This window comes from Deltaproteobacteria bacterium GWC2_55_46, from assembly GCA_001595385.3.
GTDB lineage: Bacteria > Desulfobacterota > GWC2-55-46 > GWC2-55-46 > GWC2-55-46 > UBA5799.
Genome location: LVEI03000001.1, coordinates 1,183,415 through 1,241,085 on the forward strand (window position 1 = coordinate 1,183,415; position 57,671 = coordinate 1,241,085).

Below are 57,671 nucleotides of genomic sequence, written 5' to 3' on the forward strand. Positions count from 1 at the left end.
GCCGATTATAACGAGAGCTATTATCCCTGCCAAATGAAGCCTCCTTACCTGTCTGACTTACGGAAAAAGAGGTCGTGGAGCGTATATAGCTCTCTTACCTCGTACTCTTTTCTCGCGGCCGGGAGGTTCACCACCACCTCATCCCCGACGGCCTTATTTAGAAGCGCCTTGCCTATGGGCGAGCTCACGGATATCTTCCCGTTCCTCGCGTCGACCTCTTCAGGGGTCACCAGCTCAAATATTACCTCTTCGCCGGTCGACTGGTCCTCAAGGTGGATCCTCGAGCCGAAACCGACAGCGCCCTTGGGTATATCATCGAGCTTAAGCGAGGTCAGGGTGTTAATCCTGGAGGTCAGGTGCGCGGCCCTCGCCTGCAGGAAAGACTGCCTGTGCTTGGCGGCCTCATATTCGGCGTTCTCGCGCAGGTCCCCGTGAGCCGCCGCCTTCTGCAGCTCCTTTGGGACGTCGACCCTGAGTTCCTTTTCGACCTTCTGAAGCTCTTCCCTGAGCTGTTTTACAATGGGAAGCTCGTGCATTACCCTTCTCCGCTACGGCAGATTATTTAAGGCTACCTTAAGCCAATTCCAAGCCTATTACGCTCTCTATATGATATGTCTGGGGGAACATGTCGATAAGGACTGCCCTTGAGACCCTGTACCCGCATCCGGCAAGCGCGGATATATCCCTTGCGAGGGTGGGCGGGCTGCATGATATATAGAGGATCTTCGCTGGCCTCGCCCCTGAAAGGGACTTGGCGATTTGAGGCTCTCCGCCCCTCGGCGGGTCTAATACTAACACACTTTCCATTTCTTTTTCAAGGCTCTTAAGGTTCTGTTTAAGCCAGCTCGCGGAATCAGACGCGTGAAAATAGACGTTCTTTATGGAATTTTTGGCGGCGTTTTCCCTCGCCTGCCTGACCGCCACATGGCTCTGCTCTATGCCCGCGACCTCCCTCGACCTCCTGGCAAATGGCAGGGTGAGGTTCCCCACCCCAGAGAAGAGGTCGACCACCAGCTCCGCCCCTGTCGGGGCTGCAAACTCGATGGCCTTTCCGACCATATTCCTGTTCTGAAGCCTGTTGACCTGTGAAAATACGCTCGCGCGGGCCCTTATCTCTATCCCTTCGATCGAATAGCTTATACCGGTATCCCCGGCGGATGACACGAACCTTCCGTGACGCCCCTTCTCCGGGGAGGCCCATACCTCTATGCCCTTAAGGTGCCTCACCCCTTCCAGCAGCCCCGCCCAGTTGAAATGATCGTCTCCGTCAACATGGAATACCGCCACGGTCTTCATATCCCCTTCGCTCAAGCCCACCTCGAAGGAGCCGACCCGCGGCCTCTTCGGCCCTTTAAGGAATTTCCTTATATCCGAGAAGGTCTCGTTCACAATGGGGTCAAGAAGAGGGCAACCCTCCATGTCAACTACACTGTGCGACCTTGCCCCGAAAAAGCCGGCCCTGCCCCCCTCTGCCTGGAAGCGGGCCCTTGCCCTGTAATTAAACTCCATAGGGGACGCTATAGGCTCTTCGAAGATTATCCCCTCTGCCTTTCCTATCCTTCTTATCGTCTCCTCGAGTATCCTCTGCTTCCAATGGAGCTGGTCTTTATAGCCCATGTGCTGGAGGTTACACCCCCCGCACTCTCCATATAGCGGGCATAAAGGCTCAACGCGCGCCGTGGAAGGCACCTCGATACGTTCGATGACGCCTTCAGAGTACCCCTTTTTCTGAGAGACGACCTCTACCTGGGCCACGTCCCCTGGCGCGGAGTAGGGCACAAATACGACCTTGCCGCCTATCCGGCCAACGCCCTTGCCGCCAAAGGCAAGGGATGTTATTTCCACTCTTTCGCTCATAAAAAATATATAAGGGTCCGGCAAAGCGGACCCTTATATTCAACAACCTTTTTCAGGCGTGCTGCCCGACCATCCTCTTGATCTTGTCTATCGCTCCAAGGGCGTCCCCGCCGTACTGGTCAGCCCCGATCTTATCAGAGAACTCCTGCGTAACGACGGCGCCGCCGACTATGGTAAGGGCCTTTATGCCCTTCTCCTTGAGCCTCTTGATGACGATATCCATCTCAAGGACGGTTGTGGTCATGAGCGCGGATAGGCCGACTATGTCGACCTTGTTCTTCTCTGCCTCTTCCACTATCCTGTCGGAAGGCACGTTCTTCCCGAGGTCTATGACTTCAAACCCATGGTTTTCAAGGAGAGTCGCCACGATGTTCTTGCCTATGTCGTGGATATCCCCTTCCACCGTCGCGAGCAGCACCCGGCCAAGCGATGCCCCCTTCTTCCCGTGTATTTCCTTCTTGAGCCTCGCGAAGGCCTTCTTCATCGTATCGGCAGAGAGCATGACCTGCGGCAGATAGTACCTGTTGGAGGCGAAAAGCCTGCCGACCTCCTCAAGGCCGGGCACAAGGGCCTCATTGCTTATCTTCATAGGCTCCCAGCCCTCTTTCAACGCCTCTTCCACAAGACCGACTATGTTCTCCTCGTCGCCGTGTACTACCGCCTTCTTGAGCCTCTCCACCAGCCCTGCCGGGGCAGGCGTCGAAGGAGCCGCTGCCGCCTCCTTGGGAACGGCGGCCTCGGTAAGGGCCTGATGCCTCTTTATATACCTCTCGGCCCTCAGGTCCTTGTTGAGGAGCACCAATGAGGCATGGAAAGCGTCCATCATCGCCTTGTTGTTGGGGTTTATGATAGCCGCGTCAAGCCCGGCCTCGATGGCCATGGTAAGGAAGCTGGCGTTTATTACCTCCCTCGCCGGAAGGCCGAAAGAGATGTTGCTGACGCCCAGGACCGTAGTGAGACCGAGGCGCTCCTTCACCAGCCTTATCGCCTTTAGCGTCTCCTTGGCGCTTTCAGGGGCCGCGCTCACGGTCATCGCGAGGCAGTCGACTATGAGGTCCTCTTTACGCAAGCCCGCCTTCAACGCCCTCTCGAGCATCTTCTCGGCGACCTTGAGCCTGCCCTCCGCGGTCTCGGGTATGCCGTCGTCATCGAGGGTGAGGCCAAGGACGGCCGCGCCATACTCGGCGGCAAGCGGCAGGATGGACGTGAGCTTTTTCTCCTCTCCGCTGATCGAGTTTATAAGCGGCTTGCCGTCAACCGCCTTGAGCCCCGCGAGCACCGCCTCGGGGCTCGACGAATCTATCACTATTGGGAGGCTCGAGTTCCCGTTCACCGCGAATACCGCCGAGCCCATCGCAAAGACCTCGTCTATGCCCGGCACGCCGACGTTGACATCAAGGGCGTTCGCGCCGGCGGTCTCCTGCTGCCTTGCCTCGTTCCTTATCCCGGCGGTCTTGCCCTCTTTTATCTCCTGCGCGAGGACCTTCCTGCCGGTTGGATTTATCCTCTCCCCTATTATTATGGGAGAGAGGCCCGCGCCGAACAACGTAACCGAGCTTCTGGAAGAAAGCGCGGTAAACCCGGCCTTCCTCCCTGCAGCCGGCGTGATACCCCTGAACGCCTCTCCCATCATCTTTATATGCTCGGGGGTCGTGCCGCAGCAGCCGCCGAGTATCCTTACCCCGGCCTCGACGAGCCTGGGGACATAAGCCGCCATCTCCTCAGGAGAGGCCGGGAATACCGTCTCGGTGCCCTTCAAAACCGGGATACCGGCGTTTGGCTGCGCGATAAGGGGCAGAGAGCATACCTTCGAGATAGCGGCAACGGCCTTGCATATCCCCTCTATGCCCAAAGAGCAGTTTGCGCCTATGACATCTGCGCCTAAAGACTCGGCCATTACGGCAAATGCCTCCGGGGAGGTGCCGAGCACCGTCCTCATCGTCTCATCGAACGTCATGGTGGCCACAACCGGCAGCCCTGTCGACTTCGCGCCCATTATAGCGGCCTTCATCTCCCTTATGTCCATCATCGTCTCGATGATGACAAGGTCGGCGCCACCCTCTTTAAGCGCCTGGGCCTGCTCCTTGAATACGGAAAAGGCCTCGTCGAAAGGCATCTCGCCCACAGGCTCGACGAACCGGCCCGTTGGCCCAAGGCCGCCGGCCACGAACCTGCTGCTACCCGCCTCGTCCCTCGCGCACCTCGCCGCGGCGATGTTTATCTCGGCGAGCCTTCCCTCGAGGCCGTACTCCATAAGCTTCGGCCTGTTGCCCCCGAAGGTATTCGTGGTGACGATATCAGAGCCCGCCCCTATGTAAGCGGAGTGCACCTTCCTTACAAGGGCCGGGTCCTTGAGGCATAGCTCGTCAGGGCATCCGCCGGGCTTTAGCCCCAGCCTCTGGAGCATGGTCCCTGTGGCGCCGTCAAAGACGAGCTGCTTTGAAGCAAGGGCTTTCCGAAAATCGCGCATTCTCTTCTCCCGAATGAAAATCAATAAATAATTGTAACCGTTTATCCCGCTGCCCGCAAGTAAGTTTATGGCTTTCTTGCGGTTTTGGAAAAGCAGAGTATGATTGAAAATGCTCCATCCGGCGAAGAAAATACTGCTGCTCGCCGCGCTCGCCTTTCTTTTCGCCTCTTGCGCCAGGGAGCGCTTCCTTGAGGCCCCAGAGGAGGATAAAAAAGAAGAGCGCCCGCTCTGGTGGGTGCTCCAGCATAAGGAGACGGCGTCAAAGGAGCTTAGCTACGAGGACAGGTGGTACAGGTACGAGGCTGAATTCGACTACATACAGCCCGGCATGGACATATACATGAACCCGCTTATGAGCCTGTGCCCGATCGAGAAGGCCACATACAAGGTAACGGACAAGGAGACCGGAGAGGTCGTCAGGGCCCAGACTTTATTCCAGATACCCTGCGATACCTGCCACAAAAGATAATATTGTTGACAGGCAGCGGAAATGGTACAATCCTTTCCAGAGCACATGGACGGGGCGGAAGACCTAACCCCCTGCCGCGGAAAGGAAAAACTTAATATTCAAAGCAAGGACAGCAAGGAAAAAAGTCATCCGGCTCCTGATCTTGTTCCGAAGAAATACTCTCAGCTCATCCATCGAAAAAACCGCATCCCCCACCTCATAAAGCCTAAAGCCGTCCAAACAGTTGCTAAAAAACTCAATTTCAAAAATATTAATTGCAGGAAAATGGATCAAAGGCGGGTGGACCGTATGCGCATCCTTCAGCATTATTTCAACAGCCTGCACCTGTTCTGCAGGCTCCGCTCCCTGGGCCTGAGCAAGTCCCGGGCCCTGCGCCTTTGCCGCGTATGGGAGAAGGTAATACACCCCTATATCTACCGCAGGGCTATCCGCAGAAGGGCCTTCTGAGCCTTACCCTATCCTTATCTCCCTGGCCTCCAGCTCGTTTATCCTGTCCCTCAGCTCCGCCGCCTTCTCAAAGTCCATCTTCCTGGCCGCCCTCTCCATCTCTTTTCTCAATGACCTTATAAGCTCCGGTATCTCGTGCGGCGGCACGTACTCTTTTGCCTTCTCAGCGGCCACAGGCACCGTGTAATAGTCGCCCTCGTAGATGGAGCCCAAGACGTCCTTTATCCTGCTCTTTATCGTCTCAGGGGTTATGTTGTTGGCCCTGTTGTACTCGGCCTGTATCGTCCTCCTTCTCGCGGTCTCATCGATGGCCGCCTTCATGGAACGGGTAACGGCGTCACCGTAAAGGATGACCCTCCCGTTGACGTTCCGCGCGGCCCTGCCGCATGTCTGTATGAGAGAGCGCTCCGAGCGGAGAAAGCCCTCCTTGTCCGCGTCCAGGATGGCCACGAGCGATACCTCCGGTATGTCGAGCCCCTCCCTCAGGAGGTTTATGCCGATGAGCACGTCGAACTTGCCCATCCTCAGGTCCCTGATAATCTCCACCCTCTCCAGCGTCTCTATGTCCGAGTGCAGGTACTTGACCTTGAGCCCCAGCTCGGCGTAGTACTGCGCCAGGTCCTCGGCCATCCTCTTCGTAAGCGTCGTCACAAGCACCCGCTCGCCCTGTTTGACCCTCTTCCTTATTTCTCCGAGGAGGTCGTCTACCTGGCTCGCCGCAGGCCTGACATCTATTTCAGGGTCCATGAGCCCGGTCGGCCTTATTACCTGCTCCACCACGTTGCCCAGGGCCATCCGGTGCTCGTACTCGCCGGGAGTAGCCGATACGTAGACGGCCTGTTTTATCCTCCTGGAGAACTCATCGAACTTTAGCGGCCTGTTGTCCAGAGCCGACGGCAATCTGAAGCCGTACTCGACGAGCGTCTTTTTCCTGGAGAAGTCCCCGTGGTACATGCCGTTGAGCTGTGGGACCGTGATATGGCTTTCGTCCACGAAGAGGAGATAGTCCTCCGGGAAGTAGTCTATCAGCGTATATGGCGGCTCGCCCGGGAGCCTGCCGGAGATGTGCCTTGAGTAGTTCTCTATCCCCGAGCAGTAGCCCATCTCCTGGAGCATCTCGATATCGAAAAGCGTCCTCTGTTCGAGCCTCTGCGCCTCAAGGAGCTTTCTCTGCGCGTTAAGCTCCCCGAGCCTTTCCCTCAGCTCGTCCCTTATAGACTCTATGGCCCGGCTGAGGTTCTCCCTTGTGGTGACGTAATGGCTCGCCGGGTGGATGAGCGCCTTTTCCACCTTCCTCAAGGGCTTGCCCCGCAACGGGTCTATCTCGGAGATGTTCTCGATGGTATCGCCGAAGAACTCGAACCTCAACGCGGTCTCAGCCTCGTAGACAGGGAAGACATCGACGACGTCGCCGCGGACCCTGAAGGCCCCCCTGTGGAAGTCCACGTCGTTTCTGTCGTACTGCATCTCCACCAGCTTTTTGATGAGCACCGCCCTGTCCGTCTCCATGCCCCTTTCAGCGTATACGTGCATAGACCCGTAATCGTCCGGCGAGCCTATGCCGTAGATGCAGGAGACAGAGGCCACTATGATGACGTCTTTTCTCGTAAGGAGGGAGTGTGTAGTCGAGTGCCTGAGCTTGTCTATCTCGTCGTTTATCGACGCGTCCTTCTCGATGAAGGTATCTGTCGTCGGGACGTAGGCCTCCGGCTGGTAATAGTCGTAATATGATACGAAGTACTCGACGGCGTTTTCCGGGAAGAGGTCCCTGAACTCCGCGAAGAGCTGGGCCGCCAGGGTCTTATTGGGCGCGATGACGAGGGCCGGCCTGCCAAGCTCCTCGATGACCTTTGCCGCCGTAAAGGTCTTGCCGGACCCTGTCACCCCCAGAAGTATCTGGTGCTTTTCTCCCCCCTCGGTTCCTTTGACAAGGGCCTCTATGGCCCGGGGCTGGTCCCCCTTTGGCGTGTAATCCGTCCTCATCCGGAAAGGCGTATCCTTCTTTCTCATTCAAGTCCCTGTTATTGCTTCGGTTTTAGAGTAGAGTTTTACTGTTAAAGATACCATGAAAAGGGGGTAGTGTAAACAGACCGGAACGTCCGGCGCGAGATCGCTTGCCCAAAAAATATTTTAAATTCCGGCCACCTTGTGCTATTTTTATTGTTTCGGTCGAAAAACGCGAACCGGAACAAGGAGCCATATTTAAATGGACTACAAAGAGACCCTCAACCTTCCGAAGACAGACTTCCAGATGCGGGCCGAGCTCCCCAGAAAGGAGCCCGAGACGCTAAAGGCATGGGAGGAGACCGGCCTCTACGGGAAAATAATGGAGGCTGGCAAGGGCAGGCCCAAATACACCCTTCACGACGGGCCGCCATACGCCAACGGCAACATCCACATCGGCCACGCCCTCAACAAGATACTCAAGGACATCGTGGTAAAAAGCCGTTTCATGAACGGCTTCTCTACCGACTATGTGCCGGGCTGGGACTGCCACGGCCTCCCTATAGAGCTGCAGGTGGAAAAGGAGCTCGGCAAGGAGAAGTCCCAGCTCTCGAAGGTTGAGATAAGAAAGCGGTGCAGGGCCTATGCCGCGAAGTTCGTCGATATTCAGCGCGAGGACTTCAAGCGCCTCGGCGTATTCGGAGAGTGGGGCAACCCGTACCTTACGATGGACTTCGCCTACCAGGCCTCGATACTCCGCGAGCTCGGCAGGTTCGTCTCAGAGGGGCTCGTCTACAAGGGCAAAAAACCCGTCCACTGGTGCTCGTCCTGCAGGACCGCGCTGGCAGAGGCAGAGGTAGAGTACTACGACAAGACCTCCCCTTCGATATACGTAAGGTTCTCACTCGACAAGGGGGAGCTTGAAAAGAGGCTCGGCCTCTCGATCCCGGACGAGAAGGCATATATCGTCATCTGGACCACCACCCCATGGACCCTGCCGGCGAACCTGGCGGTAGCGCTCCACCCTGAGCTCGATTACTCGCTCGTATCAGCCAGCGGGGCGGCATATATAGTCGCGAAGGGGCTCCTTGAGGAGGTATCAAAAAAACTCGGATGGGAGGCCCCGAAAGAACTGAAGGAATTCCGCGAGGAGGCCTTGAAGGGGCTCAAGGCCCGCCATCCCTTTATCGACAGGGACTCGCCCCTGCTGCCCGGCGAGCACGTAACCCTTGACGCGGGCACCGGGGTAGTACACATCGCGCCAGGCCACGGCCAAGAAGACTACGAGCTGGGGCTAAAGTTCGGCCTCGAGATATATAACCCGGTAGATAACGCCGGCAAGTTCATGCAGGTAGTGCCGGAGTTCGCAGGCCAGCAGGTCTTCAAGGCCAACGACGCCATAGTAGAGCTCCTCAGGCAAAACGGCTCGCTGCTTCTGAAAGAAGATATAAAACATTCATACCCCCACTGCTGGCGCTGTAAATCACCTATCATCTTCAGGGCCACAGAGCAGTGGTTCGCCTCGATGGAGGCCGGGGGCTTGAGGGCCAAGGCGCTCGACGCCATCTCGAACAAGGTGCGCTGGATCCCCTCCTGGGGCAGGGACCGCATCTATAACATGGTCTTGAACAGGCCGGACTGGTGCCTCTCCAGGCAGAGGGCATGGGGCGTGCCGATACCCGCGCTAAAATGCAAGGGATGCGGAGAATCGCTCCTGGATGCCGGCCTTATAGAGTGGCTCGCCAGGGAGGTCGAGAAAAAGGGCGCTGACGTCTGGTTTGAAAAGGACGCAACAGAGCTTGCGTTGGCAGGCACCGCCTGCCCGAAGTGCGGGTCAAAGGAGTTCGAGAAGGAAGAAGACATCCTCGACGTCTGGTTCGACTCCGGCGTAAGCTTCTCGGCGGTGCTCGAATCGCGCGGCAACCTTAAATTCCCGGCTGACCTATATCTCGAAGGCAGTGACCAGCACAGGGGCTGGTTCCACTCGTCGCTCCTCGCCTCAGAGGGCACACGCTCCACCCCGCCATACAACGCCGTCCTCACACACGGGTTCGTGGTCGACGGCTCAGGCAGGAAAATGAGCAAGTCCATCGGCAACGTCGTCGCCCCGCAGGAGGTCATCGGCAGGTACGGAGCCGAGGTCTTGAGGCTCTGGGTGGCTGGCGAGGACTATAGAGAAGACATACGCATTTCCGAAGAGATCTTGAAGAGGCTCTCCGAGGCTTACAGGAGGATAAGGAACACCTTCCGCTTCATACTCGGCAACCTCTACGACTTCGACCCGGCCAGAGACGGGGTAAGATACGAAGAGCTGGAAGAGCTCGACAGGCTTACCCTCCATAAGCTCGCGAAGCTTACCGCGCGCTTAAGAGAGGCTTACGAGGAATTCGAGTTCCACGCCGTCTATCACTCGGTCCACAACTTCTGCACGGTCGACCTCTCGGCCTTCTACCTCGACGTAGTAAAGGACAGGCTCTATACCTACAGGGCCGACTCAAGGGGGCGCCGCGCGGCCCAGACCACCATCTGGCTTGTGCTCGACCACCTTCTGCGCCTCACCGCCCCGGTGCTCGTCTTCACGACCGACGAGGCATGGGGGTTCATGCCTGGGGAAAAAGCGGAGAGCGTGCACCTCTCATCAATGCCTGAACCGGAAAAGGAATGGCTCGACCCGGCGCTCGAAGAGAAATGGGAAAGATTGATGGCGTACAAGGGCGAGATAGCGAAGGCCATCGAAGGTGCGAGGCAGGGCAAGATCGTCGGCCACCCCCTTGACGCTCAGGTAGTGCTCTATCCGCCCGCCAAGGACCTTGAGCTTATGATGAGCGAGGAGAAGGCCCTCGAGGAGGTGCTTATCATCTCAAGGCTCATCGTATCCCAGGAGCCGTTGGTCGAAACCTCTGCGGGAGAGGCTTCGTTCAATTTCAAGTCCCAGGAAATACCGGGCCTTGACATCGTCGTCGGCAAGGCCGAGGGCGGCAAATGCGAGAGGTGCTGGCACTACAGCACCTACGTCGGGAAGGACCATGAACACCCGGCTATCTGCGACAGATGCGTGGAGGCACTGGCATAAGCGTCCATTGGAAGATATTCGCGGCTACCGTCCTGACGGTAGCCGCCCTCGACCAGGCTACGAAGCTCATCATAACGCAGAGCCTCCCGGTCTACAGCGGCGTAGAGGTCGTCCCGGGCTTCTTCAGCATCGTCCATTACCTTAACAAGGGGGCCGCCTTCGGGATACTTAACGACGGCGGGGCCGCCAAAAAGCTCTTCCTCATAGGCGTCTCGCTCGTCTCGCTCGCCATTGTTACGTTCCTCATAAGGCAGTCCACTAGCAGGCTTCACTCCTTCGCCTTCTCGCTTATAGCCGGTGGCGCTGTCGGGAACCTCATCGACAGGGTCCGCTTCGGCTCTGTCGTGGACTTCCTCGACTTCTACCTCTACACGCGCCACTGGCCCGCATTCAATGTCGCGGACTCGGCCATAACCGCCGGGGTCGCCATCGCGCTCTTCTCTTATCTTTTCGGTAACGAAAAATCCGGGGAAGAAAACATTTAAAGGCAGAATACGGTTGGCACGCGAACGCATCGCGCTTCTGTGGCGGGGTAAAGGTTGTTCGCCGCAGATCCGGCCTTATTTCGAGCTGCTAAATCTTATCGAGGCCCAACCTCCTTGCCTCTGCCTCCACAAAGCCCTTTACCGCGGCGGTGTCTTCATCGGAGAGCGACATGAACATCAGCCCGTAGCCGCCAAATAACGTCTTGTTGGCAACCTCGGTGGTAGACCACTTAACCGTTGCCTTTGCCTCCAGCACCCGCGCCGTACCCGGCAAAGAGAACCTGAGCCTTACTACCGCCCCCGTCAGAAGCTCCGATTTTGTGTTGAGGAATGCCCCTGTATCGCTCAGGTTCAGCAGAAACCCGGTCCTGGTGATATCTCCGAGGATGAAGTCCGCCGCGATAGATACAGGCACCCTTATCCTGGGCTGCCCCTGGGCGACCTTCTCCGGGAAGAGGAGCCTGTTGACCCTGAAGACTATCTGCTCTGGCGTAAGCCCTTTTGTCATGAGGCCGCTCGCCCCCAGCGCCTTGAGCTTATCCATGACCTCACCCGGCTCATAGACGCCGGTGATGATGAGAACCGGGAACCTGCCCTGGAGACCGTTCTCGGATATCCAGTTGAGGACCCCGAAACCGTCGATATCGGGCATCTGGAGGTCGAGCATCAGGAGGTCTATGCCGCCGGAGTCTATCGATATCTCCCTTATAAGCTCCCTTCCGTCCTTCGCGAACTTGACCTTGTGCCCTGCCTCCACAAGGATGTCGCTCAGCTTGGTCCTGAAAAAAATGGAATCGTCCGCGACAAGGATGCGCTTGGAGTCCTTTGTTATCATTCCCTGCTTCCTTTCTTATTTGAACGCGTGGAAAGATTCGCCGGGGACGGTTTTTTTGAAGCTTAGACGGTCAGGAGAAACGAGGCTGGTGAACGGGTCGTATTGGTTCGCGATTTCCCCGGGCATGCCGGGCAGCAGCCCGGACACTTGGATTATACAGGAAACGGGCTGCCGCGGTCAATCGCCTTCGGCCTTGGGCATCTCCCATGTAGCGTAAGTGCATGAGGGGTATTTGGAACAGCTGAAAAAGGTCCTGCCCCTCTTTGTCCTTCTCTCGACGATCATGCCACCGTCCTGGTTCGGGCATGGGATGCCCGTGGAAAGCGGCTTCGTGGTCTTGCAGTTGGGGTAGTCCGGACAGGCGAGGAACCTGCCGAAACGGCCGCTCTTGACTATCATGTTCTTGCCGCAGGTCGGGCACGGGGTGTCGGTCGTCTCTGTGGTCCTCTCAAGCGGCACCACCTTGCCGTCCTCGCCTGTCGTGAAGTCCTTGGTGTTCTTGCAGCCCGGATAGGCGGAACAGGCAAGGAACTTGCCCTTTCTGCCCCATTTTATGACCATGGCGCTCCCGCACTTCTCGCAGGTGATGTCTGTGGGCACCTCTTCGGCCTTGACGTTCTTCATCTCCTTTTTCGCCTTCTCAAGGCTCTCCTTGAAGGGGCCGTAGAACTCCTTCATCGCCTCGCGCCACTCCATCTGCCCGTCCTCTATCATGTCGAGCTCCTCTTCCATGTGGGCGGTGAACTCTACGTCGAGTATGCCGGGGAAGCTCTGGACAAGGAGGTCCGTGACCATGAAGCCCAGCTCCGTGGGCTTCAATTGCTTGTTCTCCTTCACGACGTACTCCCTGTCCTGTATGGTCGAGAGTATGGCCGCGTAGGTCGAGGGGCGGCCTATGCCCTTCTCCTCCAGCTCCTTTACGAGCGAAGCCTCGGTATACCTGGGCGGGGGCTGGGTGAAGTGCTGAGCCGGGTCGAGGCCCAGGAGCTTCAACGCCTCCCCTGCCTTGAAGGCCGGAAGCCTCTCCTCCTTTTCCTCCTCAACGTCCTGCCCTTCGATGTATACCGCCATGAAACCCTGGAACTTGACGGTAGAGCCTGAGGCCGAGAAGGTATAGTCCTTCGCCTCTATAAGGGCCCTCGTCTGGTCCATGATGGCAGGCGTCATCTGGCAGGCTATGAACCTGTTCCAGATGAGCTGATAGAGCCTGAACTGGTCCCGGGAAAGGTCTTTTTTCACCGCCTCCGGCGGGTACTGGAAGTAGGTCGGCCTTATGGCCTCGTGCGCGTCCTGGGTCTTTTTCTTGGTCTTATAGATATTGGGACCCTTGGGCAGGTAGTCCGCCCCGAACTTCTGCTCGATATGGACCCTTGCCGCCGCTATGGCCTCGTTGGATATCCTTGTGGAATCGGTCCTCATGTAGGAGATGAGGCCTACAGGGCCTTCGTTCCCTATCTCGACCCCTTCGTAAAGCTGCTGCGCGAGCATCATCGTCTTCTTGGCTGTGTATCCGAGTTTCCGCGCCGCCTCCTGCTGGAGCTTACTTGTGGTGAACGGGGCTGCCGGGTTCCTCTTCGTCTCCTTTGATTCGACCTCGGCCAGCTTGAAGGGCGCTCCTTCAAGCCCCGAGAGAACGGTCCTGGAATCGAGTTCGTTATTGAGATCGATCTTCTTCCCGCCCTTTTTGGCAAGCTTCGCCGTGAAGGCGTCGCCTGCGAGCGTTTCAAGCCTCGCGGTTATCGACCAGTACTCCCTCGGGACAAAGGCCTGTATCTCCCTCTCCCTTTCGCAGATGATGCGGACCGCGACAGACTGCACCCTGCCGGCTGAAAGCCCCCTTCTCACCTTGTCCCAGAGTATGGGGCTCACCTGGTATCCGACGAGCCTGTCGAGGACGCGCCTTGCCTGCTGGGCCTCGTACTTGTGCTGGTCCAGGGTGGTAGGGCTTGAGATGGCCTCCTTGACGGCCTTTTCGGTTATCTCGTTAAAGAGGACGCGGAACGTCTTCTCCTTCTTCTTGTCTATCTCCTCGGCTATATGCCATGCGATAGCCTCGCCCTCCCTGTCAGGGTCGGGCGCCAGAAAGATCTTTTCAGCGATCTTGCCCGCCTTCTTCAGCTCGCGTATCGTATTGGCCTTGCCTTTTATAAGCTCGTAATGGGGCTCAAAGCCGCTGTCTATCTCTATCCCGAGCTTGCTCTTGGGAAGGTCCTTTATATGCCCTACCGAGGCAAGCACCATGAAGTCCTTGCCGAGGAACTTGTTTATTGTCTTTGCCTTCGCGGGTGACTCGACTATTACAAGCGATTTTGCCATCTTACCCTGTGTATATGCGGTTTTTTATTTTTGAACCACCGGACAATCGAAACTATTCCCCGGAGTTCGGCCCTTGTCAAGCAAGCGTGCTGTAATTGGATTTGCAGTGCCGGACATCATGACGGCATCGGGACGATAAGCGCCTGTAAAACGCCAGCAATTATAACATAATCCGCTCCCGATGGCCGTCTAAAATCGAAAGCTGGTTTTTTAACAGGTTGCTGAAAAACTCAAAACACTTCCAGCCGTTAGACCCGTCGCATGAAGCATTTCCCCGGCTTCTGCTCTACAAAGCCCTTCAGCTCCATTTCAAGGAGAAGGGTCGAGGTCCTCGCTACAGTAAGGCCTGTCCTGTCGATGAGGCTGTCTATCTGAGCCGGCCCTTCTTCGAGGGCATCGAGTATCATCATCTCCTCGGCTCCGGCCTTAAGCTCTGAGGCTTGCCTGCCCTGCGTAAGCGGGCTTATTGAAAGGGCCGCAGCCACGTCGGATGCGCTCTCGACCAGCATCGCCCCATCCTTGATGAGCTTGTTCGTGCCGGTGCTCCTGTATGAGGTCACCTGCCCAGGCACGGCGAAGACCTCCCTGCCCTGTTCGAGGGCGAGCCTCGCGGTCATGAGAGAGCCGCTCCTTAAAGGCGCCTCCACCACCACGACCCCCATGGAGAGCCCGCTTATTATCCTGTTCCTCCTCGGGAAGTTATGCGGAAGCGGCGGAGTCGACATGAGGTACTCGGTTATGAGCAACCCCTTTTCCGCTATCTCATCGTAAAGCTTTCTGGACTCTCCGGGGTATACGATGTCAACTCCGGTGCCAAGGACCGCGACGGTAGCGCCGCCGGCTGAGAGCGCCCCTTTGTGGGCCGCGGTATCGCATCCCCGGGCCATGCCGCTTACAACTGTAGCGCCCATATAGCCGAGCTCAGTCCCGAGGGTCTCGGCCATCTTAAGGCCATAATGGGTCGGATGTCTCGTCCCCACCACACCAACCGCCGGGAAGCCGTCCCTGTACTGCGCGCCCTTCATGTACAGCAAACATGGCGGGTCGTAGATCCTTTTAAGGGCCGATGGGTACTCCGAGTCTTCAAAGGTCACTATCCTCGCGCCGTCCTTGTGCGCGAGCTCACGCTCCTTTTCGACCCTGTCCCATGCATCGAACGCCCTTACAGACCTGGCAAAAGGGACGGAGAAGCCTTCAAGGGCTTTTTCGTCGGATGAGAATATCTCCTCCGGGCCATTGAACCTCTCAAGCAGGGTAACGACGCTTAAGCGTTCCATGCCCCTCAGCATGCTGAGGGCAAGCCAGTATTCAAGCCTATCCTTACCCAACGATCTCCCCTCAGGCGTTTTTTCTGCTCGGCTTGTTTTCGGGATGCTTGCCAGTTGGGCGGCTTTCAAGCCGCCCAACTGTTGTGAGCCTACTCGGTACGGAGCGTCGATACGCCGTCGCCCCAGACTATCGCTCTGGTGCTCTTGACCAGGACCGCGGTAGACGCGCCATCAGATGTCTCTATTACGACGAGAGAGCCCAGCTCAAGGGGCGGCAACTGGATCTCTTTGCCGTTCATCGGGTCCGGCACTTTAGGGACGGCCCTGTAGACGCGCATCATATTGCCGGGCTTGAGCCCGTCCCTGGAGCCTTTGTCGATATAGACTACGTCGCCGGACGACAGGTTCTCCTTGCCCTCAAGGGCAGTGACGATCACGCCGGCGACATCGGTATCCGCTTCGGTTATGGCGACTTCAAGGACAGGCGCGCTGTAAGGCCTGAGCTTCGCGCCGACCGGGACCTCATGATAGACTCTGTCGACCGTGCCCTCGACCACATCTGCGACCTTTGTGACAATAACGCTGCCGAGTACATCTATCTCGTAGCCAAGGCCCTTTCCGGTCTCCGGGTGCTTGATCCGCCTGCCGGCGGCGAATATGGTATAGCGGTCCCCGGCATTGACGGAAGCCTTATCCTTAAACGTCAGGAAGACATCCTCGCCATCGCCGAAGTAGTTGTTTTTCTCTTTGGTGGCGGCTATGGCGCCGCTGCCCTTCAGGTCTTCAACCGAGATAAAGCCGCTCCTCGCGATCGCATGGTCTTTAAGCTTCGGCCCCGCCGGGGCTTCCGGCGCTTTCACCTCTTCAGCTTCTGGTTCGAGGAGCTCGACCTTCTCGGGGGGCTCCTCGAGGGTTACCTTATCAAGGCCTTCCGCTTTCGCGTCAGCCGGCTCCATTACCTCTATCCCGTCTGGCGTGATCCTTACGATATTGCCGGGGTAGATAAGGTGCGGGTTCTTGATGTAAGGGTTGTTCTTCCAGACCCCTGGCCACTTAAACGGGTCTTTAAGATACTTTTCAGAGATATCCCAAAGGGTATCCCTTGGGACTATCTTGTGGTAGACCGGCTCTCCCTCAATGGCTGCCTCAGGTGTGGCTGCCTCAGGCGCCTCACCCGCGGTCGCGTGCGCGGCCATGAAGACCGACGCTAAAAGAGCGGCTATAAATAACCTTTTCGTGGCCATCTTTGCACCTACCTTTCGCCTTTCAGGGCCTTTCTGGCCATTGCGGCGGCGTTCGAGGAAGGGTACTTCGAAAGGAGCCTTTCGAAGTACGCATTAGCCTGCTCTGACCTACCCATCTCCTTTAGCGACAATCCCGCCTTCAGAAGCGCGTCAGGGGTCTTGTTCTCCTCGGGGTACTTATCGGAGACTTCAGCGAACTTCTCAAGGGCTTTTTCAAAATCCTTCTCGGTGTAGTACGCCTCCCCTATCCAGTAAAGGGCGTTGTCGGAGAGGCTGTGCCTCGGGTATGCCTTTATAAACGAGGTAAAGACCTGCCGTGCCTCTTCATACCTGCCCGCCATGAAAAGGTCCTGCCCCCTGTTGTACATCGGCTCGGCATCCTTCATGGACTCTCTCGTGGTATGGCCTTTCTGGTCCGGGCCCGGGTTATACCTTAAAGGCTCCTCGGCGAGAGGCACGACCTTGAGCCCCTCTGGCGGCGCCGCGGGCACCGAGGCGGCGCTCAATTTTTCGATCTCGGCCCTGGAGGCGTCAACCTTCTCCTGGAGGAGGGTCAATCTGTTGCCAAGGTCGTCTATCCTGCCGTTGGAGGCGTCGACGGACGCCTTAAGCTCATTGACCTTGATGGAGAGCTGATCGATGGCCAACTGCTGCTCCTTAAGCCCGGCGCAGCCGGATAGGGCCAGCGCCGTGAGGACGAAAAGTACCGGTTTTAGCTTCATTTTGGGAAACTTAATCTCCTTCTCCTCGATTTGTCAAGCAAAATTAAAGAAACCGGCCCGGGGCTTTTCGCCTTCATAGACGAATTTACCCCCTGGATAAAGGCGCGTCAGTGACCCGAATCACGCTCCCCGGTATCGAGCATCTCCTGGATCTTCCTCCCGAGAGCGGCCTTCCCCTCGCCGGTAGTCGCAGAAAAGAGGACGGGGCTGCCGAGGTCGACCGTCTTTTTTATCCCGGACAGCCTCGATGAGAGCTGGTTTCTGGATAGCTTGTCGACCTTGGTGAATACCACGGTGCAAGGGATGCCGTGCCCATTAAGCCACTCAAGGACGTTACCCTCCTCTTCCCCCACATCCCTCCTCGGGTCGAGGATAAAGAGCGCGCCCTTTATGCTGCCGCGCTTCCTGAAGTACTCCTCGGTCATCCGCTTCCAGGACTTTCTTTCCTCCAGCGAGACCTTGGCGTAGCCGAATCCCGGCAGATCTACCAGGAAAAAATCCCCGTTTACGCGGTAGAAGTTTATGGTCCGCGTCTTTCCGGGCTGAGAACTGGTCTTGGCAAGCCCTTTCCTGTTAACGAAGGAATTGATGAGGGAGGATTTCCCGACGTTGCTCCTGCCAATGAGCACAACCTCTGGCGCCCCGGCGGCAGGGCACTGCTCAAGCTTCACCGCGCTTGCTATGTACTCAGCTTTTGCCACCCTTATCATGTTACCGTAATTATCTCCTCGTAGGTAGTAACGCCCTGGAGCATCTTCCTTATGGCCGATTCCCTCAGGGTCGACATCCCGTCTTCCCTCGCGGCCTTGAGGATTGCCGAGGTATCGACCGTCTTTGAGAGGACGGCCTTTACCTTTTCAGTAAAGTCCATTATCTCGAATATCCCGTTCCGCCCCCTGTAGCCGGTGCCCCTGCATTCAGCGCAGCCCTCGCCGTAGAAGACCTTGTACTCGCGTTCCTTTAGCCTCAGGTTCTGCATCTCCTCGACAGAAAGCGTCCGTTCCTTCCGGCAGTGAACGCAGATCTTTCTTACGAGCCTCTGCGCCAGTATCCCGGCGACAGTCGAATTTATAAGGAAGGGCGGCACGCCGAGGTCAGTAAGCCTTGTAACTGTCGATGGGGCGTCGTTGGTATGCAGGGTCGAAAATACAAGGTGGCCGGTAAGGGCGGCCTGCACGGCGTTATCGGCCGTCTCCCTGTCCCTTATCTCGCCGACCATTATTATATCCGGGTCCTGTCTCAATATGGTCCGGAGGCTCCCGGCGAAGTCGACCCCTATCGAGGGCTGGACCCCGACCTGGTTGAACTCCTCTACTATCATCTCTATCGGGTCCTCGATGGTGACTATGTTCACCTCAGGCGAGGAGAGCGACTTGAGGGCAGAATAAAGGGTAGTGGTCTTCCCGCTCCCGGTGGGGCCCGTGACGAGCACTATGCCACTCGTCCTCTTGAGGAATGAACTGAAGGTCTCAAGCTCCCTCGGGGTAAATCCGAGGGCCGCTATATCCTGGAAAAGCAGCTCCGGGTCGAATATCCTTATGACTATCTTTTCTCCGAAGGCCGTGGGCAGGGTCGAGACCCTGAGCTCTATCTCCCTGTCCCTGAAGGCGGTCTTTATCCTGCCGTCCTGCGGCTTTCTCTTCTCGGCGATGTCCATCCTGGAGAGCATCTTTATCCTGGAGACTATCGACGGGTGCACTGCCTTGGGTATGGTGTGTATGTAGTGGAGCACCCCGTCTATGCGGAGCCTCACCAAAGACCTGTCCCTCTTGGGCTCTATGTGTATGTCGCTCGCCCGCTGGTCGTAGGCGTAGTGGAGGAGGTACTCGACCGCGTTCACTATGTGCTGGTCGGTTGCCTCGAGCTCTACCGCGCCCTTGAGCCTTACGTACTGCTCGAGGTTCCCCAGGTCTCCAACGCCGGAAGATTCCTTTTCCGCGGCCCCGACCGAGTACCTGAAGCCGTAGAACTCCCTCACGATCTTAAGGATGTCGGTCTTCGAGCTCAAGACAAGCTCAAGCCTCATCTTAAGCGTCGACTTGAGGTTCTCTACGGCCTCGAGGTTAAAGGGGTCGGCCACGGCGAGCGTTACCACGCCGCCCTTCTCCTCTATAGGCACCACGAGATAGCGCTGGGCGAACGGCCTGGGTATATGGGACGTTACGATATCGAGGTTGAGCTTTAGAGGGTCTATCTTCCTGTAAGGGAGGCCGACCTCGGAGGCGATGGCCTCTGTTATGGCGTCCTCGGTAAGGTACTTCTCGGAGCCGGGTATATGGAACTCTAAAGAGGCTATGACCTCTGCCTGGGATACAGGCTCATTGATGGTCTGAAGGCGCCTGGAAGAGTAGAACGAGTCCTGCGTCTTGCGTAGCCGCGCCCTCTGGGCCTCGCCCCTGATGGCGATCTCCTTCTCATCGGCTTCGCTCAGGAGCTTCTTCTTCCTGAGGACCCCGGCCACGAACTCAAGCGTAAGTGTCTTTTTCTCTGTCATTCCCGGGCCTTTGTCACTCCTGGCTCTTCTTCATCCTTTTCGGCAGGAGGGCGGCTTTCTTTACCCCTGCCTGCCTCGATGAACTCTGCCAGGAGCCTGTTCGTCCTCTCCTGCTCTTCTACGATCTTCCGCAGGAGCCCCTTTACCCCGAATACCGAGAAGGGCATTGCTACCCAGAGCACAAGTATCGCGCCGAGCGAAAAAAGTATGAAGATGACAAAGGCTATGATAACAGATAGGGCTGAGTCGGCAATTGGAATGTACATGTCCCCTCTTTATTTCTGCGCGGAGATGATCTCAAGGGCCCTGTCCCAGGCGACCGTTGCCTGCTCGGCCTTCTTCATGTCCTTTACGCTTATGACCCCTGAGGCCAGTTCGTTTTCTCCGAGTATGACGACGTAGTCGGCCCCGAGCCTGTCGGCCCTCTTCATCCTCCCCTTCAGCCCCCCGGCGGAGAACTCCTCTATGACCCTTATCCCGGCCCTTCTCCACGCAGCCACAAGCTCTACGCCCTTTCGCTCGGCCTCATCGCCCATCGCTATAAAGACGGTGACCGGCTCTTTCGGCGCTCTTCCCTGCATTATGAGGGCGAGCCGTTCGATGCCGAGCGCGAAGCCGAAGCAGGGTGTTGCCGGCCCGCCAAGCTCTGATACGAGGTTATCGTACCTTCCGCCCGCGGCAACCGTGTTCTGCGAGCCGAGACCGGTGTCGGCGGTTACCTCGAAGGTGGTCCTTGTATAATAATCGAGACCGCGGACCATCCTCGGGTTCACAACGGGGGTTATGCCTGTTAGCCCAAGGAAGTATTCTACCCTGTCAAAATGCTCTTTGCACGGGGCGCAAAGCGATTCGACTATGGACGGGGCGTCCTTTGTTGCCTCTATGCAGCCAGGGACCTTGCAGTCAAGCGCGCGGAGCGGGTTTGTGTCTATCCTCCGGAGGCAATTCTCGCAGAGGCTCCCCGCCTTCCCCTTTAGATAATTATATAGCTTTTCCTTATATGCGGGCCTGCACTCGGCGCAACCGAGGGAGTTTATCTGGAGGGTGGCGCCCATAACGCCAAGCCGCTCGAAAAGCTTCATGAGCATGACAAGGGATTCGGCGTCCGCCCTCGGGCTCGCCTCGCCGAAGACCTCGGCCCCGATCTGATAGAACTGGCGGTAGCGCCCCTTCTGCGGACGCTCGTAACGGAACATGGGACCGGTATAGTACAGCCTTGTCACGGCCGATGTATAGAGCTTGTGCTCGATGTAGGCGCGCACCGCCGGGGCCGTGCCCTCGGGCCTCAGGGTAATAGAGTCCCCGTGCCTGTCCGCGAATGTATACATCTCCTTCTCGACGATATCGGTCGTCTCTCCTATGGAACGGAGGAATAGCTCGGTCTTTTCGACTATCGGAAGCCTTATCTCCGAGAAGCCGTAGGCGCGGAAGAGATAATAGGCCGTCTCCTCTATATGCCTCCAGAGCTCGGTATCGCCGGGGAGTATGTCGTTAAAGCCCTTTACGGCCGTTATGCTCATCTTACCGCCCTTTTAATCCTGTTTATGGAAGGCCCCGGCCTTGAGGTCGGCGATGAGGGAAGCGTGCTGCTCCCTCATTATCTCCCTCACCGCCTGGTCCATCTTGTCTGACCTTAATATATCGGCGTAGCTCGTCTTCCTTGAGGCGAGTATTACACCGCCCTTGAAAAGGAGCGTCGTGATGACAGGGTTATTCCTCCCCCCGTCCTCGGTCTGGACGTGGTAGGCTTCACCCCTGTAATTGATATTCTGGTTAAAACCGGTATTCATCCGCCGTTATCTGAGCCTGTCAAAAATTTTTAACATATCCTCTTTATTTATGCAAGGTTATGAAACCGCCCCCACTTGACACCCCGCCCTTGTTAAGTTATCTTCTTTAAAGGCCCGCCCCTGGGTCTAACACCTCCCGGAGGATCGAGGATGCAGAAAGAAAAGACAAGGGAGTCGATAGATGTCCTTTTGCATGAGAGAAGGCTTTTCCCACCTCCACCTGACATCATGCAACGGGCGCATATCAAGGGGGCCGAGGAGTACGAAAGGCTCTACAAGGAGTCTATAGAAGACCCGGACGGCTTCTGGGACCGCATGGGTGGTATTCTCGACTGGACGAAGAAGTGGGAGAAGGTCTCCGTTTGGGACTTCAGAAAGCCTTCCATAAAATGGTACCTTGACGGCAAGCTCAACGCCTCTTATAACTGCATAGACCGCCACCTGGGCACATGGAGGAGGAACAAGGCCGCGATCATCTGGGAGGGCGACGACGGCTCCTATCGGACGTTCACCTACCAGCAGCTCTCCTTTGAAGTCAACCGCTTCGCCAACGTCCTCAATGCAAAGGGCGTTGTAAAGGGCGACAGGGTCACCATCTACCTTCCCATGATACCGGAGCTCGCGATATCGGTCCTCGCCTGCGCGCGGATCGGCGCCATCCACAGCGTCGTATTCGGCGGCTTCAGCCCGTCTTCACTGAGGGACAGGATACAGGACTCATCTTCAAAGCTCGTCATCACCTCCGACCAGGGCTTAAGGGGAGGCAAACCCGTCCCGATGAAAGAGAACGCGGACGCGGCGGCAGCCGAGTGCCCTGCTGTCGAGAAGGTCATAGTGGTAAAAAGGACAGGCGGCCCGGTATCGATGAAAGAGGGCAGGGACAGCTGGTGGCATGACGAGATGAAGGCGCCCGGGATAACCGGTTTCTGCGAGCCTCAGGAGATGGACTCAGAGGACCCTCTCTTTATCCTCTACACGAGCGGCTCTACAGGAAAGCCAAAGGGCGTCCTTCATACAACTGGCGGGTATCTCGTCTACTCCGCCCTTACCTTCAAATGGATATTCGATTACAGGGAAGAGGATATCCACTTCTGCACCGCTGACATAGGCTGGGTCACCGGCCATAGCTACATACTCTACGGCCCGCTCGCCTGCGGGGCGACCACCCTCATGTTCGAGGGCATCCCGACATATCCCGACCCGGGCAGGTTCTGGCAGATAGTCGAGAAGCACCGGGTCAATATATTCTATACCGCGCCTACGGCGATAAGGGCCCTTATGAGGAGCGGCCCCGAGTGGGCCGAAAGGTACGACCTTACGAGCCTCCGCGTACTGGGCTCTGTCGGCGAGCCGATAAACCCTGAGGCCTGGATCTGGTACCATACCCACATAGGCAAGGGGTGCCTCCCCATAGTCGACACATGGTGGCAGACCGAGACCGGGGGCATACTCATCTCGCCTCTTCCCGGGGCGACCACTTTAAAGCCGGGCTCGGCGACAAGGCCGTTCTTCGGGATAGCGCCAAAGATATTGAAAGACGACGGCAGCCCTGCCCAGGTGAACGAAGGCGGCTATCTCGTCATCGAGAAGCCCTGGCCCGGCATGCTGCGGGGCACCTACGGCGACCCTGAGAACAGGCGGATAAAAGAGGTCTACTTCAGCCGTTTCCCCGGATATTACATGACCGGCGACGGCGCGAGGATGGACGAGGACGGGGACTACTGGCTCATGGGGAGGATCGACGACGTCCTGAACGTCTCCGGCCACAGGCTCGGCACGGCCGAGATAGAGAGCGCCCTCGTATCGAACGACTCGGTCGCCGAAGCGGCCGTGGTTGGCTTTCCCCATGACGTAAAGGGCGAAGGAATATACGCCTTCGTGGTATTGAAGGAAGGGGTAGAGGTATCTTCAGAGCTTACGAGGCAGATGGAAGAGCACGTAAAGACCGAGATAAGCCCGATAGCCAAGCCTGACAAGATACACTTCGCCGCGGGACTGCCGAAGACGAGGAGCGGCAAGATAATGAGGAGGATACTCCGCAAGATCGCCCAGGGCGCCACAGAGGACCTGGGGGACACATCGACCCTTGCCGACCCATCGATAGTCGACACCCTCGTCAAAGACAAGCTCTGAAACAAGAACGGGGCCAAGCCCCCGTCAAAGGCGGAAAAGCAGTGTACGTACGCAAGAGTTTACCGGTCCGGCAGAGAAACACCTGCCTCAAATTGATATCCCTTCTCTTTCTGGCCTTTCTAACAAGCCCTGCCAACGCAGAAGACCTCTATGACAAAGCCCTGACCGAATACAGGTCGGGAAGGTTTGATAGAGCTATAGAGGCGCTTGAGTCAAATAAGCAGAAAAGATCCGGCGACTTTAACCTCCTGGGCTGGGCCTACCTGAGGTCCGGGCGCCCTGACGAGGCTGTAAAGAGCTTCATGGGCTCTCTTGAAAAGGACCCCGGCGCGCTCAATTCATACTGCGGGCTCGGCTACTCCTATTTCCGGAAGGGCCTCTTGCCTCAGGCGCTTGAGAACTTCAACAGGTCAAAGCCGGAGGCGAGCAGGGACGCGGATTGCCTCCTCGGCAAGGGGCTCGTCCTTGAAGGCATGGGAGAGGCCCAAAAAGCGCGCGAGGCCTTTGCCGCGGTCCTCTCGATAGATAAGGAGAACCCGAGGGCCAGGCAAAGGCTTGAGGCGGCTGGAGAGGTCGTCGCGGAAGAAGGGGCGAGAGAACGGATCGAGTTCTTCGCGAGGGGGAATTATTTCTGGATCGGTAAACAGGGCGAGACACCAAGCCCCGTCTACCTTAAAGGCGTCAACCTCGGCTTCGGCACCCCAGGCAAGTTCCCGACTGAGTTCCCTGAAGAAGAGAGGTTCTATCTCGAATGGTTCGACTCTATCGGCAGGATGAATGCCAATGTGATAAGGGTCTATACCCTCCTCCCCCCTCAGTTCTACTCGGCCCTGAAAAAATTCAATAAGGGAAGGCCCTTTGACCAAAAACTTTTTCTCATACAGGGCATCTGGGCTGAATTGCCTCCTGACCACGACTTCCGCGCGGCACACTATCTTGAAGAGGTAAAAAAAGAGATAGAGAACGCCGTCGGCATAATCCACGGCAGGGCAAAGATAGAGAAGAGATTTGGCCACGCGCACGGCATATACAGGAACGACGTATCGGATTACGTCATGGGCTTCATATTCGGGCGCGAATGGGAGCCGCCAGACGTGGTCGCCTACAACAGGATCGGTAAGGATACGGCCTTTACCGGCAAGCGCCTCGCAATCGAGAACGCTACCCCCATGGAGGCCTGGCTTACATGGATGCTCGACCACCTTGTGGGCTATGAACTTGAAGAGTTCAAGGTGTCGCGCCCTGTGGCCTTCATGAACTGGCCGCCGCTCGACCCGCTCTACCACCCATCCGAAGCTACACTTGAAGAAGAGGTGGCGCTCAGGAGAAAGGCCGGAGAGTACCTGCCTGACCGGGACTTTAGCAAGGCCTTTGACGAGGACGCCGCGAGCCTTGACGAGACGAAGATACAGGTTCTGGATAAGGCGTTCAGGGGCGGCATTTTCTCATCCTACCATGTCTACCCTTATTATCCGGACTTCCTGCGAAACGATAAAAAGTACTCGGAGGCCTCTCCAGCCGGGGTCTCGCCCTATTATTTCAATTACCTCAAAGAGCTGAAATCGAGATACAGGAATATGCCGCTCCTCATATCAGAATATGGCGTGCCGACAAGCAGGGGGGTAGCACGCTTCCATCCCGCCGGGTTAGACCACGGTGGCCATAACGAGGAAGAGCAGGCGAGGATACTAAAAGAGCTGACGCTCAGCATAAAAGAGGCCGGCTCTGCCGGAGGGATAGTCTTCTCCTGGATTGACGAATGGTTCAAATCAAACTGGATGACCCGGGCATCGGAAGAAAACGACCAGCTCTGGTACAACGCCCAGGACCCGGAGGAGGCATACGGGGTCGTGGCCGCCGCCCCAACACATGGCGGCAAGCTCCAGGGCGAAGCCGGTTCCTGGAAAGGCTCTGCACTTGTCTATTCAAAAGACTCGAGTCCCCTTACGCCGATGAATGACGGGGCAAACCCCGGCAGGACGATAAAACGGCTCTTTGCCGACTCCGATGCCGGCTATCTGTATCTCAGGATGGACGTGGGCGGGGAGATAGACTGGTCAAGGGCAGCGTACATCATAGCGATCGACCTTTACAGCGACGATGAAGGCGACCACCTGCTGCCGTTTTCCACCGGCTACAGAAGCCCAGTCGGGTTTGAGTACGCGATACTCCTCCATGGGGACAGGAGCAGGGTCGTTGTAGACGATAAACTGGCAAGAATAGTATTCGACGCCTCGCTCAAAAAACTGCCAGGCCTCACAGGCTACAAAGAGAACCCCGTGTTCGGGAGCGTCTACAATGAAAACGGCCTCTTTTCAGATATCATCGTCACGCACAGGAGGAGGTTCGGAAGGGACGGCGAGATATACCCCGAGACCTTCTATAACGCGAGCGCCCTAAGGCAGGGCAGCATCAAGGAAGACAGCCTCGCCGACTTCTACTACAGCAAGGAACACGGCACGATCGAGATCAGGCTGCCGTGGGGGCTGCTGGGAGTAGCCGACCCATCGGCCCTGAGATTCATATACTCCTCTGACAGGAGGGTCACTACGAAAGGGATCAGGCTCATGGCCGTCTCCTACAAGCCCCGGAGCCTGGATGACTCAAATGCCGCGAACTTAAGCGGCGGAGCGTTTATAACCGATGCCATCCCGCAAAATGGCCTCATAAGCTACACCTGGAAGGGATGGAGCCAGCCGGAGTATGGAACGCACCTGAAGAAGGCCTACCATGCCCTCCAAAAGGAGTTCGCCGGCTTAATGCCCCCTGAGGCCGATATCAACCTTCCGCCAGGCTTTGAGTTCAGGCCCGTCATAACGAACCACTATAGCTCCGTGGAAGAGTTCAAGAAGACCTACGACAGGGGGCTTGAAGGGGCGCAGGGGAAGACAGGCCCCTACGCCCTCGCCCTCGCAAGCCTCGTAAAGGGGTTTGCGGGCAACGAAACCTTTTACATCCTTGACGCGGGCTACCTCTTTGCCATCTCGGCCGCAACCGCCGGAACATCCAGGGAAAAAGAGCTTGCCGGACTTGGGGCTGGCTATACGGATGCCATCATCTCAGGGGTCCATAAGAAATCCGCCAAAGACGCGCGGCTTGAGCCAGTTAAAATAGAGCGGGTGAAGGCGCCGAGGGATTTTACCAGCATAATCCTCGGCAGGTCCGCCATAATGCTTAAAAAGGGCGCGCTCGTAAAGACACAGGTCGAGCGAGTCTCAAGGGACTGGCTCTCGGCGTACAACATAAAGACGCCGCCATGGGAGATAGACACTGAAGAGATAGTACCCTGGCACGAAGGGGCGAGGATAAAGGAGATAGTAAAGTACGCCGGGGCAAGGATTGAGCCTGTATGGGGAACCGTGGTTAAAAAAATAGATGGCGTTTGGTACGCGCCGGACGCAGGTGGAAAGTTCAGGTTCAGCGTCTCAGGGGATAAGGTGCTCAACTACCCGTCAAACCTGGTCGCTGACGAGGGCACAGCCGTAATAAACGACACCCACGGCATAAGCGCCATCGCGTGGGACTCTCTCGGCGCGGACCTCGCGGTCGGGTGCGGAGACTATTACGGCAAGGCGGAGGCCGCATACTACCTTGCCTCCAACGGGGTGAACGTCTATATGCCTACCGACAGGTTCGCCAATATGCTCATAGGCGCCAGGACGAAAGCGGCTATAATAGGCTCCGCGCCGGTCAAAAAAAGAGGTGAAGGCGCGGTCATCGGGGACCAGCCCGTTACGATAGACGCTAAAGAGCCTATCGTGGTCACTGCCTCCTCCGGCAGATACCCGCTTCAGTACTACGACACGCCGGAGCGTTACTTCAAGGCCCTTGCGGAATATTCCGGAAAGCCGATGAACGTTCTCCCGGTAGAAGTAAAAGAGTATGGCGGGGCCGGCGTGGCCATCGCTGAGGCGAGGCGGGTTGGCGCGAAGGTCGTGGGGATAAGGGCTGCCGTAAAGGCTGAGCATGACGCGGTTGCTTCGTGGCTCAAGGAAGACCCTTCTCGCAGGGCGATATTGTTCCACACGGCGGCTTATGAAGAAGGCTACAGGCTCTTCTTCGAGTTCCCAGGGCAGACCTCATTCGGGGATATCTCCCCTGAATTTCATTGAACCTCCCCTAAGCCAAACTGCTGAGTTCTTCAAACCTCCCCCATCAAAGGGGGATGAGTCAAATACAAGCGCGGCAGCGAGCATCAGGTTTTTGAGATAAAACTGAGAAGAGATCACAAGCAAAAATTTGCATGCCCATGGTCCGCGCCGCTGAGGGTCAGGGCACAAAAAAAGGCCCCGGAAATCCGGGGCCTTTCAAGTTCGGAAGAGGGCTTATGCCTTTTACTCCTGAACCCTTCTGGCGCTCTTTTTAGACGCCTTGGCGCGACGCTTTGCCGCCTCCTGGCGCTTTCTCTTCTTCTTTACGCTCGGCTTTTCATAGAACCTTCTCTTCTTTATCTCCTTGAAGGTCCCGTCCTGGGCGAGTTTACGCTTGAGGATCTTTAGCGCCTTCTCAAGCTGGTCGTCATATACCTTTACCTCTGACAAAAGTTAACACCCCCTCTATGACAAAATTACTTCAGAATATGCCCTTACCCCCGCAATTAAGCTGACAGGGCTGGCCTGAATTCATGGCAAGATATAAAATTATACCAAAACATCAACATAAGTCAAATATTTTAAACGGAATCAGATCAGGAGAGTTCTTGGATTATAAGCTTTTTTTCGGAATAAAGCGTTTTGTCCGACCTCCCATGCAAGTTCGTTGCGGTGGGGTGGAGGCTGCAGAATTCATATTCAAAAAAATCATATTTTCTGGTAGACTGCTCTATAAAATCCGATATACGGCGCTACCTTCTATGGTAAAACTTTACCGGACAGCCCTTATAGCCATCCTCACCCTGCCAATCCTTTCCGGCTGCGTCTCCAGGCGCGCCTGTGAAGAGAACATCTCCTATCTTGTCGACAAGCTCAATCGTGAAAAGGCCTCAGGCAACGAGGAGATCGGCCTCCTTGAGGTCAAGGTGAAGGAGCGCGGGAGGGCCATCGGAGATATCACCGGCAGGTACATAAAGCTCATGGACCAGCACGATATCTCCGAGGCAAAGCTCGGGAGGCTCACCAGCGACCTTCAGGCGCTCCAAAGGGATATGACCGAGCTTAAGCTCGTCATCTTCTCCAACTTCAAGGGCTCCCAGGCCAACGAGATGATGCTCAAGCTGAATGAGATGCAGCGCAGAGTCCAGGAGATCCTCAGAAAAAGCGGCGAGCCCCTGCCTTCAGCCCCGGCTGCCACCCCTGCCGTCATTCAGGAACAGGCCCCTGAAACCGATCCAGCCGACAAGCTCTGACGCCTCATGCCTGATCTTTACACTCTTGAATAAAAAAAAGGCCGGCGGGGATGCCGCCGGCCTTTGAAAGAGCTGCTTTTTATCTTTACTTCTCGTGACACGTCCTGCACAGGGCGCTTCCGGTGTTACCTCCGACCCTTCTCAAAAACATGCCGTCAGAGCAGGCCTCCCCTTCGTCATTGCACCAGTCGGTCTTAAGACCATCGGCCCATGTCGATTCGGTCTCATCCCAGCTCAGGTTATTGAAGTGCGGGTCATGGCATGACGTGCACTCGACCTTGCCATCGCGCAGGATGTCGCTTATAGAAGCGCCGCTGGTTATGAATCCATTGACCGACCAGCGGTTCTGGAGAAGGTTACCGCCATAGGCCGTTGCCGCGTCAGCGTTCAGGTCGGCCGAAATGTTTATCGTACCGATGACCGTGTTCACAGGCCTTAAGCTTGCAACCGTTGTGGTATATGGTACGGAAACCGGGTGGTCGTTCGAAAGATTGGTGCCTACAATGAACCTGAGGACGTTCTGTGCCTTGTCTGCACCACTGCTGTGGCAGTCATCGCAGCTCACCCCTCCCACATAGAAGTGGTCGAGGAGGACATTGGGTGTTATGAAAGGCGACGGCATCCCGAACGCCCAGCTCCGGTTGCTGTCGCTGCCGCTTCCACCAAAGGTTATACCGTCTTTACCCGGAAGGTTCACCAGGTTGTCGAAGGTGGTTGTACCGTCATGGCAGCTCAAGCACGCCAGAGATGCCCCGCTGACGGTAGATACGGTGTTGCCGCCCATGGTCGTGCCATAAGCGGTATAAGTAGTTGGCACGATGCGCTTGTTCCATAATGGCCCGATGCCATTGTCGCCGGTATTCGCGAAATGCGGCGTATGGCAGAAGACGCATATCTCGGTCGTCGACCCTGTTGTTATGACCTTTCCGGTTGCGCCCATGTTGTGCCTTGAGCCGCCTATGCCGCTCGCCGCTATGCCCTCGGGGTAGCTTGATATGTCCGCGGCTCCTGCCGTTATTGCGGTGAATGAGATAGCGAAGAATGTGAGGAGGATTCGGATGGCGTGCATACTACCTCCGGACTAAACTTTTTTTGAAATAAAATATGCCGCGCACAACCTGCTTGGGTTGATACGTGGCATCATCGCCCGTTACGCCGGAGGCCCGCCATGAACCAAGGGCGAATAAAACTTGAGCCAATTATAACAACTGTTACTTATTTGTCAAGAAAATATACTAAACGTCCTTTTGATTTTTTTATAAAACAGGTTGTTACTTAAAAAGTAGGATTTTTTCTGGTTGAGAGGAGCCCCCTTTATTTTTCCGAGAACGTCTTGAGTTTCCTGCACCTTTTCGGGTGGCGGAGTTTTCTTAGCGCCTTGGCCTCTATCTGGCGTATCCTTTCGCGCGTGACGTTAAAGAAAGCGCCGACCTCCTCAAGGGTATGGTCCTTCATCTCGCCGATGCCGAACCTCATCCTCAATACCTTCTCCTCCCTGGGAGAAAGGGTAGAGAGCACTTCGTTCATGTGGCCGGTGAGGTCGCTGCTTATCGCCTCGTCGTGCGGGACGGCTGCCTCCTTGTCCTCGATGAAGTCCCCGAGCAGGCTGTCGCCGTCTTCCCCGACAGGGGTATCGAGCGAAACAGGCTCCTTCGCTATCTTTGTTATCTTGCGCACCTTCTCGACGGTAAGCCTCAATGCCTCAGCAAGCTCTTCCGGGGTAGGTTCCCTCCCTTTTTCCTGGACCATGTAATGGGAGGTGCGCACGAGCTTATTGAGGGTCTCTATCATATGGACAGGTATCCTTATTGTGCGCGCCTGGTCCGCTATCGACCGGGATATCGCCTGCCTTATCCACCACGTCGCGTATGTGGAGAACTTGTACCCCCTCCTGTACTCGAACTTCTCGACGGCCCTCATGAGGCCGATATTGCCTTCCTGTATGAGGTCCAGGAACTGCAGCCCCCTGTTGTTGTACCTCCTCGCGATGCTCACCACGAGCCTCAGGTTCGCCTTTATGAGCCTCTCCTTCGCGTAATCTATCCTCGACTCGCAATCGTCAAGCCTCGCCACAAGGGCGGATAGCTCGCCGCCGTTAAGCCCGGTCCTCGCTTCAAGCGCGGCTATCTCCCCGTTTATCCCTTCGCCCCCGTCTGCGGGCAGGGCCTCGACATACGCCCTCCTGTCCTCGAGCCCCTTGAGCTCCTCCGCGTACGACCTCAGGTCCTCGATGACCTTCTCGTAGATATTGGCCTTCTGCTCGATATCAAGCACGAGAGCGACAAGCTTGCCCCAGGCCTTATCATTTTCCTTATCCCTGGGGAGACCGGGAAAGGCCTTGAGCGCCCGGTCTATCTTTAACAGTACCTTCCGGCGGTCTTCCTCATCCTCGGATATAAAGCCCTCGTCGTCATCGTACTCGAGGACCTCGTCATTCAGCTTCCTCTCGGCAAGCCTGTTTTTAAGCCCTTCGAGCTCGTCTATTATTATCCTTGTCTTTAATAGCTCCCTTGTTATCTCGGCCCTTCCCGCCTCGATCGCCTTGGCGAGATCCACCTCCTCTTCCTTCGAAAGGAGATAGACCGAGCCCATCTCCTTGAGGTAGGTCCTTACCGGGTCCGTCGAGGCTACGGCCGGATGCTCCACTTCCCGGGCCTCGTCTTCGACAGACGACAGGTCATCGAGACCAGGCTCCCGCTCTGGGGCGTCTTCCTCGAGATCAAGCTCGTCGAGCTCGCGCTCCTCGAAGGTATCCTCGGCTACTTCCTTATTCGCCATCTTCTCAGTGTCTTTTGCCCTGGGACCCAATCTCAAGCCTCTTTTTTATCTCCAAAGCCACTTCCGACCTTCCCATCTGTTCCAGAAGTTTTATGCTCTCACGCGTGAACTCCTGGGTGGAGGGTTTGATATTCCCCCTGTTCAAGACCCTTTTTATGCTGTCCTGGAGCATCCTTTCAGGCTCCTCCACAAAGCCGTCATCCTCTCTCAACAGCATCTCGGCCATGCGCCCCTTAAGGCCCGGGTCTTCAACGCCGTCAAGGAGGCCTGTGCCTGAGATGCCCTTCCCCTCGCGGCAGAGACAAGAGATGATCCTTCCGGCCTCCTTAAGCTCCGGGTCGATGAAAGACTCGATGGCGGCCTGGGCCTCAGGGCTATAGAGGGCTGGATGCTTGACAAGCACCCTCAGCACGATGACCTCCGGCCGTGAGTTCCCTGTTGTGGCCACACCCCTGACCTTAAGCCCCTTCCCCTCTTTGGGCGACTTCAACGCCTCATAGACGGATTCGACCCCTATGCCAAGGGTCGACGCTACGATAGATGCGTAATGGCCGCGCTCAGCTATGTCCGTTATCCTCGAAAGATAGGCGAGCGATTCCCCGAAGTACTTCTTTTTCCCTTCAGGTGCGGTAAGGTTGAGCTTCCCCCTTAGATTCCCAAGGTAGAACTCCATAAGAGTCGGCGCCTCTTTTATCGCCTCCCTCAAGGCCTCGGGGCCTGAAAGCTTCAGGAACTCGTCCGGGTCCTTGCCCTTGTCGAGCAGTACGGCCCTGCAGGAAACGTCCTCGTTCAAAAACAGGTTCAAGCCCCTTATAGCCGCGCTCCTGCCGGCCTCGTCAGCGTCGAAGAGGGCATAAATGGTGGTGGCATAGCCCTTAAGGATCCTTATGTGCTCTGGTGTCAATGCCGTGCCCATCGTAGCTACACTGTTCGTAAACCCGTGCTTATGGAGGGCGACAAGGTCAAAGTACCCTTCGACCACCGTGACGGAGCCCTCTTTGGCTATAGGCTCCTTTGCCTGGGAGAGGCCATAGAGCGTCTCCCCTTTTTTGAATACCGGGGATTCGGGGGAGTTCAAGTACTTTGGCTGTACCTTGTCATCGAGGGTCCTGCCACCGAAACCTATGACCCTGCCCCTCATGTCCGTTATCGGGAATACGACCCTGTTCCTGAACCTGTCGTAAAAGCCTGGGGAATTATCCCTCTTTATTATAAGCCCCGCGCGCTCCGCGGTATCGGTGCTTACGCCATTCTTCCTGAGGTAGTTCACGAGCCCGTCCCACCTGTTGGGGGCGAAGCCCACCTTGAACTCCCTGGCGATCACCCCTGTCATGCCCCTGCCCTTCAAATACTCCCTCGCCGTTTCGCCGTGCGGCGTCCTGAGCTCCGCCATAAAATACTCGGAGGCCGCCTTGAGCGCGGCGTAAAGCCCCTCCCTGTCGTCGGAGGCCTCTTTTCTGAACTCGTTTATGGTTATCCCGTACCTGCGGGCGATAGAGCGGACAGCCTCCGGGAAGGTGAGCCCCTCTTTTTTCATGATAAAGGTGATGACATTGCCTGTGGCGTTGCAGCCGAAGCAATAAAATATCTTCTTCTGCTCGCTTACCGTAAAAGAAGGGCTCTTCTCGGAATGGAACGGGCACAGGCCCACGTGGTTATGCCCCCTTTTCGTAAGGGGCATATAGTCGGATATCACCTGGACGATGCTGGCGCGTTCCCTGACCTCTTCTATCTTGTCCTTCGGTATGGTCATCTATATTCCGCCTACTTGAGGTCTATGACAGTGACGCCCGCGCCCCTCGGGGGCTCTCCGTGGTGGAACCTCTTTACGAGCGGGTTCTTTTTGAGATATTCCTCGACGGCCTTCGCGAGCGCGCCTGTGCCGATGCCGTGTATCACTTCAACGCTCCCTATGCCGCTTACGTGAGCGTTATCGATAAACCTTGTCACCAGCGGCAGGGCCTCATCCACCCGCATACCTATGATCTTGAGCGCTGTCGCTAACTCCATATCGGCAATAACGCCGATTCCTTGAGACGGAGCGCCTTTGTCGGCCCCCCTTTTTACGAGCCTTTCCCAGGGTGCCCAGACCTTCAGGGCTCCGACCATCACCTCCGCCCTTTTGCCCTCGGCGTCGACAGCGGCAACGACCCCCCTGGAGCTGGAACCGGCCAGGGCTACCTTGTCCCCGGCCTTCGGGGAATAGGCCTCCGCCTTCTGAGAGAAGCTGGCCTTGAGCTTCGACACGGCCTTGTCTACCCTGGCCGATGCCTTTTTTCCTCCCGCCGCCTTCCCTTCTTCCCTGAACCTCTCAAGCGCTTCCCTTATCTCGTCATTCGCCTTCCGGACCATCGACTCGACGTTCTTTTTGGCCCGCTCGACGAGCGCTTCCCTGTCGCCTCTGAGCCTTGAGAGGGCCTCGTTCCGCCTGGCCTCAAGCACCGCGAGCCTCTCCCTCGCCCCCCTCACCTCTTCCTTCTCCCGCTCAAGGGTCCTGATCGATTCGATGAAGGCCCCTTCCTTTTCTTTAATATAGCCGCGCGCCCTCGTTATGACGCCTTCGGGGATGCCGAGGCTCTGGGCTATGGAAAGCCCCAGGGAAGGCCCAGGCACACCGTAGCATAGCCGGTAAAGGGGCCGCCATGTCTTTTCATCGAACTCGACCGATGCGTTAAGATAGCGCGGGTCCGCCTGCGCGTAAGCCTTAAGGAGGTTAAGGTGCGTGGTCACGACCGTCCTCGCGCCCCGCTCAAGCAAAGTCTCGATGGCCGCGAGGGCGAACGCGCCGCCCTCTGAAGGGTCTGTGCCGGCGCCGGCCTCGTCTATGAGGACGAGCGTGCCGGATGAAGCGGTCTCAAGAAACTCCCTCATCCTCTTCACATGGGCGGAGAAGGTCGAAAGCGAGGCTATTATATCCTGCCTGTCGCCTATATCGGAAAGGATATCCTCAAAGGCGACGATCTCGCTCCCCTCTTGAGCCGGCACAGGAATAGCCGAAAGGCCCATCAGGGTAAGAAGGCCAAGGGTCTTTAGCGCGACCGTCTTTCCTCCCGTATTCGCGCCGGATATGACGAGAACGGATGTCTCCTCCGGCATCCTGAAATCGATGGGTATCGCGGGTGTTGCCCCCTGCTTCTCCTTGAAGACCAATAAAGGGTGCCTTGCGGACTTGAGCCTGACCTCCCCCTTTTCTCTTACGACCGGTACTATCGCCCCTATCTCTTTACCGAAGAGCGCCTTTGCCTGGATGAGGTCAAGGCAGGATATCTCATCCAGGTCACTCAGGATAAGATCCCTTTGGCTGGCGACATGCCTTGTCGCCTCCTTCAGGATCTCTATCTCTTCGGCCTTCTCCTCCTTTTTGAGGATAGCCACCTTGTTGTTCAGTTCGACCAACTGCATGGGCTCTATGAAATAGGTCGAGCCGCTCCCGGACCTTCCGTGCACGACCCCCTGGAAGGTGGTGTGCATGCCAGCCTTGATGGCGAGCACGTACCTGTCCTCCCTTATCGAGATGATATCCTCCTGGAGGTAATCCCTCGTATCCTTGTCGATAGTTATCGATTCGAGTATCCTTCTGGCGCGCTCCTTGCTGGCCCTTACCTCGCGCCTTATCCTGTAAAGCTCCGGCGAGGCCGTGTCCTTTATCTCGCCCTTGTCGTCGAGTATGCGCTCAAGCTCCGAGTACAGGGCTTCCTGGTCGGAAACGCGGCCTATGCGCTCCGACGTCCTCGGGTAAGAGCGGCTGAACGATTGGGTCCCAAGCGATTTGATGATGGAGGCTGAAGCGAGGTTCGATCTTAAGATGAGGAGCTCCGGCGCGAGGAGATACGAACCCTCGACGTCGGTCTTTGAAAGGAGGCCCCTTATGTCGCTTACGCCGCCTAACGGCAGGGTCCCTGATACCTGTATAAGGAGGGCGACCTCAGAGTAATCGGCGTACGCGCCCTCTATCGAACGGATATCGGCGCGGGGCTTGAGCCCAAGCGCCATTTCCCTTCCCACGGGGGTCATGGAAAAGGAGGCGAGCTCAGCCAGAACAGCAGGGTATTCGAGGGTCAGTAGGGTTGTTTCGTCCACGGCAATGCTACAAGGGTCTGAACTGCACCTGACAACGTGCGAAGAGGCCTCTATCGGGAGGGCGCTTTTTTAAGCCCTCCCGGATTATCCGCACATTGTCATCTGAAAGCCGTTAAAAGCCCGGCGGAAACCTCAGGTCCTGGCTATCCTCCTGAACCCGGAGGCCGCAACGACCTCCACGCCGTCGAGGATATTATCGAGGAGCAGGTTCATCCCGATGTTGTCGCTCGAGATGTGGCCCGCTATGACCACGTTAATGTGGTGCTTCGCGGCCTCTTTCCTGTGCTCCTCGCTTATGTGCATGCCGACCACCGTGCCCACGCCGGATACGGCCAGCTTCTCAAAGACCCTTTTCGACCCGCCTGTCCCCCCGGTCATGTCGACGAAGACCTTGCCGGCCCTCCTCTTGTCAGAGCCTGTGACCACCTTTGGCGCCATGAAGAGCTCTTCCATCGAGGAGATGTACTCGGGTATGTCCTTCAATATCTTTACAACGTCGGAGACGCAGTGGGGCTTTGATTCGTCAAAAAACCTCTGCAGATAATCCGTCACGGCGTTGTCCGCCGGCGTATGGAGGCACATGAGGGGTATATCCAGGAGGCGCGCCGCGTCGACCGCCCTGGTATGGTTAGTAGGCATGAGCCGCCTTTCCACTTCCTTTATGCGCTCTTCCATTATGTCTTCGGCTACGTTTATGGGCACCCCGTACTTAAGGAGTATGCCCGACTGCATGTCCATGACCTCGTAGAGCTTTGCCATGGCGCTGCCTTCGGGGTGGTGGGCTATTATAAGGTCGATGGGCCTTCCGCTTTCGCGGAGCCTGTCGGCAAGGACCACTTCCCCTACCTCGATATCTATGCCGACGAGGGCCCTCCTGACCTCTTTTTCAGGGTCTCCGTAAAGCATACGAGAGTCAGCGTACGGGTTCCTGAGCCGTTCGGAGTCGAACCACTTGCGCTCCTTATCCTTCAGGTCGTCGTAGTCCTTCTTGGCGTCCTCAAGAACGCTGCCGACCTCTCCAGCCCCCCTCGGGTCGAGCGCCATCCCCCTCTTAATCGCCTTCTCATATATCTCTTTTATCTTCATGAAAAAACACCCTGCTGGAATTTGACCGGTATTATAACCCGATTATATCGTAAGTTCTATCTTTTTGCGTCCAATGATAAAGACCCCCTTCCGATGATCGGAAGAGGGTCTTTATTTTGTTCGCAGGCTGCATGGGGTCAACAACCTCCATGCATCAGCAATCGCTCTCGATTATTTTTTCAATCCGCGGCGGCTTATGTATCAGGCCCCCAGTACTTCTTTGACTATCTCATTCACGAGCTTGCCATCAGCCTTGCCCTTTACCTGCGGCATGACTGCCTTCATGAGCTTGCCCATGTCCTTCTGTCCCGTGGCGCCCGTTTCAGCGGCAGCCTTCGTTATTATATTCCTGACCTCTTCCTCTGAAAGCTGCGGAGGCAGATAGCCCTTCAAGACCTCGACCTCTTTCGTCTCCTTGTCCACGAGGTCTTCCCTGCCGCCCTTCCTGAACTGGTCGATGGAGTCATGCCGTTGCTTGATGAGGGTCGATATGACGGAGATGACCTCCTCGTCGTCGAGCTGGTGCTTGGCGTCGACCTCCTTGTACTTGATGGCGCTCATGAGCATCCTCAAAGTTGAGAGCCTCGCCTTCTCCCCCGCCTTAAGCGCAACGGCCATGTCCTTCGTAACCTGCTCTCTCAAGCTCACCGGCAGACTCCTTTTGATAGCGCCGAAGCGTCGCGTCTACTACCGCACAACCCGGCCTACGTTTTATGTGCTCTTCTTAAGCTCGATAAGGACGAGCTTCACCACGGCCTTGAGCGTTTCGAATACGCCAGTCCCAACGCTTGCCACGGCCTCGAAGTCAGGCACGGCCTCAGGGTTCAAGACCTTCTTAAGCTCGGCGACCGGGACGACGTTTGGAAGGTCCCTTTTATTGTACTGGACCACGTATGGCACCTGGGGGAGGCTGTAGCCCTGCTCCTCCAGGTTTATCTTCATGTTCTCGAAGCTTTCGATATTCGCGTCCATCCTCTCCACCTGCGAGTCGGCGACGTAGACTATCCCGTCCACCCCCTTCAAGATGAGCTTTCTGGAGGCGTCGTAGAATATCTGCCCCGGTACTGTGTAGAGGTGGAACCTGGTCTTGAAGCCCTTGATATCGCCAAGGGCAAGTGGCAGGAAGTCGAAGAAGAGGGTCCGTTCGGTCTCGGTGGCAAGGGTAATCATCTTGCCCTTGGCCTCGGGCCTGGTCTTCCTGTAGATGTACTGCAGGTTCGTGGTCTTGCCGCAAAGGCCCGGCCCGTAGTACACGATCTTGCAGTTTATTTCCCTGGACGAGTAATTTATGAACGACATCTCACCAACGGGTCCGTAAAAAACCGTCCCGGGTTCCCCGGGACGGCGGATAAAAACTGTATGGCCTTTGTGGCTGACGGCTTAATGGAAGAGCCTTTCTATGTCCTCGTCTGATATCTCCTCAAGGAGGCTTTCCTTCTCCGCGCCCCCGGCCATCCTTGCCATGAGCTTCTGTATGCTCTTTCCAAGCTCCTCACTCGCCTTGCGGACCCTGAGCCTTACAAGCCCCAGAGAGGAGCTCTTGTCGAATATCACGACGAGTATTACCCGCTGCTCGACTACGGAGATATGCAGGTTGTCCTTCTCCCCCTCATGGAAGAGGATAGAGAACTCCTTCTCCCCTATGAGCTTGGCGAGCCCCCCTGTGGCGGCTATGTTCCCGGCGGTAAGGGACGCGAGTGACGTCGCGTCTATGTCCTTCGTCGCGCCGCTTGAGGCGATCAACTGCCCGTCCTTGTCAACGAGATAGACGCACTTGGCGTTTGCTTCCCTGAGGAGCTTCTCTATTACAGCGGTGATCTCCCTGTACTCCTCATCGAACATGACAAAAGAGCTTTGAGGCATGGACCTACCAACCTACCCTTCTTGTGCGGCGTTGTTTGCCTGTCCTGATGATGCCTTGGTGAAGGTAGCGCTGTTAGAGGCGCTTGCCTTCGAGCGCGAGGAGCCTCTCCCACTCAGAGTCGATCATCTTCTGGTACTCCTCGAGAAGGTGCGCGTTCTCAGGCTTGAAAAGGTGCTTGAACCTGCCCTGTGGCTTGAGCCAGTCCGCGATGGGCTTTTTCTCCTTGGGCTTGTAGGTTATCTTCAAGACCCCGTTCTCGACCTCATAAAGCGGCCAGCTGCAGGTATCCACCGAAAGCTTCGCCAGCTTCATCGAGTCCTCCGGCTTCGTATACCAGCCGAGCGGACAGGGGGACATCACGTTCATGAAGGTCGGCCCCTGCATGCTGAGGGCCTTCTCGGCCTTTCTGGAAAGGTCCGCCCAGTTGTGCGGGCTGGCCTGCGCCGCGTAGGGGACGTTGTGCGCGACGACTATCCTGGTGAGGTCCTTTCTCATCTGGAGCTTGCCCGGGATGACCTCGCCCGCAGGAGAGGTAGTCGTGCTGGAAAAGGACGGAGTGGCGCTCGAGCGCTGTACGCCTGTATTCATGTACGCGCCGTTGTCATAGCAGACGTAGAGAAAGTTCTGGCCGCGCTCCAGTGCCCCGGAAAGGGCCTGCAGCCCTATGTCGTACGTGCCACCGTCGCCTCCGAAGGCGACGAACTTTATGTCCTTGTCGCCGCCGGGGAGCTTGCCCCTTCTCTTGATCGCCTTATAAGCGGCCTCTATCCCGCTTATGGTGGCCCCGGCGTTCTCGAAGGCCGAATGTATCCACGGTATCCGCCAGGCGGTATATGGATAGATCGTAGTGCCGACCTCGAGGCACCCAGTGGCTGTCGTTGCCACGACCGGGCCATTTGCGGCCCGGAGGATGAGCCTTACTATGGGCGGGATACCGCATCCGGCGCAGAGCCTGTGCCCGCCGGTGAAGAGCTCATCCTGCCTTGAAAGATCCTTTAAAGTCGCCATTTTTAACCTCTTTATGCCGTTTTAACCGGCATTATTTTCTGTTATGCCGCTACCGTTTACAGGGTTATGTACTTGACCAGTGTCTCTACCTTGCCGGTCTCGGCTGTCTTGAGAAGCTCCTCGAATACGGCGATGGCGTCCTTCACCTTGTAGTCCCTTCCGCCGAGGCCGTATATCCTGTTCATCATCTTCGGGCGCGCCTCCGCGTCATAAAGGGCGGAGCGCACCTCGTTCCAGACAGGACCGCCAAAGGCGTTCATCGAATCGGCCCTGTCAAGGACCGCTACCGCCTTCTTGCCCGCAAGGGCCTCCGCTATCTCCTTCCAGGGGAACGGCCTGAAGACCCTGGGCCGGAGCGCGCCTACCTTCTTGCCCTTCTTCCTGAGCTCGTCCACGGCCACCTTTGTCGTCCCCGCGGCCGAGTTAAGGACCACTATGACCGCTTCCGCGTCATCGAGCATGTAGGACTCGAAGAGGCCGTACTCCCTTCCGAACCTCTTGCCGAAATCCTTCATCACCTCTATGGCCGCGTCCTTTGCCCTTACCATGGCCTCCGACTGCTGGTGCTTGAAGTCCATGTATACGTCCTGCAGGGTCATCGCGCCGAGGGTGACCGGGTTGTCGGTATCAAGGAGCGTTGTCCTGGCCTTGTACTCGCCTATGAACTGGCTTACCTCCTGGTCGTCCAGAAGCGAGATGTTCTCGATGGCGTGGCTTGTGATGAAGCCGTCGAGGCATACCATCGTGGGCAGTAGCACCTTCTCGTGCTCGGCTATCCTCACGGCCATGAATATGTTGTCATAGGCCTCCTGGACGGTCTCGGAATATAACTGGACCCAGCCAGAGTCCCTCGCGCCCATCGAATCAGAATGGTCGCAGTGGATGTTTATGGGCGCTGAAAGGGCCCTGTTGACGTTCGTGAGCACTATGGGAAGCCTCATGCCGGAGGCTATGTAGAGCATCTCCCACATGAGGGCCAGCCCCTGTGAAGACGTGGCGGTCATCACCCTCGCCCCGGCGGCTGAGGCCCCTATGCAGGCGCTCATCGCCGAATGCTCGCTCTCGACGGTCACAAGCTCGGTCGTCACCTCTCCATCAGCCACGTAGCCCGAGAAGTCCTCCACTATCTGGGTGGACGGGGTAATCGGGTAGGCAGCGCATACGTCAGGGTTTATCTGCTTCATGGCATAGGCTACGGCCGTATTACCAGTGAGCCCTACCTGGCCCTTAGTCGCTGTTATAGCCATTATTCCGCCTCCTGTTCATCTACCATCTTTATCGCCTTGACCTTGTCCGGGCATTCGACGGCGCAGATGCCGCAGCCTTTGCAGTGATCGAGGTCGAACCCGATCATCTTGCCGTCCTCCGCGATGATCGCGGAATCAGGGCACATGACCCAGCAGATAAGACAGTTGGTGCACGTCTCCTTGTTAAGAACAGGGCGGAGCTTCCTCCAGCCGCCTGTCGTGTAATCGTGGGCCGTACCGCCCCTTGGTATCACCCCTCCGATAGGGTATTGCTTTTTATCGTTCATGGATCTCCGGTCCTTTCGTTATTATTCAGCCCCTTAATTCGCCGTAGCCCCTGTTCATGGCCTCGACGTTGCCCTCTATCACCTTTGGGCTGTACTTCTTTGAGTAGCCCTCCCTGAAGTTGTCCACGAGCGCGTCGAGCGTTACGAACCCGGTCGCCTTCGCGAGCGCCCCAAGGAGCGGTGTATTTGGCATGAGCCTGCCGATAGTCTCAAGGGATATCTTGCCGGCGTCCAGCGTGAAGACCTTTACACCGTTCTTTCCGTCAAGGCCCAGCGCTTTTCTCATCTCCTCCGGGCTCCTGTGGGTGTTCACTATGAAGACCGCGTTCTCCGGAGTACCATCTGTCACTGCGCCCGAGGATTCCATCCCTCCGGCAAGGTCCATGCCTATGAGCGTCGGGTCCGCTATCAGCACGTACCTCGGTTCCGTTACCTGGCAATGGAGCCTTATGGGCTCGCTTGATATCCTGTTATACGCCCTGACCGGAGCCCCCATCCTTTCCGGGCCGAACTCCGGGAAGGCCTGCACGAACTTGCCTGACCTGAGGCACGCCTCTCCGAGGACTTTAGCGGCCGTCACGACACCCTGCTGTGCCCTGCCATGCCATCTGACTTCTATGTAATTCTCCATCCTTGTCTTCCTTTAGGTTTAGGTTTTAGTTTTACATCCGCGGCGGCTCCTGAGTCGCACCCCGCGGCATTTTACACTTCCCGTCTCCCATCGAGCGCCCTGCCGAGGGTCGCCCCGTCCATGAACTCCACGTAGCTGCCGACCGGTATGCCGGAGGCAAGGCGCGTGACCATTACGCCATAAGGCTTAAGGAGCCTTGCCAGGTAGGCCGAGGTGGCCTCGCCTTCCGAATCGAAGCCGGTTGCGAGTATTACCTCGTTCACGCCTCCAGCCTCGACCCTCGCCACAAGCTCACGTATCCTTATCTCGTCAGGCCCGACGCCTTTAAGCGGGGCCAGGTTGCCGTGGAGTATGTGGTACCTGCCCCTGTAAGCGCCCATCGACTCGAGCGCGGTCATGTCCTTGTAGTCCGAGACCACGCAGACCGTCGAAGGGTCCCTCTGCTCGTCCGCGCATATCCTGCACGTGGCTGCATCCGAAAACGTCATGCACACCGGACAGAGCGATACCTTCTCCTTGACCGAAGCTATGGCATCGGCAAGCCCGGCCGCGTACTCCTTGTCGGCGTTGAGGATGAAAAGAGCCAGCCTCGTGGCGGTCTTCTCGCCTATGCCAGGGAGCCTTGAAATAGCCCTGATAAGGTTATTTATCGGCTCCGCGTACTGCATTCCTGAAGTTCCATCCTTGTTCTCATCCGGCCTTAGCCGGCGATCTGCATACAGAAAGGGGCTGCGGCAAGAGCAGCCTCAGCTCCCGGATATCCGGGATTAAAAAAGCCCGCCAGGAAGATTGAGCCCCATGCCTGAGGTGAGCTTCGACATCTCGTCCTGTACCATCTGCTTACTTTTCCTCAAGCCCTCGCTAACGGCCGCGACCACGAGGTCCTGAAGCATGTCGATGTCCTTGGGATCGACCACGGACGGGTCTATCTTAAGGCCGACGAGCTCCTGGCTGCCGTTGACGACAGCGGTTACCATACCGCCGCCCGCCGAAGAATCGACCGTCCTGGAGGCAAGCTCCTTTTGCATCTCGGCCATCTTTTCCTGCATCTTCTGGGCCTGCCTCATCAGATTGCCCAACTGCTTAGACATCGGTCCTCCTCCGGTCCTCTATTATCCTCCCGCCGAGGATGCGGAGCGCATCCTTCAGTACCGGGTCAGTGTCCTTTTTTTTTACCTCACCGGCGCCACCCGCGCCGTTTATCCTTACCGAGACCGGAGCGCCGTAGAACTCCTTGAGGCACGCCTCAAGAGATCCGCGGTTGACCGTCAGCTTTGCTCCTGCCCTGGCCGCCGCTGTTATGTTGACAGAGTCTCCAACGGCTTCGATGGAGGCGTCTTTCAAAAGCTCGTAGAGCTCCTTGTTCCTGTTCTTGAGGAACCCGAGCGGGCCTCCGTCCTCCCTGCCCTCCTGGGCCGCGGCCTGGGCCTTTTTCTCCTCAGGGGGCGCCGCGCTCTTTACAGGCCGCGCCATCGGAGCGCCTGAGCCCTCTTCAGCCGCGGCCTTTGCCGGCCCCCCGCTCTTCCATGGCAGCCCCTTAGGCTGGGGCTGGGGAGCGCTGACCGAAGGGCGTACCGGAGAAGAAGGGCTGCCGAGCCTTGAGGCGACCCCTTCGAGCCTTTCCACAAGTGCGCTCACCGGCTCAAGCTCGTCCAGGTGGGCGGCCCTCAAAAGCATCATTTCAAGAGCGTACCTCGGGTGAGCCGACCTTGAGACATCTTCATAGCCTTTTGACAGGATTGTAAATAGCATGTGAAGCCGCTCAAGGCTCACACGCGCCGAAATCTCGCAAAGCCGCTCGATTTCGCTGTCCGGAAGGTCAAGAAGGGAGGAGTCTCCAGTTGCCTTAAGGACACTCAGATCCCTTATATGCTCAAGTAAGTCGCTACAACCCCTCTTAAAATCATACCCAAAATTATATACTTTTTCAACAATATTCAAACATGCCCTGGCGTCTTTTCCTATGATGGCCTCGGATAGCTCGTAGAGGACCGACCTGCCAAGCAATCCAAGGGCCTCAGCCACGTCCGCCTCTTTGAGGTCCCCCCCGGCAAAGGCCAGAGCCTGCTCAAGAAGGCTCTGGGAATCACGCATGCTCCCGTCCGCCTCCCTGGCGATAAGGTAGAGCGCCTTCTCCTCGAACCTTACCTTCTCCTGCGTGGCTATTTCATTGAGACGCGCCTGTATCTCCCTGAGCGGTATCCTTTTGAAATCGAAACGCTGGCACCTGGAAAGGATGGTAGCTGGGATCTTGCGGACCTCGGTCGTGGCAAAGATGAAGATGGCGTGGGGGGGCGGCTCTTCGAGCGTTTTAAGGAGCGCGTTGAAGGCGGGGATCGAAAGCATGTGCACCTCGTCTATGATATAGACCTTGTACTTGCCCTGGGAGGGCACGTACCGCACGCTCTCTGATATCTCCCTTACGTTCTCGACCCCGTTGTTCGAAGCGCCGTCTATCTCGAATACGTCTACGTATGACCCGCTCGCGATCCCCTTGCACGACGAGCACTCGTTGCAGGGGTTTATCGTCGGACCAGATGAACAGTTGAGACACTTGGCCAATATCCTCGCGGCCGTAGTCTTCCCGACACCCCGCGGCCCGGAGAACAGATACGCGTGGGCTACCTTGCCGGAAGCGATGGCGTTCCTGAGCGTCCTGGTAACGTGGACCTGCCCCACGACCTCGTCAAAGATGCCTGGCCGCCACTTCCTCGCTATTACCTGGTAGGAAGACATTCTGAATGCCTTTTTCCATCAGGGGATTGCCCGACAGAACGGATTGAGCTGGATTGGGCTTGCGGGCGGTGTTGATAGCTAGGCACCCTTGCGGCACATGGATGAAGCTGCTACCGTTGCTTCCTTCCGGACCTGGCGGGGTTTACGGCCATCCATTGCGCAAGACCCAGCTATCAACACCGCCCGCAAATTCTTCCCTGGAGGAGCTCCTCCGGAGATTAGTAATTATAACACAAGAAGGTGGAAAAACAAAAATCCGGGCGAAGTTAAAAAAATGGCGGAGAGGGAGGGATTTGAACCCTCGGTGCCGTTTCCGACACAGCAGTTTTCGAGACTGCCACCTTCAGCCTCTCGGTCACCTCTCCGTAGGGGCCTAAAAACTTTTCGAAACAAATTTAATGGCGGAGAGGGAGGGATTCGAACCCTCGATACGTTTCCGTATATACGATTTCCAGTCGTACCCCTTCGGCCTCTCGGGCACCTCTCCGTAACAGCCTGAATTGCTTTATTGCTAAATTTTCTAAAGGATGAGGGAGGGATTATCTCGTCCATCCCTGGACTCGACCCTTCCGCTTCGCTCCAGGGCTTTGCACCTTCGGTGCAAATTCAATTTTCGCTATCCTGCGAAAATTGCCGAACCCTCGATACGTTTCCGTATATACGATTTCCAGTCGTACTCCTTCGGCCTCTCGGGCACCTCTCCGTCGCCGAAAAAATATCGATTTTGCCGGGCTTTAGCATATAAAAAAGGCTACCCGGGGCCTTTTAATTAAGCATACTTCCCTGCGGTTGTCAAAGCCTTTAGCAGGATACTGAACACACAGATTTTCCAGCCTGTTAAAAAACAAAAAAGGCCCCCGGGAAACCCGGGGGCCTTCTGGCCTTAAATCCCTTATTTCTTGGCTGTCTGCTTGCCGAGCACAAGCTTTACCGGGTACCTGGCGTCCTGGAAGGAATTGAACTCAGGGAAATCCCTGAAGACCCACCCTCTCGACACACTCTTGCCATTCACCGTGAGGTCTACGAGGACCGCGGGGTTGTTTGGCTCGTTTGACTTGGACTCTATCTTGTTCTCAACTATTGTATAATCCGGCACCAGGCTCTCTACCTTGAGCCTCACGCCTTCCGCAAGTTTTACGTCCTCGCCTACCTTGACGGTTAAGACCTGGCTCGCTCCACTTGCGGCATCGGTCACCTCAAGCCTGGCTTCCTTCCACTTGCTCTTCACCTCGTTGGAGATGGAGACCGTCTTCTGGGTCTTTATATTGGCGTGCTGGGCCCTGGCGATATCCTCCTGGGTCTTGTCCATCGGCGCCTGCGCTGTCGGCGGATGTCCCTCCGGCAACTGCTGCTGTGGTGCTGCGGCAGGCTGGGGCGCCTCCTGAGCCTTCTTCTCTCCGCTGCATCCGGTTATAGAAAGAAGGGCAACGGATGCCGAAACTAAAAACAGTCTTTTGTACGATCCTGACAGACTCATGGTCCATTCTCCTCCAGGGTTGTTTTCAAATTGCGACTATACCATAAATGCTGTTTTTTTAAAAAATCTTTTTTATCCGTCCTTGAGCGAGCCTGCCCAGAGCCTTTCGAGGTCGCTGTAAGATATGCGCAAGGCGGCAGATACGGCCTCATCGAGGCCCATCCCGCCGCCAAGGTTCTCCAGTATGTTCCTTACCGAGAATATGCCGAATTCCCGTATTATGTACTCCGTGGCTGAAAGGCTCAGCAGGTAAGCTACCTGGGCCTGCTCGGACTTAAAGCCCATGAACGACCCCTCAAGGGGACGGAGGCTAAGTTTTCCGCTACCCGCTATCTGCGCGAGCACTCGTTCGTACCCGGCAGAGCTCTTGCCCTCCTCGTACTGCGCTATCCCCTCGTTAAGCCATACGGGCGCCCTGCCCCTGGCCACCGACCTTACCACGGCATGCGTATACTCGTGGAAGATGACGCTTTCAAGTTGAGAGGTCTTCTCCGTTATGCCCCCGGCCGGTATCTTTATCCTGCCGTCATAGAGGGCCCCGGCCCACGATGGACTTCTTGTCACATCCCTGAACGTCTCCCTCGTGTAAAGGAGCGCCTCTACCCTGGCCTCCGGGTATATCCCGAGGTCGCTCCCAACCTTCAGATAGGCCTCCTCCAGAAGAAGGGCTATAAGATGGCCGGCTACAGCGTTCTCTCCCCCTTCGAACCTTACGGTGAAGCGCCCACCCTCCTTGACGCCCATGCCGCCCTCGGCCTCTCTATCTCCCTCAGCGGCGGCAAGCTCGCTTGCGAGCGCGCTGTCCCCGGGGTCAAGTGCGAGCCCTTTGCGGAAAAAAGAAGCCGCCCCTTCCAGGTCGCCCCTTGAGTGCCTCTCCCTTCCAAGCTTTACGTATATGCGCTTGAGATGGTCTTTCGCCCCGGGGTCGCCGGATAACGGCTCAAGGGTCTCGGCGGCTCCTTCTAGGTCGCCTGAGCGCGCCTGCACACTCGCGAGGTTCTTTATTATGAGACTATCGGGTGAAAGGAGAGCCGCCTCCTTGAGAAGCGCCATGGCGTTGCCAGGCCTTCCGTCCTGGGCATCCTTTAAAGCCTTGCTGTTAAGGACTCCCGCAAGGGCTGATTTCAAACTGTCAGAGGGGTCTTCCTGAATGGCGTTCCGCAATATCTCCTCGGCCAGCTTGAGGTCGCCCTGCCGCAACGCCTCTGCCGCCGGGTTTGCCGGACCGGGGATTATTCCAAAGCGCTCAAGAGGCGCTTGAGCTAAAACCTCGGCCGGCTCCTCAAGAGCTGCCGCCGGGGAAGGCTCATCGGCCACCGTAGCCGCGGGCTTTGCCGGAATATCATTTTTATCTTTATTATAGAAGAGAAAGGCCAGGATGAAGACAAGGAGAAGTGCTATTAAAAGGGTCAGGACCGCCCCGCCGGACGGCCCTGAAAGATTTTTGCTTGGCGACATAGGTACGGCCTGCCTCAAGAGCGCCTACAGGCACTTACGCATCTTTACCGCGCCGAGTATGAGGTTGGCTATCGTTGACATGAAATATATCTCATCCTCGGTAAACTCGCGGGTCACGACGGTCTGGGCATTAAGCACGCCAAATGGCTTGTCACCCAGGAATATGGGATAGGAGTACATCGTCTTTATCTTGTACTGCTCCTCCCTGGTCTCCGGGAAGTACCTGTAGCGCGCATCCTTGGTGACGTCTTCTATGAGAAGCGGCCTTCTCGCCTCGACGGCGGAGCCCGTTATCCCCTCGCCCATCTTGAGCCTGGCCTTGCCGACAGCTTCCTGCGCAAGACCATATGTGGCCCGGAGCACCAGGTGCTCTCCGTCCCAGATGTATATGGAGCATATATCGACCCCAAGCCTTCTGGCGGTCTTCTCCGCTACCCCCTTGAGGACCTGGTCGAGGTTATAGTCAGAGGAGGCGAGCATGCTTATCTCCTCGAGCGTGATGATCTCCTTTTGCTCGCGGTCTGCCTGCTGCTGGAAGAAGAACCGGCCGCTGTCATCGAATGTAAGCGGCAGGAGGCTTTCCTTCGAAAAATGAGGGTTTATGGCCTTGGAGGCGGCCGGGGCTGTCCGGTACTCGGAAAAACCGCAGCTGCAGGAGAACTTCACCCTGTAATCGTCGACGCGCGCGGACTTCATCTTCTTGCCGCATTTTCTGCACCTTATTATAGACTCCATGAGTCCTCCCCTTCCGGAAATCCAGTGCCGTGGCCGCAGCCCCTCAATATATCCGAATCAGAGCATCTTTGCATTAATATTATCCACCGGGCCTGCCTGGAAGTTAATCTCTTTATCAGGCCGCGCAGGCGAGGTCAACGGCTCAATGGATTTCCTCTCCGGCCTCATAATCCTCTGCTGCGTCCCGGAAGGGAGCTTAAGGCTCACTACCTCTCCGGAAAGCCCAAGGCTTGAAAGCTCTTTCCCATTATATGTGAGTGTCACCCCGCCGGCGTTCCCTACCAGCACTGAGAAGCCCTCAGAGCCCTTCCATGTGAACCTCTCTCCCTGCCGCAAAAGCACCTCTACAGGCTCTGCCCCGTCCACCACTATCTTCAGCCAGACCATCTCTTTGGCTGACGCGGTAAGCGTGTGCGCAACCGGAGGCGCTCCCGCAGGATCGACAGCCGCCTGAGGCTTTAGAGCTTCTTCCTTCTTTACCGGCTCCGTAGCCTTGGCCGGGGCTGGCGCTAATACAGGCGCAGGGGAGGCAGAGTCCTTTACCACAGGGCGCGTCTGTTTGAGAGGCGAAGGGGGCACAGGGGCCGCCACATGGCTTGAAGGGACGGTCGATTGGGCCGGGGAGTCCAGGGGTGCCTGTACAGCCGGGGCAATTACCTCGACCGGCGCGGAGGCGTCCTTTTTTATAGAGAAGGCGTAGGCTATTACTATTATAAGAATGCCAGCGGCTATAAAGGCGGGTTTGCGCAGGTTATCCGGCAGCTTGACAGAAGGCTTCTGGGTTAAGGCTTTTCTTGACCAGCCCTTGGCAGGCGCGGCCTTGGCCTTGGCCCCTTCGGCCTCGGCCTCCTCCTTCTCCCTCTGGTAGACCTCGAAACGGAGCACAGCGTCCGTTTCGTCCACCCCGAGCACCTTGCAGTAAGACCTTATGAAGCCCTTTACGAAGGCAGCGGGCGGAAGGCCTTCATACCTGTCGGCCTCTATCGCCTCGAGGAACTTCATTGGGACCTTGGTGGCCTCGAATATCTTGACGAGGGATACCCCCCTCAGCTCCCTTTCCCTTCTTAGGTATTCACCAGGACTTTCCATATGTTCCCCCTAAAAATCGAGCCATTTGGCCCTGGGCCGAATGGCTTCGGTTGGAAGACAGACGCCATCTTTTTACCTGATAAGGTTTATGTACTCTTTCGCGGACAGCCCCTTATCACTGCCGGGCGCAAGCTCGATGACCTTCTCGAAGGCCTTTAGCGCTCCAGCCTTGTCCTTTACCTTGACAAGCGCCATGCCGAGGTTGAAATACGCGTCGAGATAGGCCGGGGATACGGCAGTAGCCGCACGGTATGACTCGACAGCCTCCTTGAGCCTGCCGGCCTTCTCGTATGAGAGCCCCATGTTATAATGCGCCTGCGCGTAATTCGCGTTGGCCTGCAGGGCGAGCCTGTAGTTCTCTACCGCCCTGCCGTAATCTCCCTTGTTGTGGAACGCCCAGCCGATGTTGTTGTACGCGAGCTCCGGGGTCCTGTAGAAGATGTTCTTGACCGCGGCCTGCGACTCTTCTATAGCGTTGTCCCACTTGCGCTCGGAGAGATAGACCGCGGATTTATTGAGGCGGGCGTCAGAAAGCTTGGGGTCGATGGATATCGCCCTGTCAAAAGACTTATACGCCTCAGCGTTCATGCCCTTGACGAAATAGGCGAGGCCGAGCGCGTTATGGTAATTGGCGTTGTCGGGATATAGCTCTACGGCCTTCGTAAGCTCTTTTAAGGCGTCGGCGATACTCCTTTCTCTAAGGTGGACCTCGCCGAGCCTGTAGTGTATGTCAGCCTGGTCCTTCCTTTTTTCGAGCGAGGCGCCGCACGAAGTAAGTGTAGCGGCAAAGAGACCGGCCAGAACTATCCTGAAGAGCTTTCCATTCATCTGCTGAAATCCATAAGTGTTTGAATTATATCATATATCTTCAAAATGGGTCAACCGTTTAAATTCCGAATAGCGCGTCTTGATCTCAGGGAGCGTAAGGGTGTCGAGCCTGCCGAGACTGAATGCCTCGACGTTGAACGAGGCCATCACAGAGCCGAAGATTATGGCCCTTCTTATGCTATCCTCGCTAAGGTCCCCGCTATTGGCCAAATAGCCCATAAGCCCGCCCGCGAATGTATCCCCGGCGCCTGTGGGGTCGAAGACCTCTTCAAGCGGGTAAGCGGGGGATGAGAAGACAGAGCTGCCATTAAACATGAGCGCGCCGTACTCACCGCGCTTTACGATGAGCGTTCTGGGGCCGTAGCCCTGTATCACCTTTGCCGCCCTCACGAGAGAGGCCTCTCCTGAAAGCTCCCTCGCCTCTCCCTCGTTTATGACGAAGAGGTCTACTTTCTTCAATAGTTCTTTTAAGGCCTCGGGCTTTCCCTCTATCCAGAAGTTCATGGTGTCGCAGGCCACGAGCCTTGGCCCCCTGACCTGCTCGAGCACCTTCATCTGAAGCTCAGGGTCGATGTTGGCGAGGAATACGAAGGGTATGTCCTTGTACTCATCGGGTATCTCCGGGTTAAAGGAGCTGAAGACGTTCAGCTGGGTCTCAAGGGTATGGGCCTGGTTGAGGTCATACCCGTAATAGCCCTTCCACCTGAAGGTCTTGCCCGGGACTTTCCTTAAGCCACCGACGTTTATGCCCTTATTCGAAAGGGTCGTTATGTGCTCGGCAGGGAAGTCCTCACCGACGACGGCGACAAGGTTCACCCCGGTAAAGAAACTGGCTGAAGTCGAAAAATAGGTCGCCGAGCCGCCGAGCACCTCATCGGCCTTGCCGAATGGGGTCTCTACAGAGTCAAAGGCGACCGAGCCGACTACGAGTATCTCAGACATCAAAACGCTCCTTAAACTGTTTTTTGAGGCAGATACTTGCCGATAAGAAGGGCCAGGTCTTCTCTCGCCTTATCCGGTATCGCCTTCGGGTCGGTGATGGTCGCGTACTTAAGGGCGCTACCGCACTTGCAGCCCCTCGCGCCGGTAATGGCCGGCACCGCCTTCATTATTATATCCTTTGCCATCGCAACGTTGGCCTTGAGGGTCGCTATTATCGCCTCGACCGTGACCGACTCTTCGGTCTCATGCCAGCAGTCATAGTCGGTTGAAAGGGCGACCGTTGCGTAGCAAACTTCAGCCTCACGCGCGAGCTTGGCCTCCGGTATGTTGGTCATGCCGATGACGTCGACCCCCCAGCCCCTGTATATCTTCGATTCGGCCCTGGTCGAGAACTGTGGGCCTTCGATACAGATATAGGTGCCCCCCATGTGGACGGTAGCGCCGGCCTCATTGGCGGCCTTATAGAGTACCTTGCTCAGGTCAGGGCATACCGGATCGGCGAACTCGACATGGCCAACCACCCCGTTGCCGTAAAAACTCGACGGCCTGCCCTTCGTCCTGTCGAAGAACTGATCGACTATGACGATATGGCCGGGCTTTATCTCCTCTTTCATGCTGCCGACGGCAGAGACCGAGATGACCCATTCGGCCCCGAGCTTTTTCATGCCGTATATGTTCGCCCTGTAGTTGACTTCTGTTGGCGTAAACCTGTGCCCCCTGCCGTGCCTGGGGAGGAATATCATCTTTACATCGCCGAGCATGCCGGTTACATACTCATCCGACGGGTCGCCGAAGGGGGTGGAGACCTTCTGAGAATTTACGTCCTTAAGCCCCTCCATCTCGTAGAGGCCTGAACCGCCTATTACGCCTACAACCTTCATTTAAAAAGATTCTCCTTCGCTCTTTTATAACCCGTAATTTGTAACACTACGCGCCTTGGCGGTCAAGGTCAATCCTAAAGCTCGTGTTTAAATATGGGGCAGCTTCAGCCTGGGTAAACGCCCTTAAGCTGGCCGCAGGCCGCCTGTATCTCGGCGCCCTTGCTCGAGCGGACGATGACGGTATAGCCAGCCTTTTTGACTATCGAATGAAAGGCATCCACGCGCTCTACAGAGGGGCGGGCAAAATCCGAGCCGGGGAAGGGGTTAAAGGGAATGAGGTTCACCTTGCAGGGTATCCCGCGGAGGAGCCTTACCAGCCTTCTCGCGTCCGCGTCAGTATCGTTCACGCCTGAGATGAGCACGTACTCTATCGTTATGTACTTCCGGGACCTCAGCGGATAGGCCCTCAAGACGGCCATAAGCTCGGCTATGGGATATTTCCTGTTTATCGGCATGAGCCGTTCCCTCACCTCGTCGGTCGTGGCGTTGAGGGATACCGCGAGGTTCACGGTCGCCTCCTCCCCGAACCTCTTTATGGCCGGCACGAGGCCAGCGGTGGAAAGGGTAATCTTGTTGTGGGAGAAGTTGAAGCCGAGGTTGCCTGTTAGCACTCCGATGAACCTTACAACGTTATCGTAGTTGGAGAGCGGCTCTCCCATGCCCATGAGGACTATGTTCGTTATCTCCTCACCTTCGTCGAGTATCTCATATGCCGAGAAGACCTGCCCGGCAAGCTCCGAAAGCGTGAGGTTACGCACGAAGCCGGCCATCCCGGTCATGCAGAACCTGCACCCAAGCGCGCAGCCTGCCTGGGAAGAGACGCAAAGCGTAAGCCTGTCGGTTTCAGGGATGAGGACCGATTCGATGCGGGACGAGTCGGGAAGCTCGGAGAGGAACTTCCTCGTGCCGTCGGAAGAGCGCTTCACGTCGATGAGCTTATTGCCGGTTATGCGGTATCCGGCAGCCAGCGTCTCCCTGAAGGCCTTTGATATGTCGGTCATCGAGGCTATGTCGGTTGCGCGCCTGTAGAAGACCCACCTGAATATCTGCTCGCCCCTGTAGGGGCGCTCATTCATGGCGGCCACCTCGGCCAATAGCTCTTCGTATGTAAAATCCCTTAAGTTCTTCATAGTTAATTGTCAGCGGAATTATGAATTATTCCGATTTTTTCAGGCTGCTCAAAAAGTCCATATGCGAGGCCCCAATTAAATCGGGGAGCGAGGAATGAGGCGTATCTGGAGTGTACGCGGTAGTAGAAGCGCCTTTGGCCAGTCAATTATCGACCTTGGCGACAAGCCAGTATACGACCCCGAGGACCGCCACCGCGGCTATGAGCGAGATCTGCGCCTCGACCTGCTCTGATTTAAGGCTGGTGACGAGTATCTTTCTTATTACCGCCACGAGCGCTACACTTATAAAGACCTTGATGGCGAACTTGCCGCCCTTCAGGTGCTTTATTTCGGTGTCCATAAGCTCGATGACCACCCAGAGCATGAGAAGACTGCCGAGGGTGGAAAGCAGCCCTCTTTCTATGTCGCCGTCGAGTATGTGGAGGAGGTCATAGGCGAAAAGGCCCATGACCATAAAGCCCAGGAGCACGAGCCCCAATACAAGGACGAGGTTCAGCCCGTGGGAGAAGCGGTTCGCCAGCTGTACGAGGTAGGACTCCACCTTCTGGGAGAAGAAGAACTTCTTCTCCTCCTCGATATAGGAGCTGGTGAACATGTCGAGGTTTATGTCGAGTATCTTCTCGACCGACTCAAGTATCCTCGCGCGCGTGGGGATATCCTCTATCTCGCTGTGGAGCACGCCGTGGATAAAGAGCTTGACGAAGTGGAACGCGGCGTTAACGTAATGCGCGTGCAGGCTTATCTTGACATGGGCCTCTCCGACCTTATGGAGCTCGGCGTGGTAATGGTTGCCGTACGAGCCGGAGAAGAGCTTTATGAACCAGCCCTTCAACGCCTCCTGGTGGCGGGCTACCGTGGCCTCGTCCTTGAGGAACTTGTGCGCGTCCTCGAATTCCCTGACGAAGCCGTAGAACTCATCGACGAACACGTCCTTGTGCCTCTCCATCACGGGCCTGAGCCTCATGAGGATGGAGGCGTCCTCGTCGGTGAAGTGGTAATGCGCCTTTATGGTCTCGATATTCTCCATGCCTTGCCGCCTTATGCTGAAAAACACAAGTTTTGTTCAGGCTACTCGAATATCTCCATGGAGCTGAAAAAGTAGCTTATCTCGAAGGCAGCGGTATCGGCGGCGTCAGAGCCGTGGACTATGTTCGACTCGATGGAGTCGGCGAAGTCCTTCCTGATGGTTCCGGCAGCGGCCTTCGCGGGGTCTGTCGCGCCCATAAGCTCCCTGTTCTTGAGGATCGCCCCCTCGCCCTTCAATACCATGAGTACGACCGGGCCGGAGGACATGAACTCGGTGAGGCTTCCGAAGAAGGGCCTCTCCCTGTGGACCGCGTAGAACCCCTCGGCCTCTTTCCTTGAAAGGTGATACATCTTCATGGCGGCTACCTTGAGGCCGGCTGCCTCGAACCTTCTTACCACCTCTCCTATTATGTTCTTCCTCACCCCGTCCGGCTTTACTATCGACAGCGTCTTCTCTACCATTTTAAAATACGACCTCCTGAAGCTCTTTTGTTTTTTATAATCTCTCCCCTTAAGGGGTTTACAGCACATGCAAATGAGAGGCACTCTGAAGGCCAGACAAGACCAACAGGCGCCGCGGATCTCAAAAGATATAACACTTAAGAGCCCATCTTTACAAGTTTCTTTTTGATTTCAGCGATATCGGGAAGGATTGGACTGTGGCTACGCCTCCTCTCCCCTCCGGGGAGAGGGCTGAGGTGAGGGGGGCTTTCAACAGGTCGCCTTACCTGCTCCTCAAGACCCCGGCCCTGGCGCAGTAAAGAGATATACGGCACGCGCTGCACATAGGAGAAGTCGGCCTGCAGAGGTTCTGCCCGTAGGCGACCAACAGGTCGTTTATCTCTATCCAGTACCTTTTGGGGAGCTTCTCCCTTAGCGCCCTTTCGGTCTCCTCCGGGCTCCTCGTCTTGACGAAACCCCACCTGTTGGTTATCCTGTGGACGTGAGTATCGACACAGATGCCAGGCTTTCCGAAGCCGAGCGTAACGACAAGGTTAGCGGTCTTTCTGCCCACGCCCTTGAGCTTAAGTAGCTCTTCTATCTCATCCGGCACCTTCGATGAATACCTCTCGACCAGCTCCCGCGAGATATCCTTCAACGTCCTGGCCTTTGTCCTGTAGAAGCCGGCGGGGTAGACGGCCTTCTCGATTTGACCGTTTGGAAGCTTTAGCAGCACGGAAGGCGTATCGGCGAGCTTAAAGAGCCTCTGGGAAGCCGCCCTCGTCACGTCATCCGTCGTGCGAAGGCTTATGATACACGAGACGAGCACCTTGAAGGGATCGCGCGTCAACTCCTCAGAGACCTCGGTAACGTAAGGCGTGCGGAAACGCTTATATTCCTGTCTGAGTATCTTTATTACTGCCGGGATCTCTTCGGGCTTCATGCGTTTGATGATAACAGAACCGAAGGGAGTTGGGGAAGGACTTATGAGTCTTGGCTTGCTCACTATTTTGCGTAGCAAACCTAAGCATTTGGTATCTTTCATTTTTTCTTGCATTAGTCACCCAAAAGATGGATAATGCGGCCATGCTCTGGAGACTTGCATTACTCCTGCTATTCCTAATGCCCTTTGCCGCAAACGCCAATCATCTGGGCTCTCCGCCTGCGGCCCTGCCTGGCGGCAGGATAATCTCGGTCGATGAGGCAAAGGCGCTCCTTGACGCCAAAGGCGCGTCCTTTATCGACGTCCGTAACCCCATAAACTACGGCAGGGGGCACCTGCCTCAGGCCATCTCAATCCCGTTTGACGGCAGCGCCGACTCACCCGGCGACAAGGCCGCTCTTGTCAAGAGCCTCCCGAAAGACAAGGATAAGCCCCTGGTCATATACAGCCACGGCCCAACGGGATGGAAGTCCTACAGGGCGGCAGAGGCGGCCATCGAGGCGGGCTATAAGAATGTCTACTGGATGAGGGACGGCTTTGGCGCGTGGGAGGCAAGGGGCTATCCCGTAAAATTCGGCGCTGAAAGGAACTGATATTGATGAGTATAGGCTCCAAGCTCATCAGGGTGTCGCTCTTCTCTCTCTTCCTCCTGACGATCCTCGTGCTCACCGGGTGGCTCGGCGGCCGCGCCATGGAGGCAAGCTCGAGAGAGGCCGAGGCCTTTGAGAGGCAGTCGATGTGGCTTCAGACACTCTTCAGGGGCATGAACGAGACCATACTTACCGAGGGCACCCAGGACTCCATAAACATAATCAGGGAGGCCGTAAAAGGCTTTGACGAGAGCCATCTGACGGTCTTCTCCGTCGCTGACGAGGGCCTGCGGAGCGAGATAAGGCAAAGGACGGAAAGCAGATGGTCTTCCATCAAGTCCGGCCTCCCCCCGTTCCTCCGTGACAACGGCGTAAGCCAGAGGGACACCGCCTTGATGGTCGAGTACGGCAGGCTCCTTGCCGAGGGGGACGCTCTCATGAAGGAGGTCCACTCACTTTCAAAAGAGTCGAGGGAACGCGCCGATAAGACCATTGCGCGGACCAAGCTGGTCGTCGGCTCACTGGCCTTGTTTATCATCATCAGCGTCGGCTGGCTCCATATGGGCCTCTTCCGTTCCGTGGCGCTCCCCATTAGGAAGCTCAGAAAGCTGATGGTCGAGATATCGGAGAAGGAGAAGTCTGCCGCCACGTTCAAGAACGAAGGCGCCCTTCTCCTTTCGGAAAGGCTCAACGACAACGAGAAAAAACTCGCCGGTAAGATAACCGACATAAAGGACCTGACCAACTCGTTCGACGCGATGATAAAGGCGCTTAACGACCACACGGTCGAGAGGCAGAGGATACAGGGGCAGCTGGAGAAGCTCGCGACGACAGATGAGCTCACGCAGTCCTACAACAGGACCAAGTTCGAGGACTTGATCGGTAGCGAATTAGAACGGGCCATGAGGTACAAGCACCCCCTCTCGGTCATCATCTTCGACCTCGACCATTTCAAGCTCGTAAACGACAGGTTCGGCCACCTGACAGGTGACGATGTGCTTAAAACGGCCGCGGATATCGCGCGGTCGAATATCAGGGACTCCGATTTCCTCTTCAGGTGGGGGGGCGAGGAGTTCCTCGTGCTCGCGCCTGAAACAGACCTCCAGAACGTTTACCTGCTCGCCGAGAGGCTCAGGCGCATGCTCGCTGAAAATGTCTTTGATAAAATCGGGACCCTGACAGCCAGTTTCGGGGTCGCCGAATATATCGACGGCGAGACAAAGGACAGCTTCATATTGAGGGCAGACCGCGCCATGTACCGGGCCAAGGGCACAAGGAACAGGGTCGAGAGGAGCGCGTAGCCTCTATCTTCCATCCGCTCTTTTCTTTCAGCCTGCAAATCGAAAAAAATTCAGCCACTACCGCCTGAAAGCCCGACTGAAATCTCCCCCTTTTCTAAAGGGGGACTAAGGGGGATTATAAACCCTTCAAAGATAATCTCCCCTGACCCCTCTTTAGGAAAGAGGGGAACCAAGATCCCGTTGCTCGGCTTAAACCTCGCACAGGGGCGTGGTCCTTAGCCC

General features: G+C 56.6%; 50 protein-coding genes, 2 tRNA genes, 1 other RNA gene and 1 pseudogene (1 of these 54 cut by a window edge). 8 read left to right on the top strand and 46 right to left on the bottom strand.

The window, feature by feature from the left end; all coding sequences use genetic code 11:
• The 4 genes in view from A2V21_305615 to A2V21_305630 are tightly spaced (at most 37 nt apart) and all read right to left on the bottom strand, a layout consistent with a single transcriptional unit that may run on beyond the window.
• Positions 1-21, bottom strand: the 5' portion of a protein-coding gene (locus tag A2V21_305615; GenBank protein OIJ75069.1) for a hypothetical protein. The gene continues 525 nt to the left of window position 1, outside the view; the window shows 21 of its 546 coding nt (coding positions 1-21); the start codon lies at positions 19-21; the stop codon falls past the left edge of the window.
• A gap of 23 nt (positions 22-44) precedes the next feature.
• A complete protein-coding gene (locus A2V21_305620; GenBank protein OIJ73788.1) occupies positions 45-536 on the bottom strand; it encodes a hypothetical protein in 492 nt (163 codons plus the stop codon).
• 37 nt (positions 537-573) lie between these two features.
• Positions 574-1,881, bottom strand: coding sequence for a hypothetical protein (locus tag A2V21_305625; GenBank protein OIJ73789.1), 1,308 nt, complete (start codon positions 1,879-1,881; stop codon positions 574-576).
• Between the two features lie 28 nt (positions 1,882-1,909).
• Positions 1,910-4,327: a 5-methyltetrahydrofolate--homocysteine methyltransferase gene (locus A2V21_305630; protein OIJ73790.1), complete on the bottom strand. Its 2,418-nt coding sequence runs from the start codon at positions 4,325-4,327 to the stop codon at positions 1,910-1,912.
• A 109-nt stretch (positions 4,328-4,436) separates the two neighbouring features.
• On the opposite strand from A2V21_305630, the gene A2V21_305635 reads away from it, so the two are divergent.
• Positions 4,437-4,796, top strand: coding sequence for a hypothetical protein (locus A2V21_305635; GenBank protein ID OIJ73791.1), 360 nt, complete (start codon positions 4,437-4,439; stop codon positions 4,794-4,796).
• A 63-nt stretch (positions 4,797-4,859) separates the two neighbouring features.
• Here A2V21_305635 and A2V21_305640 read toward each other — a convergent pair whose 3' ends face one another.
• Positions 4,860-5,201 (bottom strand): hypothetical protein, encoded by a 342-nt coding sequence (locus A2V21_305640; protein OIJ73792.1) that lies wholly within the window; start codon positions 5,199-5,201, stop codon positions 4,860-4,862.
• A gap of 45 nt (positions 5,202-5,246) precedes the next feature.
• The gene (locus A2V21_305645; GenBank protein OIJ73793.1) at positions 5,247-7,253 is read right to left on the bottom strand and encodes an excinuclease ABC subunit B; all 2,007 of its coding nucleotides are present in this window, start codon (positions 7,251-7,253) and stop codon (positions 5,247-5,249) included.
• A gap of 196 nt (positions 7,254-7,449) precedes the next feature.
• Here A2V21_305645 and A2V21_305650 point away from each other — a divergent pair, with 196 nt between their 5' ends.
• Together A2V21_305650 and A2V21_305655 are read left to right on the top strand one after the other, a co-directional pair.
• Positions 7,450-10,260, top strand: a complete 2,811-nt coding sequence (locus tag A2V21_305650) for an isoleucine--tRNA ligase (protein OIJ73794.1) — start codon at positions 7,450-7,452, stop codon at positions 10,258-10,260.
• On the top strand, positions 10,239-10,745 hold the full coding sequence (locus tag A2V21_305655) for a signal peptidase II (protein ID OIJ73795.1): 507 nt from the start codon (positions 10,239-10,241) through the stop codon (positions 10,743-10,745). Before A2V21_305650 ends, A2V21_305655 begins: the two co-directional genes overlap by 22 nt.
• Positions 10,746-10,833: 88 nt before the next feature.
• Here A2V21_305655 and A2V21_305660 read toward each other — a convergent pair whose 3' ends face one another.
• From A2V21_305660 to A2V21_305705, 10 genes are all read right to left on the bottom strand, one after another.
• Positions 10,834-11,580 carry a hypothetical protein gene (locus A2V21_305660; GenBank protein OIJ73796.1) on the bottom strand — a complete coding sequence of 249 codons (747 nt, stop codon included), beginning with the start codon at positions 11,578-11,580 and terminating at the stop codon, positions 10,834-10,836.
• A gap of 177 nt (positions 11,581-11,757) precedes the next feature.
• Positions 11,758-13,896 carry a DNA topoisomerase I gene (locus tag A2V21_305665; protein OIJ73797.1) on the bottom strand — a complete coding sequence of 713 codons (2,139 nt, stop codon included), beginning with the start codon at positions 13,894-13,896 and terminating at the stop codon, positions 11,758-11,760.
• Between the two features lie 248 nt (positions 13,897-14,144).
• Positions 14,145-15,185: a DNA protecting protein DprA gene (locus A2V21_305670; GenBank protein OIJ75070.1), complete on the bottom strand. Its 1,041-nt coding sequence runs from the start codon at positions 15,183-15,185 to the stop codon at positions 14,145-14,147.
• Positions 15,186-15,313: 128 nt separating this feature from the next.
• Positions 15,314-16,408, bottom strand: a complete 1,095-nt coding sequence (locus tag A2V21_305675; GenBank protein ID OIJ73798.1) for a hypothetical protein — start codon at positions 16,406-16,408, stop codon at positions 15,314-15,316.
• An 8-nt stretch (positions 16,409-16,416) separates the two neighbouring features.
• Positions 16,417-17,130: a tol-pal system protein YbgF gene (locus A2V21_305680; GenBank protein ID OIJ73799.1), complete on the bottom strand. Its 714-nt coding sequence runs from the start codon at positions 17,128-17,130 to the stop codon at positions 16,417-16,419.
• A gap of 107 nt (positions 17,131-17,237) precedes the next feature.
• Positions 17,238-17,837, bottom strand: coding sequence for a hypothetical protein (locus A2V21_305685; protein OIJ75071.1), 600 nt, complete (start codon positions 17,835-17,837; stop codon positions 17,238-17,240).
• On the bottom strand, positions 17,837-19,624 hold the full coding sequence (locus A2V21_305690; GenBank protein OIJ73800.1) for a type II secretion system protein E: 1,788 nt from the start codon (positions 19,622-19,624) through the stop codon (positions 17,837-17,839). The genes A2V21_305685 and A2V21_305690 overlap by 1 nt, the downstream gene beginning before the upstream one ends.
• Entirely contained in the window at positions 19,621-19,890 is a 270-nt protein-coding gene (locus A2V21_305695) for a hypothetical protein (protein OIJ73801.1), read from the bottom strand. Before A2V21_305695 ends, A2V21_305690 begins: the two co-directional genes overlap by 4 nt.
• A 9-nt stretch (positions 19,891-19,899) precedes the next feature.
• Entirely contained in the window at positions 19,900-21,144 is a 1,245-nt protein-coding gene (locus A2V21_305700; GenBank protein OIJ73802.1) for a histidine--tRNA ligase, read from the bottom strand.
• Between the two features lie 12 nt (positions 21,145-21,156).
• Complete coding sequence (locus A2V21_305705) at positions 21,157-21,414, bottom strand: hypothetical protein (GenBank protein OIJ73803.1); 258 nt, start codon at positions 21,412-21,414, stop codon at positions 21,157-21,159.
• Between the two features lie 150 nt (positions 21,415-21,564).
• Between A2V21_305705 and A2V21_305710 the strand changes: the two genes are divergently transcribed.
• Together A2V21_305710 and A2V21_305715 are read left to right on the top strand one after the other, a co-directional pair.
• A complete protein-coding gene (locus A2V21_305710) occupies positions 21,565-23,547 on the top strand; it encodes an acetate--CoA ligase (GenBank protein OIJ73804.1) in 1,983 nt (660 codons plus the stop codon).
• A 92-nt stretch (positions 23,548-23,639) separates the two neighbouring features.
• Entirely contained in the window at positions 23,640-27,659 is a 4,020-nt protein-coding gene (locus tag A2V21_305715; GenBank protein ID OIJ73805.1) for a hypothetical protein, read from the top strand.
• Positions 27,660-27,881: 222 nt separating this feature from the next.
• Here A2V21_305715 and A2V21_305720 read toward each other — a convergent pair whose 3' ends face one another.
• A complete protein-coding gene (locus A2V21_305720) occupies positions 27,882-28,088 on the bottom strand; it encodes a 30S ribosomal protein S21 (GenBank protein OIJ73806.1) in 207 nt (68 codons plus the stop codon).
• Positions 28,089-28,399: 311 nt separating this feature from the next.
• Here A2V21_305720 and A2V21_305725 point away from each other — a divergent pair, with 311 nt between their 5' ends.
• Positions 28,400-28,891 (top strand): hypothetical protein, encoded by a 492-nt coding sequence (locus tag A2V21_305725; GenBank protein OIJ73807.1) that lies wholly within the window; start codon positions 28,400-28,402, stop codon positions 28,889-28,891.
• A gap of 85 nt (positions 28,892-28,976) precedes the next feature.
• On the opposite strand, the gene A2V21_305730 is transcribed toward A2V21_305725, so the two are convergent.
• The 29 genes and pseudogenes from A2V21_305730 to A2V21_305870 form a co-directional block, all read right to left on the bottom strand.
• The gene (locus A2V21_305730) at positions 28,977-29,960 is read right to left on the bottom strand and encodes a hypothetical protein (protein ID OIJ73808.1); all 984 of its coding nucleotides are present in this window, start codon (positions 29,958-29,960) and stop codon (positions 28,977-28,979) included.
• A 245-nt stretch (positions 29,961-30,205) separates the two neighbouring features.
• A pseudogene (locus A2V21_305735) lies at positions 30,206-30,925 on the bottom strand (RNA polymerase sigma factor RpoD).
• A gap of 748 nt (positions 30,926-31,673) precedes the next feature.
• Positions 31,674-33,422 (bottom strand): DNA primase, encoded by a 1,749-nt coding sequence (locus A2V21_305740; GenBank protein ID OIJ73809.1) that lies wholly within the window; start codon positions 33,420-33,422, stop codon positions 31,674-31,676.
• An 11-nt stretch (positions 33,423-33,433) separates the two neighbouring features.
• Positions 33,434-35,662 carry a hypothetical protein gene (locus A2V21_305745; protein OIJ73810.1) on the bottom strand — a complete coding sequence of 743 codons (2,229 nt, stop codon included), beginning with the start codon at positions 35,660-35,662 and terminating at the stop codon, positions 33,434-33,436.
• A 219-nt stretch (positions 35,663-35,881) separates the two neighbouring features.
• Positions 35,882-36,835: an NGG1p interacting factor NIF3 gene (locus tag A2V21_305750; protein ID OIJ73811.1), complete on the bottom strand. Its 954-nt coding sequence runs from the start codon at positions 36,833-36,835 to the stop codon at positions 35,882-35,884.
• 201 nt (positions 36,836-37,036) lie between these two features.
• Positions 37,037-37,483 (bottom strand): aspartyl-tRNA amidotransferase, encoded by a 447-nt coding sequence (locus A2V21_305755; GenBank protein OIJ73812.1) that lies wholly within the window; start codon positions 37,481-37,483, stop codon positions 37,037-37,039.
• Positions 37,484-37,546: 63 nt separating this feature from the next.
• Positions 37,547-38,134, bottom strand: coding sequence for a gliding-motility protein MglA (locus A2V21_305760; protein OIJ73813.1), 588 nt, complete (start codon positions 38,132-38,134; stop codon positions 37,547-37,549).
• An 81-nt stretch (positions 38,135-38,215) separates the two neighbouring features.
• On the bottom strand, positions 38,216-38,698 hold the full coding sequence (locus tag A2V21_305765; GenBank protein OIJ73814.1) for a dynein regulation protein LC7: 483 nt from the start codon (positions 38,696-38,698) through the stop codon (positions 38,216-38,218).
• Between the two features lie 73 nt (positions 38,699-38,771).
• On the bottom strand, positions 38,772-39,707 hold the full coding sequence (locus A2V21_305770; protein ID OIJ73815.1) for a pyruvate ferredoxin oxidoreductase: 936 nt from the start codon (positions 39,705-39,707) through the stop codon (positions 38,772-38,774).
• A 56-nt stretch (positions 39,708-39,763) separates the two neighbouring features.
• Positions 39,764-40,954, bottom strand: a complete 1,191-nt coding sequence (gene porA / locus A2V21_305775) for a pyruvate ferredoxin oxidoreductase (GenBank protein ID OIJ73816.1) — start codon at positions 40,952-40,954, stop codon at positions 39,764-39,766.
• Complete coding sequence (locus A2V21_305780) at positions 40,954-41,241, bottom strand: hypothetical protein (protein ID OIJ73817.1); 288 nt, start codon at positions 41,239-41,241, stop codon at positions 40,954-40,956. The genes porA and A2V21_305780 overlap by 1 nt, the downstream gene beginning before the upstream one ends.
• Positions 41,242-41,266: 25 nt before the next feature.
• Positions 41,267-41,872, bottom strand: coding sequence for a hypothetical protein (locus tag A2V21_305785; GenBank protein OIJ73818.1), 606 nt, complete (start codon positions 41,870-41,872; stop codon positions 41,267-41,269).
• Positions 41,873-41,943: 71 nt separating this feature from the next.
• Positions 41,944-42,540, bottom strand: coding sequence for a recombination protein RecR (locus tag A2V21_305790; protein OIJ73819.1), 597 nt, complete (start codon positions 42,538-42,540; stop codon positions 41,944-41,946).
• A gap of 99 nt (positions 42,541-42,639) precedes the next feature.
• Complete coding sequence (locus A2V21_305795) at positions 42,640-42,963, bottom strand: nucleoid-associated protein, YbaB/EbfC family (protein ID OIJ73820.1); 324 nt, start codon at positions 42,961-42,963, stop codon at positions 42,640-42,642.
• Positions 42,956-44,608, bottom strand: coding sequence for a DNA polymerase III, subunit gamma and tau (locus A2V21_305800; protein ID OIJ73821.1), 1,653 nt, complete (start codon positions 44,606-44,608; stop codon positions 42,956-42,958). Before A2V21_305800 ends, A2V21_305795 begins: the two co-directional genes overlap by 8 nt.
• Positions 44,609-44,681: 73 nt before the next feature.
• Positions 44,682-44,780: signal recognition particle sRNA small type (gene ffs, locus A2V21_305805), an RNA gene on the bottom strand.
• 103 nt (positions 44,781-44,883) lie between these two features.
• Positions 44,884-44,973 (bottom strand) — tRNA-Ser (locus tag A2V21_305810).
• Positions 44,974-45,007: 34 nt separating this feature from the next.
• A tRNA-Ser gene (locus A2V21_305815) sits at positions 45,008-45,095 on the bottom strand.
• 405 nt (positions 45,096-45,500) lie between these two features.
• On the bottom strand, positions 45,501-45,917 hold the full coding sequence (locus A2V21_305820) for a hypothetical protein (GenBank protein OIJ73822.1): 417 nt from the start codon (positions 45,915-45,917) through the stop codon (positions 45,501-45,503).
• Positions 45,918-46,157: 240 nt separating this feature from the next.
• The gene (locus A2V21_305825; protein OIJ73823.1) at positions 46,158-47,543 is read right to left on the bottom strand and encodes a hypothetical protein; all 1,386 of its coding nucleotides are present in this window, start codon (positions 47,541-47,543) and stop codon (positions 46,158-46,160) included.
• Between the two features lie 24 nt (positions 47,544-47,567).
• A complete protein-coding gene (locus tag A2V21_305830) occupies positions 47,568-48,278 on the bottom strand; it encodes a hypothetical protein (protein OIJ73824.1) in 711 nt (236 codons plus the stop codon).
• 57 nt (positions 48,279-48,335) lie between these two features.
• Positions 48,336-49,367 (bottom strand): hypothetical protein, encoded by a 1,032-nt coding sequence (locus tag A2V21_305835; GenBank protein ID OIJ73825.1) that lies wholly within the window; start codon positions 49,365-49,367, stop codon positions 48,336-48,338.
• A gap of 72 nt (positions 49,368-49,439) precedes the next feature.
• Complete coding sequence (locus A2V21_305840) at positions 49,440-50,195, bottom strand: hypothetical protein (GenBank protein OIJ73826.1); 756 nt, start codon at positions 50,193-50,195, stop codon at positions 49,440-49,442.
• Positions 50,196-50,225: 30 nt separating this feature from the next.
• A complete protein-coding gene (locus A2V21_305845; protein ID OIJ73827.1) occupies positions 50,226-51,137 on the bottom strand; it encodes a sugar kinase in 912 nt (303 codons plus the stop codon).
• An 11-nt stretch (positions 51,138-51,148) separates the two neighbouring features.
• Complete coding sequence (locus A2V21_305850) at positions 51,149-52,018, bottom strand: methylthioadenosine phosphorylase (protein OIJ73828.1); 870 nt, start codon at positions 52,016-52,018, stop codon at positions 51,149-51,151.
• 104 nt (positions 52,019-52,122) lie between these two features.
• Positions 52,123-53,148: a 23S rRNA (adenine(2503)-C(2))-methyltransferase gene (locus A2V21_305855; protein ID OIJ73829.1), complete on the bottom strand. Its 1,026-nt coding sequence runs from the start codon at positions 53,146-53,148 to the stop codon at positions 52,123-52,125.
• 142 nt (positions 53,149-53,290) lie between these two features.
• Positions 53,291-54,175, bottom strand: coding sequence for a hypothetical protein (locus A2V21_305860; GenBank protein OIJ73830.1), 885 nt, complete (start codon positions 54,173-54,175; stop codon positions 53,291-53,293).
• A gap of 41 nt (positions 54,176-54,216) precedes the next feature.
• Complete coding sequence (locus A2V21_305865; protein ID OIJ73831.1) at positions 54,217-54,636, bottom strand: nucleoside-diphosphate kinase; 420 nt, start codon at positions 54,634-54,636, stop codon at positions 54,217-54,219.
• A gap of 262 nt (positions 54,637-54,898) precedes the next feature.
• Positions 54,899-55,558 (bottom strand): endonuclease III, encoded by a 660-nt coding sequence (locus A2V21_305870; protein OIJ73832.1) that lies wholly within the window; start codon positions 55,556-55,558, stop codon positions 54,899-54,901.
• Positions 55,559-55,737: 179 nt separating this feature from the next.
• Here A2V21_305870 and A2V21_305875 point away from each other — a divergent pair, with 179 nt between their 5' ends.
• Together A2V21_305875 and A2V21_305880 are read left to right on the top strand one after the other, a co-directional pair.
• Positions 55,738-56,151 carry a hypothetical protein gene (locus A2V21_305875; protein OIJ73833.1) on the top strand — a complete coding sequence of 138 codons (414 nt, stop codon included), beginning with the start codon at positions 55,738-55,740 and terminating at the stop codon, positions 56,149-56,151.
• 2 nt (positions 56,152-56,153) lie between these two features.
• Positions 56,154-57,449, top strand: coding sequence for a hypothetical protein (locus tag A2V21_305880; GenBank protein OIJ73834.1), 1,296 nt, complete (start codon positions 56,154-56,156; stop codon positions 57,447-57,449).
• Positions 57,450-57,671: the final 222 nt, after the last annotated feature.

Excerpts from the sequence above, each read along its gene's own strand:
- A2V21_305860 (OIJ73830.1), bottom strand. The coding sequence starts at position 54,175 with ATGGAGAATATCGAGACCATAAAGGCGCATTACCACTTCACCGACGAG.
- A2V21_305790 (OIJ73819.1), bottom strand. The coding sequence starts at position 42,540 with ATGCAGTACGCGGAGCCGATAAATAACCTTATCAGGGCTATTTCAAGG.
- A2V21_305645 (OIJ73793.1), bottom strand. The coding sequence starts at position 7,253 with ATGAGAAAGAAGGATACGCCTTTCCGGATGAGGACGGATTACACGCCA.
- A2V21_305870 (OIJ73832.1), bottom strand. The coding sequence starts at position 55,558 with ATGAAGCCCGAAGAGATCCCGGCAGTAATAAAGATACTCAGACAGGAA.
- A2V21_305825 (OIJ73823.1), bottom strand. The coding sequence starts at position 47,543 with ATGTCGCCAAGCAAAAATCTTTCAGGGCCGTCCGGCGGGGCGGTCCTG.
- A2V21_305760 (OIJ73813.1), bottom strand. The coding sequence starts at position 38,134 with ATGTCGTTCATAAATTACTCGTCCAGGGAAATAAACTGCAAGATCGTG.
- A2V21_305865 (OIJ73831.1), bottom strand. The coding sequence starts at position 54,636 with ATGGTAGAGAAGACGCTGTCGATAGTAAAGCCGGACGGGGTGAGGAAG.
- A2V21_305795 (OIJ73820.1), bottom strand. The coding sequence starts at position 42,963 with ATGTCTAAGCAGTTGGGCAATCTGATGAGGCAGGCCCAGAAGATGCAG.
- A2V21_305830 (OIJ73824.1), bottom strand. The coding sequence starts at position 48,278 with ATGGAGTCTATAATAAGGTGCAGAAAATGCGGCAAGAAGATGAAGTCC.
- A2V21_305840 (OIJ73826.1), bottom strand. The coding sequence starts at position 50,195 with ATGAATGGAAAGCTCTTCAGGATAGTTCTGGCCGGTCTCTTTGCCGCT.
- A2V21_305620 (OIJ73788.1), bottom strand. The coding sequence starts at position 536 with ATGCACGAGCTTCCCATTGTAAAACAGCTCAGGGAAGAGCTTCAGAAG.
- A2V21_305635 (OIJ73791.1), top strand. The coding sequence starts at position 4,437 with ATGCTCCATCCGGCGAAGAAAATACTGCTGCTCGCCGCGCTCGCCTTT.
- A2V21_305705 (OIJ73803.1), bottom strand. The coding sequence starts at position 21,414 with ATGAATACCGGTTTTAACCAGAATATCAATTACAGGGGTGAAGCCTAC.
- A2V21_305710 (OIJ73804.1), top strand. The coding sequence starts at position 21,565 with ATGCAGAAAGAAAAGACAAGGGAGTCGATAGATGTCCTTTTGCATGAG.
- A2V21_305770 (OIJ73815.1), bottom strand. The coding sequence starts at position 39,707 with ATGGCGACTTTAAAGGATCTTTCAAGGCAGGATGAGCTCTTCACCGGC.
- A2V21_305630 (OIJ73790.1), bottom strand. The coding sequence starts at position 4,327 with ATGCGCGATTTTCGGAAAGCCCTTGCTTCAAAGCAGCTCGTCTTTGAC.
- A2V21_305740 (OIJ73809.1), bottom strand. The coding sequence starts at position 33,422 with ATGACCATACCGAAGGACAAGATAGAAGAGGTCAGGGAACGCGCCAGC.
- A2V21_305845 (OIJ73827.1), bottom strand. The coding sequence starts at position 51,137 with ATGTCTGAGATACTCGTAGTCGGCTCGGTCGCCTTTGACTCTGTAGAG.
- A2V21_305650 (OIJ73794.1), top strand. The coding sequence starts at position 7,450 with ATGGACTACAAAGAGACCCTCAACCTTCCGAAGACAGACTTCCAGATG.
- A2V21_305690 (OIJ73800.1), bottom strand. The coding sequence starts at position 19,624 with ATGACAGAGAAAAAGACACTTACGCTTGAGTTCGTGGCCGGGGTCCTC.
- A2V21_305660 (OIJ73796.1), bottom strand. The coding sequence starts at position 11,580 with ATGATAACAAAGGACTCCAAGCGCATCCTTGTCGCGGACGATTCCATT.
- A2V21_305800 (OIJ73821.1), bottom strand. The coding sequence starts at position 44,608 with ATGTCTTCCTACCAGGTAATAGCGAGGAAGTGGCGGCCAGGCATCTTT.
- A2V21_305670 (OIJ75070.1), bottom strand. The coding sequence starts at position 15,185 with ATGCTGAGGGGCATGGAACGCTTAAGCGTCGTTACCCTGCTTGAGAGG.
- A2V21_305745 (OIJ73810.1), bottom strand. The coding sequence starts at position 35,662 with ATGGCGCTTGGGCTCAAGCCCCGCGCCGATATCCGTTCGATAGAGGGC.
- porA (OIJ73816.1), bottom strand. The coding sequence starts at position 40,954 with ATGGCTATAACAGCGACTAAGGGCCAGGTAGGGCTCACTGGTAATACG.
- A2V21_305765 (OIJ73814.1), bottom strand. The coding sequence starts at position 38,698 with ATGCCTCAAAGCTCTTTTGTCATGTTCGATGAGGAGTACAGGGAGATC.
- A2V21_305785 (OIJ73818.1), bottom strand. The coding sequence starts at position 41,872 with ATGGAGAATTACATAGAAGTCAGATGGCATGGCAGGGCACAGCAGGGT.
- A2V21_305730 (OIJ73808.1), bottom strand. The coding sequence starts at position 29,960 with ATGCACGCCATCCGAATCCTCCTCACATTCTTCGCTATCTCATTCACC.
- A2V21_305680 (OIJ73799.1), bottom strand. The coding sequence starts at position 17,130 with ATGAAGCTAAAACCGGTACTTTTCGTCCTCACGGCGCTGGCCCTATCC.
- A2V21_305820 (OIJ73822.1), bottom strand. The coding sequence starts at position 45,917 with ATGGACAAGACCCAGGAGGATATCGCCAGGGCCCAGCACGCCAATATA.
- A2V21_305700 (OIJ73802.1), bottom strand. The coding sequence starts at position 21,144 with ATGAGCATAACGGCCGTAAAGGGCTTTAACGACATACTCCCCGGCGAT.
- A2V21_305675 (OIJ73798.1), bottom strand. The coding sequence starts at position 16,408 with ATGGCCACGAAAAGGTTATTTATAGCCGCTCTTTTAGCGTCGGTCTTC.
- A2V21_305725 (OIJ73807.1), top strand. The coding sequence starts at position 28,400 with ATGGTAAAACTTTACCGGACAGCCCTTATAGCCATCCTCACCCTGCCA.
- A2V21_305855 (OIJ73829.1), bottom strand. The coding sequence starts at position 53,148 with ATGAAGAACTTAAGGGATTTTACATACGAAGAGCTATTGGCCGAGGTG.
- A2V21_305780 (OIJ73817.1), bottom strand. The coding sequence starts at position 41,241 with ATGAACGATAAAAAGCAATACCCTATCGGAGGGGTGATACCAAGGGGC.
- A2V21_305835 (OIJ73825.1), bottom strand. The coding sequence starts at position 49,367 with ATGGAAAGTCCTGGTGAATACCTAAGAAGGGAAAGGGAGCTGAGGGGG.
- A2V21_305695 (OIJ73801.1), bottom strand. The coding sequence starts at position 19,890 with ATGTACATTCCAATTGCCGACTCAGCCCTATCTGTTATCATAGCCTTT.
- A2V21_305750 (OIJ73811.1), bottom strand. The coding sequence starts at position 36,835 with ATGAAGATAAAAGAGATATATGAGAAGGCGATTAAGAGGGGGATGGCG.
- A2V21_305875 (OIJ73833.1), top strand. The coding sequence starts at position 55,738 with ATGCCCTTTGCCGCAAACGCCAATCATCTGGGCTCTCCGCCTGCGGCC.
- A2V21_305850 (OIJ73828.1), bottom strand. The coding sequence starts at position 52,018 with ATGAAGGTTGTAGGCGTAATAGGCGGTTCAGGCCTCTACGAGATGGAG.
- A2V21_305655 (OIJ73795.1), top strand. The coding sequence starts at position 10,239 with ATGCGTGGAGGCACTGGCATAAGCGTCCATTGGAAGATATTCGCGGCT.
- A2V21_305665 (OIJ73797.1), bottom strand. The coding sequence starts at position 13,896 with ATGGCAAAATCGCTTGTAATAGTCGAGTCACCCGCGAAGGCAAAGACA.